General features: G+C 66.6%; 58 protein-coding genes (2 of these 58 running past the window's edge). 41 read left to right on the top strand and 17 right to left on the bottom strand.

Annotation, left to right across the window (positions count from 1 at the left end):
* The 4 genes from ASD82_RS13405 to ASD82_RS13420 form a co-directional block, all read left to right on the top strand.
* On the top strand, nt 1–513 hold the 3' portion of the coding sequence (locus tag ASD82_RS13405; RefSeq protein WP_056718329.1) for a DUF922 domain-containing protein. The gene continues 36 nt to the left of window position 1, outside the view; the window shows 513 of its 549 coding nt (coding positions 37–549); its start codon lies beyond the left edge, outside the window; its stop codon occupies nt 511–513.
* A gap of 565 nt (nt 514–1078) precedes the next feature.
* The gene (locus ASD82_RS13410) at nt 1079–1585 is read left to right on the top strand and encodes a DUF2975 domain-containing protein (RefSeq protein ID WP_056718330.1); all 507 of its coding nucleotides are present in this window, start codon (nt 1079–1081) and stop codon (nt 1583–1585) included.
* Nucleotides 1585–1815, top strand: coding sequence for a helix-turn-helix transcriptional regulator (locus ASD82_RS13415; protein ID WP_056718331.1), 231 nt, complete (start codon nt 1585–1587; stop codon nt 1813–1815). The genes ASD82_RS13410 and ASD82_RS13415 overlap by 1 nt, the downstream gene beginning before the upstream one ends.
* Before the next feature lie 204 nt (nt 1816–2019).
* Complete coding sequence (locus tag ASD82_RS13420) at nt 2020–3015, top strand: amidohydrolase family protein (protein WP_235580723.1); 996 nt, start codon at nt 2020–2022, stop codon at nt 3013–3015.
* Nucleotides 3016–3168: 153 nt separating this feature from the next.
* On the opposite strand, the gene ASD82_RS13425 is transcribed toward ASD82_RS13420, so the two are convergent.
* Nucleotides 3169–4068, bottom strand: coding sequence for a LysR family transcriptional regulator (locus ASD82_RS13425; RefSeq protein ID WP_056718333.1), 900 nt, complete (start codon nt 4066–4068; stop codon nt 3169–3171).
* 110 nt (nt 4069–4178) lie between these two features.
* Between ASD82_RS13425 and ASD82_RS13430 the strand changes: the two genes are divergently transcribed.
* Nucleotides 4179–4364 carry a 4-oxalocrotonate tautomerase gene (locus ASD82_RS13430; protein ID WP_056718334.1) on the top strand — a complete coding sequence of 62 codons (186 nt, stop codon included), beginning with the start codon at nt 4179–4181 and terminating at the stop codon, nt 4362–4364.
* Nucleotides 4365–4386: 22 nt separating this feature from the next.
* Nucleotides 4387–4782, top strand: coding sequence for a DOPA 4,5-dioxygenase family protein (locus ASD82_RS13435; RefSeq protein ID WP_056718335.1), 396 nt, complete (start codon nt 4387–4389; stop codon nt 4780–4782).
* Nucleotides 4783–5012: 230 nt separating this feature from the next.
* Here ASD82_RS13435 and ASD82_RS13440 read toward each other — a convergent pair whose 3' ends face one another.
* On the bottom strand, nt 5013–6656 hold the full coding sequence (locus ASD82_RS13440) for an alpha/beta fold hydrolase (RefSeq protein WP_056718336.1): 1644 nt from the start codon (nt 6654–6656) through the stop codon (nt 5013–5015).
* 118 nt (nt 6657–6774) lie between these two features.
* Here ASD82_RS13440 and ASD82_RS13445 point away from each other — a divergent pair, with 118 nt between their 5' ends.
* Nucleotides 6775–8304, top strand: a complete 1530-nt coding sequence (locus ASD82_RS13445) for a PLP-dependent aminotransferase family protein (protein ID WP_056718337.1) — start codon at nt 6775–6777, stop codon at nt 8302–8304.
* 107 nt (nt 8305–8411) lie between these two features.
* Here ASD82_RS13445 and ASD82_RS13450 read toward each other — a convergent pair whose 3' ends face one another.
* The 3 genes from ASD82_RS13450 to ASD82_RS13460 form a co-directional block, all read right to left on the bottom strand.
* The gene (locus tag ASD82_RS13450; RefSeq protein ID WP_056718338.1) at nt 8412–9065 is read right to left on the bottom strand and encodes a glutathione S-transferase family protein; all 654 of its coding nucleotides are present in this window, start codon (nt 9063–9065) and stop codon (nt 8412–8414) included.
* A 67-nt stretch (nt 9066–9132) separates the two neighbouring features.
* Nucleotides 9133–10356, bottom strand: coding sequence for a heparan-alpha-glucosaminide N-acetyltransferase domain-containing protein (locus ASD82_RS13455; protein ID WP_056718339.1), 1224 nt, complete (start codon nt 10354–10356; stop codon nt 9133–9135).
* 2 nt (nt 10357–10358) lie between these two features.
* Nucleotides 10359–10838 carry a VOC family protein gene (locus tag ASD82_RS13460; RefSeq protein ID WP_056718340.1) on the bottom strand — a complete coding sequence of 160 codons (480 nt, stop codon included), beginning with the start codon at nt 10836–10838 and terminating at the stop codon, nt 10359–10361.
* A 181-nt stretch (nt 10839–11019) separates the two neighbouring features.
* Between ASD82_RS13460 and ASD82_RS13465 the strand changes: the two genes are divergently transcribed.
* The 3 genes from ASD82_RS13465 to ASD82_RS13475 all read left to right on the top strand — a co-directional run bounded on the left by ASD82_RS13465 (nt 11020) and on the right by ASD82_RS13475 (nt 13723).
* Nucleotides 11020–11517 (top strand): hypothetical protein, encoded by a 498-nt coding sequence (locus ASD82_RS13465; protein ID WP_056718341.1) that lies wholly within the window; start codon nt 11020–11022, stop codon nt 11515–11517.
* A gap of 162 nt (nt 11518–11679) precedes the next feature.
* Nucleotides 11680–12504 carry a hypothetical protein gene (locus ASD82_RS13470; protein WP_056718342.1) on the top strand — a complete coding sequence of 275 codons (825 nt, stop codon included), beginning with the start codon at nt 11680–11682 and terminating at the stop codon, nt 12502–12504.
* Nucleotides 12505–12586: 82 nt separating this feature from the next.
* Nucleotides 12587–13723, top strand: a complete 1137-nt coding sequence (locus tag ASD82_RS13475; RefSeq protein ID WP_056718343.1) for an MBL fold metallo-hydrolase — start codon at nt 12587–12589, stop codon at nt 13721–13723.
* A 98-nt stretch (nt 13724–13821) separates the two neighbouring features.
* On the opposite strand, the gene ASD82_RS13480 is transcribed toward ASD82_RS13475, so the two are convergent.
* Together ASD82_RS13480 and ASD82_RS13485 are read right to left on the bottom strand one after the other, a co-directional pair.
* Nucleotides 13822–14274: a MarR family transcriptional regulator gene (locus tag ASD82_RS13480; protein ID WP_200950304.1), complete on the bottom strand. Its 453-nt coding sequence runs from the start codon at nt 14272–14274 to the stop codon at nt 13822–13824.
* Complete coding sequence (locus ASD82_RS13485; protein WP_056718344.1) at nt 14271–15716, bottom strand: MFS transporter; 1446 nt, start codon at nt 15714–15716, stop codon at nt 14271–14273. Before ASD82_RS13485 ends, ASD82_RS13480 begins: the two co-directional genes overlap by 4 nt.
* Before the next feature lie 196 nt (nt 15717–15912).
* Between ASD82_RS13485 and ASD82_RS13490 the strand changes: the two genes are divergently transcribed.
* On the top strand, nt 15913–17082 hold the full coding sequence (locus tag ASD82_RS13490; protein WP_162253830.1) for a M23 family metallopeptidase: 1170 nt from the start codon (nt 15913–15915) through the stop codon (nt 17080–17082).
* A gap of 48 nt (nt 17083–17130) precedes the next feature.
* On the opposite strand, the gene ASD82_RS13495 is transcribed toward ASD82_RS13490, so the two are convergent.
* The 3 genes from ASD82_RS13495 to ASD82_RS13505 form a co-directional block, all read right to left on the bottom strand.
* On the bottom strand, nt 17131–17721 hold the full coding sequence (locus ASD82_RS13495) for a DsrE family protein (RefSeq protein ID WP_056718346.1): 591 nt from the start codon (nt 17719–17721) through the stop codon (nt 17131–17133).
* A 123-nt stretch (nt 17722–17844) separates the two neighbouring features.
* Entirely contained in the window at nt 17845–18744 is a 900-nt protein-coding gene (locus tag ASD82_RS13500; RefSeq protein WP_056718347.1) for a sensor domain-containing diguanylate cyclase, read from the bottom strand.
* 199 nt (nt 18745–18943) lie between these two features.
* Entirely contained in the window at nt 18944–19300 is a 357-nt protein-coding gene (locus ASD82_RS13505; protein ID WP_056718348.1) for a DUF1428 domain-containing protein, read from the bottom strand.
* Nucleotides 19301–19438: 138 nt separating this feature from the next.
* Here ASD82_RS13505 and ASD82_RS13510 point away from each other — a divergent pair, with 138 nt between their 5' ends.
* Nucleotides 19439–19657 (top strand): hypothetical protein, encoded by a 219-nt coding sequence (locus tag ASD82_RS13510; RefSeq protein WP_056718349.1) that lies wholly within the window; start codon nt 19439–19441, stop codon nt 19655–19657.
* 18 nt (nt 19658–19675) lie between these two features.
* On the opposite strand, the gene ASD82_RS13515 is transcribed toward ASD82_RS13510, so the two are convergent.
* The gene (locus tag ASD82_RS13515) at nt 19676–20119 is read right to left on the bottom strand and encodes an SRPBCC family protein (RefSeq protein ID WP_056718350.1); all 444 of its coding nucleotides are present in this window, start codon (nt 20117–20119) and stop codon (nt 19676–19678) included.
* Nucleotides 20120–20413: 294 nt separating this feature from the next.
* Here ASD82_RS13515 and ASD82_RS13520 point away from each other — a divergent pair, with 294 nt between their 5' ends.
* From ASD82_RS13520 to ASD82_RS13530, 3 genes are all read left to right on the top strand, one after another.
* Nucleotides 20414–21877: a dihydrolipoyl dehydrogenase gene (locus ASD82_RS13520; RefSeq protein WP_056718351.1), complete on the top strand. Its 1464-nt coding sequence runs from the start codon at nt 20414–20416 to the stop codon at nt 21875–21877.
* A gap of 92 nt (nt 21878–21969) precedes the next feature.
* Entirely contained in the window at nt 21970–22545 is a 576-nt protein-coding gene (locus ASD82_RS13525) for a TMEM175 family protein (RefSeq protein ID WP_056718352.1), read from the top strand.
* A 50-nt stretch (nt 22546–22595) separates the two neighbouring features.
* Complete coding sequence (locus ASD82_RS13530; RefSeq protein WP_235580720.1) at nt 22596–23066, top strand: nuclear transport factor 2 family protein; 471 nt, start codon at nt 22596–22598, stop codon at nt 23064–23066.
* A gap of 2 nt (nt 23067–23068) precedes the next feature.
* On the opposite strand, the gene ASD82_RS13535 is transcribed toward ASD82_RS13530, so the two are convergent.
* Nucleotides 23069–23875: an NAD-dependent protein deacetylase gene (locus tag ASD82_RS13535; protein WP_056718353.1), complete on the bottom strand. Its 807-nt coding sequence runs from the start codon at nt 23873–23875 to the stop codon at nt 23069–23071.
* Between the two features lie 146 nt (nt 23876–24021).
* On the opposite strand from ASD82_RS13535, the gene ASD82_RS17825 reads away from it, so the two are divergent.
* The 5 genes from ASD82_RS17825 (at nt 24022) to bla (ending at nt 27956) form a co-directional block, all read left to right on the top strand.
* Entirely contained in the window at nt 24022–24198 is a 177-nt protein-coding gene (locus ASD82_RS17825) for a hypothetical protein (protein WP_157598883.1), read from the top strand.
* 67 nt (nt 24199–24265) lie between these two features.
* Nucleotides 24266–25387 carry a DUF1615 domain-containing protein gene (locus tag ASD82_RS13540; protein WP_056718354.1) on the top strand — a complete coding sequence of 374 codons (1122 nt, stop codon included), beginning with the start codon at nt 24266–24268 and terminating at the stop codon, nt 25385–25387.
* 163 nt (nt 25388–25550) lie between these two features.
* The gene (locus tag ASD82_RS13545) at nt 25551–26165 is read left to right on the top strand and encodes a CPBP family intramembrane glutamic endopeptidase (protein WP_056718355.1); all 615 of its coding nucleotides are present in this window, start codon (nt 25551–25553) and stop codon (nt 26163–26165) included.
* A gap of 100 nt (nt 26166–26265) precedes the next feature.
* Nucleotides 26266–26970, top strand: a complete 705-nt coding sequence (locus tag ASD82_RS13550; RefSeq protein WP_056718356.1) for a glutathione S-transferase N-terminal domain-containing protein — start codon at nt 26266–26268, stop codon at nt 26968–26970.
* A 101-nt stretch (nt 26971–27071) separates the two neighbouring features.
* Nucleotides 27072–27956: a class A beta-lactamase gene (gene bla / locus ASD82_RS13555; protein ID WP_056718357.1), complete on the top strand. Its 885-nt coding sequence runs from the start codon at nt 27072–27074 to the stop codon at nt 27954–27956.
* Nucleotides 27957–28001: 45 nt separating this feature from the next.
* Here the strand turns inward: bla and ASD82_RS13560 are convergent, their stop codons facing one another.
* Nucleotides 28002–30230, bottom strand: coding sequence for a penicillin acylase family protein (locus ASD82_RS13560; RefSeq protein ID WP_056718402.1), 2229 nt, complete (start codon nt 30228–30230; stop codon nt 28002–28004).
* 315 nt (nt 30231–30545) lie between these two features.
* Here ASD82_RS13560 and ASD82_RS13565 point away from each other — a divergent pair, with 315 nt between their 5' ends.
* The 7 genes from ASD82_RS13565 to ASD82_RS13595 all read left to right on the top strand — a co-directional run bounded on the left by ASD82_RS13565 (nt 30546) and on the right by ASD82_RS13595 (nt 37962).
* Nucleotides 30546–31124: an OmpA family protein gene (locus tag ASD82_RS13565; RefSeq protein WP_056718358.1), complete on the top strand. Its 579-nt coding sequence runs from the start codon at nt 30546–30548 to the stop codon at nt 31122–31124.
* Nucleotides 31125–31438: 314 nt separating this feature from the next.
* Nucleotides 31439–32203: a hypothetical protein gene (locus ASD82_RS13570; protein ID WP_056718359.1), complete on the top strand. Its 765-nt coding sequence runs from the start codon at nt 31439–31441 to the stop codon at nt 32201–32203.
* 487 nt (nt 32204–32690) lie between these two features.
* Nucleotides 32691–33467, top strand: a complete 777-nt coding sequence (locus tag ASD82_RS13575) for an iron-containing redox enzyme family protein (protein WP_056718360.1) — start codon at nt 32691–32693, stop codon at nt 33465–33467.
* A gap of 113 nt (nt 33468–33580) precedes the next feature.
* Nucleotides 33581–36289 (top strand): EAL domain-containing protein, encoded by a 2709-nt coding sequence (locus ASD82_RS13580; protein WP_056718361.1) that lies wholly within the window; start codon nt 33581–33583, stop codon nt 36287–36289.
* Between the two features lie 138 nt (nt 36290–36427).
* Entirely contained in the window at nt 36428–36613 is a 186-nt protein-coding gene (locus ASD82_RS13585; RefSeq protein WP_157599281.1) for a hypothetical protein, read from the top strand.
* Nucleotides 36614–36668: 55 nt separating this feature from the next.
* Nucleotides 36669–37010 (top strand): carboxymuconolactone decarboxylase family protein, encoded by a 342-nt coding sequence (locus ASD82_RS13590; protein ID WP_056718363.1) that lies wholly within the window; start codon nt 36669–36671, stop codon nt 37008–37010.
* 1 nt (nt 37011) lies between these two features.
* The gene (locus ASD82_RS13595) at nt 37012–37962 is read left to right on the top strand and encodes a cysteine synthase family protein (RefSeq protein WP_056718364.1); all 951 of its coding nucleotides are present in this window, start codon (nt 37012–37014) and stop codon (nt 37960–37962) included.
* 53 nt (nt 37963–38015) lie between these two features.
* On the opposite strand, the gene ASD82_RS13600 is transcribed toward ASD82_RS13595, so the two are convergent.
* Nucleotides 38016–39815 carry an aminopeptidase P family protein gene (locus ASD82_RS13600; RefSeq protein WP_056718365.1) on the bottom strand — a complete coding sequence of 600 codons (1800 nt, stop codon included), beginning with the start codon at nt 39813–39815 and terminating at the stop codon, nt 38016–38018.
* A gap of 144 nt (nt 39816–39959) precedes the next feature.
* On the opposite strand from ASD82_RS13600, the gene ASD82_RS13605 reads away from it, so the two are divergent.
* The 8 genes from ASD82_RS13605 to truD are packed head-to-tail and all read left to right on the top strand — an operon-like array spanning nt 39960 to nt 47814.
* A complete protein-coding gene (locus ASD82_RS13605; RefSeq protein ID WP_056718366.1) occupies nt 39960–41630 on the top strand; it encodes a CTP synthase in 1671 nt (556 codons plus the stop codon).
* Nucleotides 41627–42463: a 3-deoxy-8-phosphooctulonate synthase gene (gene kdsA / locus ASD82_RS13610; protein ID WP_007809120.1), complete on the top strand. Its 837-nt coding sequence runs from the start codon at nt 41627–41629 to the stop codon at nt 42461–42463. The genes ASD82_RS13605 and kdsA overlap by 4 nt, the downstream gene beginning before the upstream one ends.
* 60 nt (nt 42464–42523) lie before the next feature.
* Nucleotides 42524–43837 carry a phosphopyruvate hydratase gene (gene eno, locus ASD82_RS13615; protein WP_056718367.1) on the top strand — a complete coding sequence of 438 codons (1314 nt, stop codon included), beginning with the start codon at nt 42524–42526 and terminating at the stop codon, nt 43835–43837.
* A gap of 17 nt (nt 43838–43854) precedes the next feature.
* Entirely contained in the window at nt 43855–44187 is a 333-nt protein-coding gene (gene ftsB, locus ASD82_RS13620) for a cell division protein FtsB (RefSeq protein ID WP_007809116.1), read from the top strand.
* On the top strand, nt 44184–44879 hold the full coding sequence (gene ispD / locus ASD82_RS13625; protein ID WP_056718368.1) for a 2-C-methyl-D-erythritol 4-phosphate cytidylyltransferase: 696 nt from the start codon (nt 44184–44186) through the stop codon (nt 44877–44879). Before ftsB ends, ispD begins: the two co-directional genes overlap by 4 nt.
* Nucleotides 44879–45352: a 2-C-methyl-D-erythritol 2,4-cyclodiphosphate synthase gene (gene ispF / locus ASD82_RS13630; RefSeq protein ID WP_056718403.1), complete on the top strand. Its 474-nt coding sequence runs from the start codon at nt 44879–44881 to the stop codon at nt 45350–45352. The genes ispD and ispF overlap by 1 nt, the downstream gene beginning before the upstream one ends.
* Nucleotides 45349–46743, top strand: a complete 1395-nt coding sequence (gene mgtE / locus ASD82_RS13635) for a magnesium transporter (protein ID WP_056718369.1) — start codon at nt 45349–45351, stop codon at nt 46741–46743. Before ispF ends, mgtE begins: the two co-directional genes overlap by 4 nt.
* Nucleotides 46744–46803: 60 nt before the next feature.
* The gene (gene truD / locus ASD82_RS13640) at nt 46804–47814 is read left to right on the top strand and encodes a tRNA pseudouridine(13) synthase TruD (protein ID WP_056718370.1); all 1011 of its coding nucleotides are present in this window, start codon (nt 46804–46806) and stop codon (nt 47812–47814) included.
* A gap of 18 nt (nt 47815–47832) precedes the next feature.
* Here truD and ASD82_RS13645 read toward each other — a convergent pair whose 3' ends face one another.
* Nucleotides 47833–48378 (bottom strand): Smr/MutS family protein, encoded by a 546-nt coding sequence (locus tag ASD82_RS13645; protein ID WP_056718371.1) that lies wholly within the window; start codon nt 48376–48378, stop codon nt 47833–47835.
* 157 nt (nt 48379–48535) lie between these two features.
* Here ASD82_RS13645 and surE point away from each other — a divergent pair, with 157 nt between their 5' ends.
* From surE to ASD82_RS13665, 4 genes are all read left to right on the top strand, one after another.
* Nucleotides 48536–49345, top strand: coding sequence for a 5'/3'-nucleotidase SurE (surE, locus tag ASD82_RS13650; RefSeq protein ID WP_056718372.1), 810 nt, complete (start codon nt 48536–48538; stop codon nt 49343–49345).
* Between the two features lie 3 nt (nt 49346–49348).
* Nucleotides 49349–50044: a protein-L-isoaspartate(D-aspartate) O-methyltransferase gene (locus ASD82_RS13655; protein WP_056718373.1), complete on the top strand. Its 696-nt coding sequence runs from the start codon at nt 49349–49351 to the stop codon at nt 50042–50044.
* Nucleotides 50044–50652, top strand: coding sequence for a VTT domain-containing protein (locus ASD82_RS13660; RefSeq protein ID WP_007809099.1), 609 nt, complete (start codon nt 50044–50046; stop codon nt 50650–50652). The genes ASD82_RS13655 and ASD82_RS13660 overlap by 1 nt, the downstream gene beginning before the upstream one ends.
* Nucleotides 50653–50733: 81 nt before the next feature.
* On the top strand, nt 50734–51744 hold the full coding sequence (locus ASD82_RS13665; RefSeq protein ID WP_056718374.1) for a peptidoglycan DD-metalloendopeptidase family protein: 1011 nt from the start codon (nt 50734–50736) through the stop codon (nt 51742–51744).
* A gap of 43 nt (nt 51745–51787) precedes the next feature.
* Here the strand turns inward: ASD82_RS13665 and ASD82_RS13670 are convergent, their stop codons facing one another.
* A complete protein-coding gene (locus ASD82_RS13670) occupies nt 51788–52165 on the bottom strand; it encodes an Mth938-like domain-containing protein (protein ID WP_056718375.1) in 378 nt (125 codons plus the stop codon).
* Entirely contained in the window at nt 52165–52461 is a 297-nt protein-coding gene (gene yhbY, locus ASD82_RS13675; RefSeq protein WP_056718376.1) for a ribosome assembly RNA-binding protein YhbY, read from the bottom strand. The genes ASD82_RS13670 and yhbY overlap by 1 nt, the downstream gene beginning before the upstream one ends.
* 81 nt (nt 52462–52542) lie before the next feature.
* Here yhbY and rlmE point away from each other — a divergent pair, with 81 nt between their 5' ends.
* Together rlmE and ftsH are read left to right on the top strand one after the other, a co-directional pair.
* Entirely contained in the window at nt 52543–53193 is a 651-nt protein-coding gene (gene rlmE / locus ASD82_RS13680; protein ID WP_056718377.1) for a 23S rRNA (uridine(2552)-2'-O)-methyltransferase RlmE, read from the top strand.
* Nucleotides 53190–54648, top strand: partial view of an ATP-dependent zinc metalloprotease FtsH gene (gene ftsH, locus ASD82_RS13685; RefSeq protein ID WP_056718378.1) — the 5' portion only. 500 nt of this gene lie beyond the right edge of the window; only the first 1459 of its 1959 coding nucleotides appear in the window; its start codon is at nt 53190–53192; its stop codon lies beyond the right edge, outside the window. The genes rlmE and ftsH overlap by 4 nt, the downstream gene beginning before the upstream one ends.

Here is a 54648-nt window from a genome sequence, read left to right on the forward strand (position 1 = left end):
CCGGCCCCGGTCATCCAGGAGGATGCCCGCTACTACGTGATCGAGGGTCGAAGCGAATCCGAACTGGTTGCGCAGATGAACGCGAGGGGTTATCAGGATAAGGATGGCCGTTACTGGGGCTACACTTCGCCGCAGCTGAAGTGGAGTTTCGACACGCAGCCCGTCGAAGGACGCTGCAATCTGGTCGATCCGAAGGTGGTGCTGACCATTACGACCACCTTGCCGGCATGGACGCCGCCTGCCGGTACGTCTGCCGCCATGACGGCCAAGTGGCGTGCGCTCGATCGGGCAATACGCCACCACGAGGGAGAGCACGCGCAGATAGCCCGCGACGCGGCCCGCGAGCTGGTTGCGCTGATGCGAGAGCACCAACGCGGTGTTTCCTGCGGTGACCTCGATGCATCCCTGCAGGCGCAAGGGAGGATGATCATGCGCAGGGCCGAAGCGGCAAATGTCGAACTGGACAAGCGCACGGGACACGGTGCAAGGGAAGGCGTGACGATAAGCTGGTGAGGTATCCGCGGCCCGATCTGATTTAAGGGGATGCGGAATCAAAGGGGAGCTGACTGATCAAACCCGGAAGTGGAGGCCGGGTTCATTGGGCTCTACTCCGATGGATGAAGCGGCAGCACTTGCAGGGTCTTCAGCATCGGCGCGGTCGCCTGGGCGGTGGGTGTCCGCTCGTGCTGCTCGGGGTCTACCTCGGCATGAGTCTGCTGTCATGCCTGATGTACCGGGCGGACAAGTCCGCGGCGCAAGAGGGTCGCCGCCGTAGCCGCACGCCGGAAAGCCATCTGCATCTGGTCGACATCCTCGGCGGCTGGCCGGGCGCGTTGATTGCCCAGCAACAGTTCCGCCACAAGACGGAAGCGCACTTTTCATTTCGCTTTCTGGGTGACCGTTGCGGTGAATCTGGCGGGCTGTGCCTGGCTGATCAAATCCGGCTTCGCAGCCGACCTGCTTCGATCGCTTACAGGGTGACGGCGGCTGCCAAGAATAGTTGGAGGCATCGCAAGTCATTGCAAAGCTATCGTTTTACGATATATTGCGATCTCCGAACGATAAGTGGAGAGCGGCGATGGGGAATCTTGCGGTGCTGGCGTTGCGGGTCGTGATCGCGATCGCCCTGGCGGGTTCGCTGGTGGTGCAGGGGGTGATCGCACCGCTGTTGTGGCAGGACCTGGAATCGGCGCGGGCGGACGTGCGGATTCCGCTGGTGGTGATCGTGATCCTGGGCGTGTTGACGATGCAGGTGACCGCGGTGTGCATCTGGCGACTGCTGACCATGGTCCGGCGCGGCACGGTGTTTTCGCTGGCTGCATTCCGTTACGTCGACGTCGTGATCGGCGCGATCGCGGCGGCCTCGGTGCTGACCTTCGGCATCGCGGTGGTGGCAGCGCACAGCAACCGGACCACGCCGGGCGACGAAATCGCTCCCGGCCTGGTGGCGATGGTCTGCGGCGCCTCGCTGGTGATCGGCGGCGTGGCGCTGATCGTGCTGGTGCTGCGGATGCTGCTCAAGCAGGCGGTGGCGCTTGATTCCCAGGCCAGGCATCTGCAGTCCGAGCTGGACGAGGTGATCTGATGGCCATCGTGGTGGATATCGACGTCATGCTGGCCCGGCGCAAGATGGCCGTCGGCACGCTGGCCGAACGCATCGGCATCACGCCCGCGAACCTGGCGGTGTTGAAGAACGGACGGGCCAAGGCTGTTCGCCTGGCCACCTTGGATGCGCTGTGCCAGGCGCTGGACTGCCAGCCGGGTGACCTGCTGCGCTGGGAACCCGATGCTGCGCCCCTGCCGCAGCAGCAGTGAAGACGTTCGCGTCGACCAGCGGCTGTGGTCCAGCGGATCGGCCGGCGCCGAGCGGGTCGCAATTGCAGACACGGACACGGCGTTTGATGATGGACAGCATCGAACGCAGCGCATGTCGTGCGGGCGACATGGTCCAACGAACGGCGAAGGTCGGGAGGCAACGTGCATTTTCCTGTCGGAAGGTCTGCAGTCACGTCGGTGCTGATGCTGCCTTGCGTGGCGGCGTTGGCCCTGGCGCTGACCGCCTGCGGCGTGCTGCCGGCGCGAGATCGCCTGGTGCCGGTGCGCGTCGACCACCATGTGCACGTGAACTCGCCGGCGATCCGCGGCTTTCTGCCCGGCTATTGCAAGAGCGTCGAGCGTTATGGCGGCTGCGATCCGGCCATCACCGCGCCGTTGACGCCTGATGATTTGCTGAAGGCGATGGATCGTGCCGGTGTCCGGCGCGCGCTGGTGATGTCGACGGGCTACCTTGCCGAGAGCCCGATGATGGTGCCGCAACGCGCCGACGCCGCGGCGCTGCTGCGCGCCGCCAACGACTGGACCGTGAATCTTGCGCGCGAATCCGGTGGTCGCCTGGGCGCCTTCGTGGCCATCGATCCGCTCAGGCCCGACGCCCTGCCGGAGATCATGCGCTGGCGCGGCAACCCCGACGTGACCGGCATCAAACTCCACCTCACGGCGTCCGCGGTGAGCCTTCGACGCGACCGCGACCTGGCGGCGTTGAGGGCGGTGTTCCACGCGGCGGCCGACGCCCGGCTGGCGATCGTGATCCATCTGCGCCCCGCAAGCATGGACTACGGCGCACGCGACGTGCAGCGATTCTTGGCGGACGTACTCCCCGCAGCCGGCGATACCCCGGTGCAGATCGCCCACGCGGGAGGTTGGGGCGGGCTGGACCAGGCCACGCTGTCCGCGCTGGGCGCGTTTGCCGATGCATTCGCCAGGCACCCCGGAAAATTCAGGCACGTCTGGTTCGATCTGGCCGACGTGTGGAGGGACGACAGCAGCCCCGCCAACAAGCAGGCGCTGGTGGCGCTGATCCGGCGCATCGGGCTGCGCCATTTCCTGCCTGCCTCGGACTGGCCGTTCAGCGGTGACCTTGCCGACTACTACAGCCGCAGATACCCGGAGCTGCCGCTGACCGCGGCGGAATGGAAAATCCTGCGCAGCCAGGTGGCGCCGTACGCGAAGCGCTGAAGACGCCGGCGAACAGTGGCCAGAGGCCCGATTCGATGCGAATCGTCGCTGGCCCTTCTGGCGGAAGAACGGGTTCGGCGATTCAGGCGACCAGACGAACGGGGGTGCGCGCGATGCAAGGGACCGGATGCAGCAGGCTGCGCAGGCATCCGGTCACTGCTTCGGCGACGGGCCGAAACGCTCGATCAGGAAGTCGATGACGGTGCGCAGCTTGGCGGTGGGATGCAGGTTCTGCGGGTAGATCAGGTACATCGGCGAGGGCGCCAGCGACCACTCGGGCAACACCGGCAACAGGCGCCCGGAGGCCAGGTCATCGGCCAGCACCGCCTCGGGCTGGAGCACGATGCCGATGCCGTTCAGCGCGGCGATGCGCAGGGCATCGCCCTGGTTCGCCGTGAAGCGGCCCTGCACGGCGACGTTGCAGGTGGCTCCGCCGGGCCCGACCAGTCGCCAGAGGTCGTGCCGCCGCCAGTACGACAGGCCCAGGCATTCGTGCGCAGCCAGTTGCTGCGGATGATCGAGCTGGCCATGTCGCGCCAGGTAGGCCGGTGCCGCGGCCAGGCGTCGACGGTAGGGTTGCAGCGGGCGGGCGACCAGGCCGGGCTCGTTGATGTCGCCAATGTGGATGCCCAGCTCGAAGCCTTCATCGACGAGGCTGGGACGACCATTGTCCAGCGTCAGTTCGACGCCGACTTCGGGATAGCGCGCCATGTATTCGCCCAGTGCCGGCACCAGGCTGTGGCTGCCGAAACTCACCGGCGACACCAGCCGCAGGCGGCCGCGCGGGCTGGATTGCAATTCCGACGCGCTGGCCTCGGCCAGTTCCACGTCGGCCAGCGCCTGCTTGCAGCGCTCGTAGTAAAGCCGGCCCACGTCGGAGAGCTGTTGCCGGCGGGTGGTGCGGTGGAGCAGGCGTGCGCCCAGTCGATCCTCGATGGCGCGCACGTGCTTGGCGACCATGGTGGGCGAGACCCGGCTGAGCTCGGCGGCGGCAGTGAAACTGCCGCTTTCCACCACCCGGACGAACATTTCCATGCCGGCCAGCTTGTTCATGATTGACAACCTGAAGGTTTGAAATGGGTCAAATCATGGCATGTTTATCAAGTTGCAAGCAGGGCGCACCATGGCGGCCGCCTCGATCCGGGGCCTCATCGGAGAACACCATGCCCACCTTGCACCTCGAAATGCTGCCCGGCCGCACCGTGGAACAGAAGCGCGCCTTCGTGCGCGAAGTGACCCGCGCCACCGCCGAGACGCTGGCCTGTCCGCCGGAAAGCGTGGATATTCTGATCAGCGAAGTGCCGCGCGACGGCTGGGCCAAGGCCGGCAAGTTGATGGTGGATGCGTGAGGCCGGCGAGCGGAGGATCGACATGAGCGAACACGAAGCGCCCTGGCACGCGCACATCTACTGCACGCCCGCAACGCGTGCCGCGGCCGAGGCCATGCGGCGTGACCTGATCGACCGCATGGGCTCGGGTGCGATCCCCCGGCTGCTCTTCGTCGGGCAGCTCAAGGACGGCAAGGCCGGCCCGCATCCGATCCCGCAGTTTGAGATCCACTACACCGGAGAAGCACTGCCGGCCATCCTCAAGCTGATCGAAGCCTCCGGCCTCACCGCGCTGGTCCATCCGCTCACCGATGACGACCTGGCCGACGACACGACGCTGGCGCACTGGATCGGCACGCCGATCGAACTCGACCTGAGCACGCTCGATCCGCCGGGCATCAACCAGGGTGTCGCGCGTTTCGCCAGGTCGGACTTCTGAGGCCGGGGAACGTTTGGCAGTCGTCGTGCCTGCATCCCCGGAAACTTTCACCCGATCCCGCCACGGCGGATCACCGGGACAGTTTTCAGGTGGGCGATGAACAACGGTGTCTGCCTCGCCTCGATTCGGGGGTGGGCAACGGCTCCTGCGTTGCCTCGACCCGGGCATCCATGCCCTCCCCATCCATTGTCTTGCCGTCTCCGGCTTCGAGGCTGTGAAGTCGCAACCTCTCAGGGCACCAGCAGCCAGTTCGCCTGATGCGTGTTCGGCGGGGGCGGCAGCCACCAGCCCGCGGCGGGGTAGCCGTACTCATAGGTCGTGGTGTCCTGCATGGCGAAGGAGTGCATGGGTTTGGCCTGGCAGACCATGTCGCGGGCAGGCATGTCGCCGGAGCTCAGATAGGCGAACTCCGCGTTGGTGGTGCAGGTGTTGTCGTCGAACATCACGCCGTGGGTGGTGGCGTTGTTGACCAGCACCATCCGCGCGGCGGGGCCATCCAGGAGGCGATCCTTGAGCGCCTCGGAGTAGGGCGTGGACGGATCGAATTCGTTCTGCACCATCAGGGCATGCACCCTGGTGCGCGATTCCAGCTGGCGGTCGAGCGCCGGCTGCCACGGCCAGTGCTGGCACTTGTCGATCAGGGTGGAGGCGCCGATGGCCCAGTTGGTGCGGACGTCCGCGATCTTGCGGGCGATGCTGCGCGTATCGGTGGAGCCGGAGTCGTTGCATTGCAGGACATCGGCCATCGGGTTGAAGCCGGGCTGGCTGCGCAGGTCGACCGAGGTCATCGCCCCCATCTGTTCGGCGGCGGCGATGTGGGCCGGATCGCCATCCAGCGCCTGCGACATCGCGCTCAGCGACGGCGACACCAGCAGATCCCAGAACACCCACATGCCGGTGCCATCCAGCGAGGCCAGCGCCTGGTCCGGCGTCACGCTGCCCATGCGGTGCTGCGAGGCGGCCTGGTAGATCCGCTGGAAGGTGGTCATCACCTGCTGCGGCGTCGTGCCCATGTGGAACTGGTCGTCGTGCCGCGCCACGAAGGGAATGAATGCCTGTTGCACATTCAGCTGATCCATCGACATCCGCTTCAGGTCCTGCTGCTGCCAGTCCAGGTGCAGCCAGTTCATGTTGCTGTCGAGCACCACGCGCTCGAAGCGATCGGGAAACAGGCGGTTGGCGTACGCCATCAGGCTGCTGCCGCTGGACACGCCGAGCAGGTCGGCGCGGGGGAAGCCCAGCACGGCCCGCACCAGGTTCAGGTCGCGGGCGTGGTTGGGCGTGTTGATGCTCTTGAGGAAGGCGGCGTGCTGTTGCAGGCAGGCGCTGATCGAACGATGCCACCAGTCCTGCTGTGCCTGCACGCTGGCGGCCGTGGGATTGCGGCTGTCGCCGTCCATGAAATTCTCGGCACCGCTGCGCGGTGCGTAGTCGCAGCTCACCTGGGTACCCAGGCCATCGGTGATGCCGCGCAGGTCGACGCCGACCACCAAGTGATTGGCCTGGACTTGCGGCTGCAACTGCTCGAGCATCTCCGCCTGCGAAGCGCTGGAGTTGTCCGGGCCGCCGGCGTTGACCAGCAGCAGGCGTGCGCCAGGCGGTGAATGCAGCGGCCGGGAAATGCCGATGGTGATGTCGCCCTGGCTCGGATCGGCCCAGTCGATCGGCACGGTGATCAGGGCACACTGGATCGTGCTTCCATCGGTGAACAACGAGAGCGGGCAGCCGCCCCAGTTCACCGCCTGCTGGTAGTACCTGGCGTAGGCCGGATCGGTCGAGTGATCGTCCGTAGCCCTGGCATTCGCCAGCCCCGAGCACGCTACGCAACCGATCAACACCGCCAGCTTGCGTGCGGACAACTTGAACAACTTCATCGTGATGCTTCCCCGGTCAGTGGCCATGGCATGATGATCTGCAGGGTTGACGGGGGCGTAAATGACCGGTCGCCCGCTTTTTCGATGTAACCACTTCGAGCCGCCCCGGGGAGCATGGATGGCGAACAGGCGGCAAGACGACAAGCCGATGTATGTCCGGATCGCCGAGTCGATCCGGCGCGATATCGATGCCGGTCGTTTCCAGGCAGGCGCGTGCCTGCCCGGCACCCGCTCGATGACCGTCGCCCTGGGTGTTTCCCGCACAGTGGTCCTGATGGCTTATGACCAGCTGGAAAGCGAGGGCTACCTGGAGTCACGCTCGGGCAGCGGCACTTACGTGAGTGCGCGTCGCATCGATGCATCCGCCGGCGGCGCGCCGCTCGACGAGTTGGTCGCGGCGCCGGGAGAGCCCCGGCTGTCCCGCCTGGCCCGGCGCGCCGTGCTGCCAGCCACGCCCGAGAGGAATCCGCCGGCGCTTGACACAGGCGTGATCGAAGGAGGGCTGGTCGATCTGGCGCAGCCGCGCGTGAAGTCCGATCCGCGCAGCCTCAAGGCGTGGAAACAGAACCTGGTGGCGCTGCTGCGTCGTCGCGACACACCCGACTTCCCCGAACTGCAGGGTGCCATCGAATTGCGCGAGGCGGTGGCCGGGTATTTGAGTGTCGAGCGGGCGATCGAGGTCGACCCGCACGACATCCTGATCGTCAGCGGCGCCCAGCAGGCACGCGATCTGATCGCCCGCGTCCTGCTCGACGAAGACGACGGTGTCGGCGTGGAGGAGCCCTGTCACTGGAGCGTGCGCCACACCTTCGAGGCGATGGGCGCGCGGATCGTGCCGTGTCCCGTCGGCCCGCACGGCATGGACATCGAAGGCCATGCCGCGGCGCTGGATGGCGTGCGACTGGTCAACGTGTCGCCGTCATTCCAGTTCCCGACCGGCGTGGTCATGCCCGAGGATCGGCGCCGGGCACTGCTGCATTGGGCCTGCACCCACGACGCCGTGCTGGTCGAAGATGATTTCGATTGCGAACACCGTTTCGGTGTGCGCACGGCCCCGTCGTTGTGGTCGCTGGACCGGCATGGCCGGGTCATCCACGTCAGCAGCTTCGCCCGCTCGATGTTTCCCGCCTTGCAGCTGGGCTACATGCTGGTGCCACGCCAGCTGCGCGAGCGGTTCCTGGCGGTCAAGTGGCTGGCCGATCGCGGCAGCGTATCGATGCAGCAGCACGTGCTTGCGGCGTGCATCAACAGCGGCCAGTACCTGCGCGATCTGCGGCGCATCGCCCACCGCCTGGCGCCCCGCCATCGGGCGCTGGGCGCGGCCTTGCATGCACGTCTCGGCGACGCGATGACGGTGACCGATGCGGTGGCGGGAGGATCGCTTTTCGTGCACTTGCCCCGGTTGCCACGCCATGCCACCGCGGCATTGCTGGCCGAGGCGCTGGCGCGCGGCGTGCACATCCGTTCCGCCGAGTGCTTCCATCGAACCCCGCCCGATCACGTGACCCTGGTGCTGAGCTACGCCGGGGTGTCCGAGGCGGCCCTCAAGAGGGCCGGGGCACGGCTCGCCGAGGCCTGCCTGGCGGTCGGGGAAAAATTCGCCATGTCGCCGAAGCGAAACCGGCGGATCGAACTGGCCAGTGCCTGACGGGGCAGCGGGAGCCCGAGCGCTTCCCGATGGCTGCTTCATCCTGCGCAACGCCGGGGATCCACGGCTCCACTGAGTGTTGCGCGGGGAGCCAGGACGAATGACGGTCAGCCCGCCGCTCGGCTGTTCTCGAACACGGCCAATTGCGCCGCAAAAGCCCGCTTGAACGCAGGCCGGGCTTCGGCGCGGGCGACGTAGGCGGCGAGATTCGGGTAGTCGTCCAGTATTCCCGTGGGCTGCGCCCGGAACAGCACGCCGACCATCATCAGGTCGCCCGCGCTGAACGCGCCGTCGAGCCAGTCGGCCTCGCCAAGACGGCGGGACAGCAGGCCCAGTGTCTTGCGCGCCCGCTCCTCGAGCATCGGCTGGCGTTGCTCGTACCAGGGCTTGTTGCATTCGAATACCTTGGCCATGCTGAACTCGACCAGCGGCGGCTCCACCGTGTTCAGCGCGGCGAACATCCAGGTGATCGCGCGTGCGCGGGCATTCGCCTCGTCCGGCAGCAGGCCCGGGCGCGTCTGCGCGAGGTGGAACACGATGGCGCCCGACTCGAACAGGGCGAGCTCGCCTTCTTCATAGGTGGGGATCTGCCCGAACGGGTGCAGCGCCAGATGCGCGGGCTGTTTCATCGCCGCGAACGAGACCAGCCGCACTTCGTAGGCCTGGCCGACTTCTTCCAGCGCCCAGCGGACGCGCATGTCGCGGGCCAGGCCACGGCCGCGATCGGGCGACGATTCAAAGGCGGTGATGGTGGGATTCATGGTTGGCTCCTGTTTATGGCATGACGCCGCGTGCGTCACGGGGGATGGCGGGAAAACTTCATGATGTTCAGAGATAGCTGAGCCACCAGTTCCTGCGTCGCCGCTTGATGTCGGCATACCAGCGACACAACGGATACAGGGCAAGCACGACGATGACCCAGAGCAGGTAGATCACGGGCAGGCTCGCGGCCCAGCCCGCCGGCGCGGTGAACGGAAAATGCCCCAGGTCCGGCGACCGGAACATGCCGTCGACGTTGCCGAAACGCAGGTAACAGGCGACCACCGCCAGCAGGTGGATCAGATAGAAGTGCAGGACGTAGAAGAACAGCGGCACCTTGCCGATGATCAGTGCGGGGCGCAGCCAGCGCGGAGCGCCACCGTCGAACACGCGCAACAGCAGCAGGGCAGGGCCCAGCGTCATCAGCAGGAACAGCAGCGACGGCGGGTATTTGTTGGTGTCGAGGAAGGACAGCAGCGTCCACAGCGGCGACTTCTGCATCGACCAGGCGAGCGGGTCGCCGTACACGTTCAGCAGTCGCAGCAGTACGAAGCCCGCGACGAGTCCGGTGCCGAATCGAAGCAGCAGTGCGCGGCGACGCTCGTCGCTCCAGCGATACGCCTGTCCCAGCGTGTAACCCAGCGCGGTCACACCCAGCCACGGAATCAGCGGATAGGCGATGAACACCACGTGCTGCGGGGTGTTGATCAGAAAACCCGGCGCATGCAGCACTGACCACAAGGGGGCGAAGGCACCGAAGGCAGTCGCCGGGATGCCGTCCAGCAGGTTGTGGCCAGCCACCAGGATCACGCCGAACGCCACGATCACCCGGTCCGGCAGATGGATCAGCCCGGCCAGCACGATCATCGACCAGCCCAGCGCCCACAGCACGGTGATGATGGTCACCTGGTAGTCGAGGTTGAATTGCAGCGCGAAGCGCATCACGACCACTTCGAGGAACAGCAGCCACAAGCCGCGCGTGAGCAGGAAACGCGACAGCTCATTCTTCGACAGTCGCTGCAGCGCGAGCCGGGCGCCGGTGCCGGTGAGCAGGAAGAACACCGGCGCGCAGAAATGGGTGATCCAGCGGGTCAGGAAGAGCGGCGCCGTGGTGGTGGCCAGATCGGTGGGGTTGGCACCGGGCGCGCCGAAGAAATCGTGCACGTGGTCCAGCGCCATGATGACGATGATGATGCCGCGCAGCAGGTCGACCGATTCGATGCGGAACCGGCCGGAAGGATTGCCGGAGGCCGTCCGGCCTCCGTTGTGCATCGTGGTGATGGTCGTTGCCATGGTCAGCCGCGCACGGCGGCTTCGATCGCGGCGATGTCGATCTTGCCCATCTTCATCATTGCCTCGAACGCGCGCCGGGCCACGGCAGGGTCCGGGTGGGTGACTGCAGCGATCAGCATGCGGGGGCTGATCTGCCAGGAAACGCCCCACTTGTCCTTGCACCAGCCGCAGGCGCTGGCCTGGCCGCCGTTGTCGATGATCGCGTTCCACAGGCGATCGGTTTCAGTCTGGTCGTCGGTGGCCACCTGGAACGAGAAGGACTCGTTGTGCAGCATGCCCGGTCCGCCATTCAGGCCCACGCAGGGGATGCCCATGACCGTGAAGTCGACCATCAGCACATCGCCCTGTTTGCCGGCGGGGTAATCGCCCGGTGCGCTATGGATCGCCCCCACCGAGCTGTCCGGGAAGGTCCTGGCGTAGAACGTAGCGGCCTCCAGGGCGGCGCCGTCGTACCAGACGCAGATGGTGTTCTTGGCGAGCATGGGATTCTCCTGGCTTGGGGGTGGGATGCTTCCTTGTTGCGACGAACGAGGTGCAGACGGATCGACACCGGGATCGGGCCGTCGCAACACCATCTTCATGGAGCGCACACACCCTTGCCAGCATCTTTGGCGTCGACGCCGGCGTGGCACCGGTAGTGACGAGATGGACGGGAGCAACCCCATGCAGACGAGCAGAGGCATTTCCCTGGTCACGATCCTGGTCGTCCTGGCGATCCTGGTCGTGGTGGCGGCGTTCGCCATCCCCGCGTGGCACGACCGGGTCGCCCGCGACCATATCGAGGAGGCCATGAAGGCCACCGATGCACCCAAGCTGGTGGTCATGGAGGCGGCGACGACAAAGGGCGGCCTGGCTCATGTCACCCGGAGCGACCTCGCCTACAACGCCGGCCCGCCCAGCGAATACGTCGACAAAATCGAACTGGGGGACGGTGGCCGGATCACGCTGACCACGCGAGACACCGGCATCAAGCCCGACCCCGTGCTGGTCCTGCTGCCGGTGGAACCTACCGCTGACAACCCCAGCCGCACCATCAGCTGGACCTGCACCATGGTGGTCGGCAACCAGTCGGCCGCACCTGGCGCGTGCGCGGGCACCGGTCAGACGGCGGCCGCGCCGCCGGCCACGGCGCCCGCGCCCGCGGCGACCAGCGTGCACTGACCGCCGCGTGGACTGACCGCCGGGGAGTCGACTGTATCGCGGTGCACTGCATGCGGCCCCGGCTCACGCGAGGTCCCGCCGAAAGCCCATTGCAGCCGGCTGTGCCGCGCGCGATGCTTGCGCACCTGAGAGCGTGGTTCGGAGTGAACCGGGGAGCGCAAGGTGCACGAGCATTCGGATACCTGGACGGCGGCGGACCTGCTGTCCTATGAGAAGTACATCGAATCGACCACCGGCCTGGAGCGATTGAGCCGTGTGGCCACGGCAGACGAGGAGTGGGTGCTCAGCGACTGGGATGGCGAACGCTACACGATCCGCTTCGACAAGAATTTCTCCAAGAAGCACCTGGCCACGTTCTCCAAGGATCGCGAGCGCACCGAGCGCGAGGCGTATTTCGAATGGCTGAACTCGGGCAAGACCCGGGAGGCCGGCGAAAACTGGCAGCGGGCCGAGCATGGCTTGATGAACCAGAAGATGAAGACGACGGCGGACAACCGCAATGTCGCCGACCTCTGCGGTTGCGGCCATCGCTTCAACAGGCATCCCGGCGCAGGTGCCTGCACCCAGTGTAGCTGCCCGCGATTCGTCACCACATTTGCGGCCAGCCGCATCGTCCAGGGCAAGCCGGTGGAGGATCCGCTGGCCGGCATGAAGACGGCCCGCACCACCTTCATCGTGCTCAACTGGGTGCCGAAGGCCGACTTCGAGAGTGTCGTCGTGCAATCGATCCAGGCGCACGAGAAGCCGAGCGGCTGGAAGCGTGGTGATCCGCTGGCCAAGGCGGTCAATGACGAAGCGGTGCTGAAATGGGACTTCGGCGTTGCCCGCGTCGGCGCCGTGGTCCAGGCCCAGGCCGGCACCGATCCGGCGACCTGGGTCAGGAAGCAGGGCTGCTACATCAAGGCCAGGAAAATCGCCACCGACTGGGGCCGGCAGACCTGGCAGGTCTTCCACATGGAAAGCGGGCCGGCGCATCCGGCGTTCTGAGCGGTGCGGCGGCAGGATCGTGCCTGTCACGACGGCTCATTGACGATCCACCGTAGAGGGCTGCGATGAAAGAGCACGCCGCATGAAGTCCTTTGGCAAGCCGCCGCAGGGCGAGCGGCTGGAACGGCTGCACGATCTGCCGCTGTGGGACGGCGAACGTCTGCGCAACATCCATCCGGTCCTGCCGGGACTGCGCGATCCGGATGCGCCGCGACCCACGCTGCGGGATTTCTTCTGCGGCGACGAGAACCGCACGCCACCCGCGCCGCTGCCTGCGCGGGACCCGCGCAGCGGCTGGGCGAGAAAGCCGGCCAGCGGCTTGCGGGCCACCTGGCTGGGCCACTCCACCGTATTGCTGGAGATCGACGGCTTTCGGGTGCTCACCGATCCGGTGTGGGGACAGCGGGCCTCGCCCTTCACCTTGCTGGGGCCACGGCGCTTCCAGCCGGTGCCGATCGGCTTGCGCGATCTGCCGCCGATCGACGCCGTGGTCATTTCGCACGACCACTACGACCACCTGGACTATCCGACGATCCGCGCGCTGGCGAAATCGAAGGTTCCGTTCGTTACCTCGCTTGGTGTCGGCGCCCATCTCGAAAGCTGGGGCATCGCGCCGTCACGCATCACCGAACTGGTCTGGTGGCAAAGCCATCGCGTGCCGGGCACCGGGCTCACCATCACGGCGGCGCCGTCGCAGCATTTCTCCGGCCGCGGCCTGAAGGATCGCAACCAGACCTTGTGGTCATCGATGGTCATGGCCGGCGACCGGCATAGGGTATTTTTCAGCGGTGACACCGGGCTCACCACCGAGTATGAAGTCATCCGCGACCGGCTCGGTCCGTTCGATCTGGTGATGCTCGAAGTCGGTGCGTTCCATCCTTCCTGGGGCGATATCCATCTGGGGCCCGCCAACGCGCTGGCCGCTCACCGCCTGCTTGGCGGCGGCGTGCTGATGCCGGTGCACTGGGGCACGTTCGCGCTGGCCACGCATGCCTGGGACGAACCCGTCGAGGATCTGCTGAAACTGGCCGCTCCGAGCGGCACCGATCTGCTGTTGCCGCGTCTCGGCGAACCGGTCGAACCCGTCGAGCACCGGGAAGTGCAGCCTTGGTGGCGTGGCGGCAAACCCGCCGGCAACAGGCGTTCGATGGAACGGGAACCCGCCGAAGCCGCCGTCGCCGATCAGCTGGGTGACCAGTTGCCCTGGCCACTGGATTGAACACCGCGGCAGCAAAAAGCAAGGGTCAGGGCGCGCGCTTTTATTTGAGCGTGGCCCGTGAAAAGTCACCTCGGATCCTGTTTTCCACCCACGACTGCTCAGTCTTCCGCACGCGATTCCTGATGCGCCGCTACCTTGTCCAGGATGCGCCGCAGCGTCTTGATGTCCGTGGCTGACAGATCCTGCAGGGCAGGTGGAGTGGCTTCGACGACTCGGCGGGTGGTGGCCATGACGCTGCGGCCCGCCGCCGTGATCGACACCAGCTTGGCACGCCGGTTTTCAGGGTGGGGATAACGTTCGACAAGACCACGGCTTTCCAGGTCGTTGATGGCGACGGTCGCCGCTGGTGCATCGGTGGACATGGCGTCCGCGAGGTCCTTCAGGGTCATCGGGCCGGCGCCGAGCCGCTTGAGTGCGCGGATCCGGCTGAAGGGCAGCCCGGTGGCGTCGGTGACCTTGCGGCGCCAGTCGCCGCGGCTGTCCATCACCCATGCCACCAGGGTTTGCCAAATGACGTCGGAATCATTCTGTTTCGGTACTGCCTTGCTCACACCGCTGCTCCCGAGGGCGCCTCCTCCAGCAAATGCGCAGCGTGGCGCCTGCTGTCGTGGGCCCACGATGTGCTGGAAAGCCAGCCCAGAAAAACGACTGCCACACCGCCGGCAACGACCAGCCACCAGAACGGATGCGTTGCTTGAGGGAAGTTGCGCAGCACTCCCCGGGTTCCGGCAATGGTACCGGCAATGGCCACGCCCAGCGACGCCCCGACCTGCCGGCTGGTGGAGGACACCGCGGCAGCCAGTCCGGCTTGTGCTTTGGGCATGCCTGAAACGGCGGTGTGGGTGATGGGCGCATTTACCATGCCGAAGCCGATGCCGAAGATCACGTAGCCCGCCACCAGCAGACCCAGCGGGGTCGTCGCGGTCAATTGCGTGAGCATCAACGCGCTGATGGTGGTCGCGGTGCCGGAGATCAACAGGGATGGCCGGGTGCCGTGGGTGCCGAGCAGTCTTCCGGAGAAGGGTGAGCAAAGGATGGTCGCAAGAGCCATCGGCAGCGTGCACAGCCCGGTTTGAAAGGCGGAGTAGCCACGAACTTCCTGCAGGTAGATGGCATTGAGGAACAGGAAGCCGGAAAACGCGGAGAAGCTGCAGATGGCGATCAGAGTGGCACTGCTGAACGGGATGCTGCGGAAGAAGCGCAGGTCGATCAGCGGCTCTATCCGTCGCGGTTCATAAACCAGCAACGCCACGACGGCAAGCACCGCCAGGGCGAACAGGCCGGTGATGGTCAGCGTATGCCAGCCGATGTGCGGACCCTCGATAACGGCATAAGTCAGCGCAGCGAGTGCAAGAAAGACCAGCGTCTGCCCGACCGGATCCACCCGTCGCGCCTGGGCCGCCTTCGATTCGGGTATGTAGAGGGCCGCCAGGATCATCGCCGCCGCACCGATCGGCAAGTTGACCCAGAAGATCGAGCGCCAGCCGATGCTTTGCGTGAGGGCGCCACCGATCAACGGGCCCAGCGCCATCGAGACACCGGCCACGGCACCCCATATGCCGATCGCGCGGGCGCGTGCCTTCGGCTCATGGAAGGTATTGACGATGATGGACATGGCCACCGGGTTCAGCATGGTGGCGCCCAGCGCCTGCAGGATGCGGAAGGCGATCAGGCCGTGGATGTACGGGGCCAGGCTGCACAGCAGCGAGCCGAGCATGAAGATGGCCATGCCGGTCTGGAAGACACGTCGGCGCCCGAAGCGATCCGCCATCGAGCCTGCCAGCATCAACAGGCTGGCCACCACCATCGTGTAGGCATCGATCACCCACTGCAGTCCGGATATCGACGCGTCCAGGTCGCGGTGAATCGAAGGCAGCGCGACGTTGACGATCGTGATGTCCATTCCGACCATCAGCAGGCTGAGGCAGCAAATGGCAAGGATCAGGTTCGGGTGCGACCTGAACTGCCGGATGGGGTCATGGATTGTGTTCATACAAAAATTGTATAAATACAATTATTGTAAGTCAACAATTATTAGTGTCGAAGCGCCTGCGCCGGGAGAGGGGACGTGGACAAACGCCGGGCGAGGTCTCTTGTGGATTTCCCCGCGGTGAGTGAATCTGACTTCGCTGGTGCGCATCGTCATTGATCATGCGGCCATGGGCATATCTCGGGAGATGCATGTGTCGATGGGTGGAAGATTCGCGCGCTGGCTTTTCGCGCCCTCGTTGTGCTGGATTTCACTGGCTGGTGCGCAGCAGGCGCTCGCGCCGGTGGAGGCACGCGTGCCGTTTGCCCCGGCCGCGGTGGCTGGCAGCGATGAACGGATGCATCTCGCCTACGAGCTGCATGTCACCAGCATCTACGGTGACGCCGGCCCGCTGAAGCCGCGGGAGCTGGAGGTGTATGCGGACGATGACCGTACGCCGCTCGCCCGCTTCGATGCTGAAGATCTGGCGGGGATGACTCGACCGGCACCGGCTGAACATGCGCCGGTGACCATCGACGCCGGTAAGCGCGTCGTCGTCTACGTCTGGCTGACCCTGCCCACGGCGAGCCCGTTACCACGGACCTTGCGCCATCGGATGACCTTCGCCACCGCGAAGCAGAAGACCGAGTTGCTTGATGGCGTGCGTGTATCGTTGAGTGCCGAGGCACCCGTGCTTATCGGGCCACCGCTGCGCGGCGGACTCTGGCTGGCACACGAGGGGCCGGGCAATGCGCATTCGCATCACTGGGGCAGCCTGGTGGCAGTGAACGGGCAAGTGACCATTCCGCAACGCTACGCACTGGACCTGGTGGGGATTGATCCGCGCGGGCAGGTGGTGCGTGCAGGCGTGAAGAATGTCGGCAAGTCGCGGCATCCGGACTGGGTCGGCTACGGTGCGGACGTGCTCGCGGTGGCGGACGGGGTCGTGCGCGATGCACGCGACGGCGAGCCGGAACACCCGCCACTCAACCCGCAATCGGAGCCGGAGTCATTGACGGCACATGGCCTGTTCGGCAATTACGTGGTGCTGGAGATCCAACCAGGCGTGTTCGCCAGCTACGCGCACCTGCAACGCGGTAGCGTAAAGCTGCGTATCGGCGATCATGTGCGCAAGGGACAGCTGCTGGCGCATCTGGGCCAGTCCGGCAGTTCCAGCGCGCCGCATCTGCATTTCCAGCTTTCCAGCGCGATGACGTTCGAAGGTTCCGAAGGCCTGCCGTTCCTGTTCGACCGCTTCGACTTGCTCGGGCCGGAAGCCGAGGCGCAGCTGTTTGGCCAGGGCGAGCCATGGGTACCGCTGCCGCTCCGGCACCGGCAAGCCGAGATGCCGCTGGACGACATGGTGATCGGATTCCCCGCCTTGCGTTGACGTCCCTGGCGGGGCGCAAGGCGACCACGCTGGCTTGGCCGATGATCCCTACAATTGCATGTAGTGGTATCCCTGTTGCTCGTACACGACCGGAGCGGTGAGCGCCGACAGGGTGACGGTGACGGCCGGATCGAGCTCGTTGTCCTGGACGCCGTGTTCGGCCAGGGCCTGGCTGCAGACGAGCAGCTTGACGCCGGCCTTCTTCAGCGCGTGCAGGATTTCCAGGTTCGGATTGCCCTTCTTCAGGTGTTTGCGCGAAGCGGCATCGGTCAAGCTCGCGGCGCCCGCTCGTTGATCGAGCAACGCCACGATGTGCATGCGCTCCGGCGGCACACCGGAGTAGGCCAGCAGATTCACCAGTCGTGCCAGGCGCTCCAGCGATGGATACGGTTTGCCCTTGTCGGTTCCGGTGGAAATCACGTCGACGAGGATCTTGTAGTCGGCCTTCGGGTCGGGCTGGGCGTCGGCATCCGGACGCGGATGCACGCCGCCGAATTTCGGGATCAGCGGATACACCCAGGTCGTGGTGGGCGAGGCCTTGGCGGCAGCCGCGGCTGGCTCCGCAGCCTGCGCCGGCAGCGACATCGCCACCAGCGCCATGCAGGACAGTACCCGGGCGAGCGAAAGCTTGATCTTCATGATTTTCCCCTTGCCGCGGGCTGCGGCTGGCGCATCATGCTAATCCCCTTGCGGCTCGTCCGGTAATCCGCTCAGCCCGACGTCGACGCACGGTCCTTCGCCCGACTGCGGTGACCGCGATGATCAGTCGTCGTCCGCGCTGCTTTCTTCGCTCTGGCGGAGGCCGCTTTCGCGTGACGACTGCTGATGCTTGACGGCGTACATCGCACGGTCGGCCTGGGCCAGCAGGGCTTTCGCGTTGGCTCCATCGTCGGGAAAACAGGCGATGCCGATGCTGGCGTCCAGCAGGAACAGGCCGTCGGGCAGGCTGAAGGGAATGGTGAGACGGGCGCGCAGGGTTTCGGCAACTGCCCGGGCGGTCTGTGCGTCGCGGCAGCCGGGCAGCAGAGCGACAAACTCGTCGCCACCGACCCGGGCCACCAGGTCGCCCTGCCGAACGCCCTGCTGCAGGCGCGCGGCCACCTCGCGCAACAGATGATCGCCGGCATCGTGGCCGCCACGGTCGTTGACGTCCTTGAACCCGTCGAGATCCAGATACAGCACCGCCACGCCGTGACCGGTATGCCTGGCGTGATCAATCGCGGATTGCAGTTCGATGCGCAGGCGGTCGCGGTTGGCCAGTCCGGTCAGCGAGTCGTGGTTGGCGCGGTGCTCCAGTTCGCGCTCCAGGCGGCGCAGTTCGGTCACCTCGCGGCCGACGCCGATGCGCACGCCATGCTGCGGCAGCCAGCGCGCCGACCACTGGATGTCGACGCTGTGGCCGTCCTTGTGCAGGTAGCGGTTGCGGAAATGCAGCTGCAGCTTGCCCGACATGACCTGCTCGGCCTGTGCGGCGGTGGCGGCGCGATCGTCGGGGTGAACCAGCTCGAAGATGCGCCGGCCCAGCACTTCCTCCGGGGTGTAGCCGAAGATGCGCTTGAAGCTCGCGTTGACGAACAGCAGGTGTCCCTCGGTGTCCACCACGCAGACGGCATCGGGCATCAGGTCGAGCACGTCGGCGAGTGGAGGAAGCGTCGGGATCATCTGCCTGCGGTGGTCGTCTGTTCCGGTGGTGTGCGCAGAAAGGCGTCATCACCATCGTGCGTCCCGTCGCAAGCTATCAGAATCACCGTGCCTGTGGGTGAAGGCAGGGCGCAGGCGCCACGCGCATAAGGTCGGGAGCCATCGGCGGCGCGATGGCTTCCGACATCATCCGGCGAACATGGATGGTTCCCGCCGGCGGTCAGTCCGGCAGGCTGACCACCGGCACGAAGCCGCCGAAGATCATGCGCTTTCCATCGAAGGGGCAGGCGCTGGCCGCTTCCATGCGCGGGTCCTGCATGAACTTTTCCATGCCGGCATCATGGGTGGCCTTGTCGGGCCATTCGACCCACGAAAACACCACCGCTTCATCGGCCTGTGCCTGCACGGCGCGGCGGAAATCGGTGAGCTTGCCATCGGGCACATCCTCGCCCCAGCACTCCATCACCCGGGTGGCGCCGAATTCCAGGAAGATGCTGTCGAACGTGCGGGCGTGTTCGATGAACTGCGCGCGGTTGGCATGGGGAACGGCGATCACGAAACCATCGATCCAGGACATGGTTGTCTCCTTGCGGGAATGGGGGCCGACAAGGCCACCTTCACTACAGCGACGAACCGGCGCCAGGGATATCGACACGTGCGCGGCTTCCGGTGCAGCGTCGATATACTGGCCCGACCTTTGCCGGGAACAGGCTTCATGCGCAGTTTCGACGATACAAACGGCAATCCATGGCAAGCGGCGGTGCTGGACGCGTCCTACGGCAACATGCTGCTGGTGTTTTCCCACGCCGGCGACCTGACGGTTCGCAAGACCGTCATGGCCGCGGAAAACCTTCGCCTGGCGGAGCAGCAGCTGCTGGATATGGACGAGGCGCAATTGCGTGATCTGCTGGCCGAATCGGTGCCGTGGGACTAGCACGGCAGGTATCGGCAATCAGTCCGGAATGTCCACCTCGACCAGCCGGCCGAGCTGTGCCAGCGATTCCTGCCAGCCGACGTAGCACTGCTCCAGCGGAATCACTTCGGGCAGGCCTTCCTGCACCACGTGCAGTTCGGTGCCGCAGGACACGGTCTTCAAGGTGACGGTCACCGTGATTTCACCGGGCAGGTTGGGATCGTCGAACTGGTCGGTGTAGCGGATGTGTTCGAACGGCGTGAGCTCGACATAGGTGCCGCCGAAGACGTGGCTGTGGCCGGTCGAGAAGTTGGTGAAGGACATCTTGTAACTGCCGCCGACGCGGGCATCCAGATGATGCACCCTGGCGGTGAAGCCGTTCGGCGGCAACCATTTGACCTGGGCCTCGGCATCGAGGAAGGCGCGATAGACGCGCTCGGCCGGCGCGCGCAGTACCCGATGCAGGCGGACAGTGTTGGACATGGCGGTTTTCCTGGCTGGAGGAGTAGCCCTCATGGCAGCAACGAACGGGCGGGGTGGAAATCGACAGCCGGTGTCCGATGGGTTCATCGTCCCGGTCGATTCGATATCGCGTTGCCTGCGGGCCTGGTCTCGGCCGTTTTGCAGTAGCCTGAAGCGCGGTCACCGACACCCGCGATGGCCGGAACATTCCCGCGCAGTGATGAAAGGTGATCCCATGATCGACACTTCGATGGCAACTCATCCGCATGGCCGGCCGTGGCCGGAACCTGCAGGCGCACGACGGGCGGTGACGGCATGAGCACGCGCGAGGTCGACGTCGCCATCATCGGGTCCGGCACCGCGGGCATGTCCGCCTATCGCCAGGCGCGCAAGCGCACCGACCGCATCGCCCTGATCGAAGGCGGCCCGTTTGGCACCACCTGCGCCCGGGTCGGCTGCATGCCCTCGAAATTGCTGATCGCCGCGGCCGAGGCGCGGCACCGGCTGGCAGTGTTGCCCGCGTTCGGTATCGCCAGCGACGCGGGCAGGGTCGATGGCCGCGCGGTGATGAAGCGGGTGCGTGACGAACGCGACCGCTTCGTGGGCTTCGTGCTCGATGCGGTGGCGGGCTTCGACCCTGCCCACGTGCTGCGGGCGCACGCCGAATTCGAGGACCCGCATACGCTGAAACTGTCGCCAGCGATGGACGGCAGCGTGCCGCCGGTCGAGCGGGTCCGTGCCGGGCGCATCATCATCGCCACCGGTTCGCGGCCGGCAATTCCCGCGGTGCTGCGGGCGGCTGGCGACCGGCTGATCATCAGCGACGACGTGTTCGACTGGCAGGACCTGCCCGGCTCGGTGGCCGTGTTTGGTGCCGGCGTGATCGGCCTGGAGCTGGGCCAGGCCCTCCATCGGCTGGGCGTCCGCGTGCACCTGTTCGGTCGTGACGGACGGATTGGCGCGATCAGCGATCCGGTGGTGCGCGCCGAGGCCACGCGGTTGATCGCGGCGGAACTGCCGCTCAGCCTGGATGCCGCTGACGTGCGCGTCGAGCGGGACGGCGAGGCGGTGGTCGTGCACTTCACCGACCCGGGCAGCGCGGCGACCAGCGAGCGCTTCGATTACCTGCTGGCCGCCACCGGGCGCACGCCCAATGTCGAGATGCTGGCGCTCGAGCATTCCGGGCTCGAGCTCGATGCCAGGGGTTTGCCGGTGTTCGATCCGCAGACCACCCGGGCCGGCGACAGCCATGTCTTCATCGCCGGTGATGCCGATGCCGATCGGGTGTTGCTGCACGAAGCGGCCGACGAGGGCCACCTGGCCGGCGAGCAGGCCGCGCGGTATCCGGCGGTCTACCGGCATACCCGGCGCACCCCGCTGGGCGTGGTGTTTTCCGATCCGCAGATCGCCTACGCCGGGCGACGGCATGCGCAACTGCTTGCCGACGGCGTCGATTTCGCGGTGGGCGAGGTGTCCTTCGAGGACCAGGGGCGTTCGCGGGTGATGCTGGTCAACCACGGCCTGCTGCGCGTTTATGGCGAGCAGGGCAGCGGCCTGCTGCTGGGCGCCGAGATGATCGGCCCGCAGAACGAGCACATCGCCCACCTGCTGGCCTGGGCGATCCAGGCGCGCATGACGGTGGCCGGCGTGCTGCAGATGCCGTTCTACCACCCCACGATCGAGGAGGGCCTGCGCACCGCGTTGCGCGAGCTGCTCACCGCGCTGGGCATGGGCGCCGCGCCGCCGCTGCACTGCATCGACTGCGGACCGGGCGCCTAGGCCACGGAACCGGCGCGTGCCGGATGTATCCGGACGCTGGCTGAGGCACACTGCGCGTCGGCCGGCGATGGGGCCTGATCGGGAGACAACAGGTGGGCAAGGGCAGGCTGGAAGCATTCAGTGACGGCGTCATCGCCATCATCATCACCATCATGGTGCTGGAGCTGAAGGTGCCGCATGAAACCACGCTGGCGGCGCTCGGTCCGCTGGCACCGGTGTTGCTCAGCTACGTGTTGAGCTTCGTCTACGTCGGCATCTACTGGAACAACCACCATCACATGCTGGCGATCACCCATCGGGTATCGGGCACGGTGCTGTGGGCGAACCTGCACCTGCTGTTCTGGCTGTCGCTGTTCCCGTTCACCACGGCATGGATGGGCGAAAACCACCTGGCCCAGGCGCCGACCGCCGTTTACGGCTTCGTCCTGCTGATGGCAGCGGTGGCCTACTGGATACTGGAGCAGGTGCTGATCGCGGTGGCGGGTCCGGACTCGGCGTTGCGCGGGGCCATCGGCTACGACTGGAAGGGCAAGATCTCGCCGCTGCTCTATCTTGGCGGCATCGCGCTGACGTTCTGGCGGCCCTGGGCGGCGCAGCTCTTCTACGCCCTGGCGGCGCTGCTCTGGCTGGTGCCGGATCGGCGCATCGAGAAGCTGGCTGCCCATTGAGCCCGCACACCTTTCAGCCGTCCATAGCCGTCCATCGAGGAGGCGTCATCATGAACGCAGGAAGGCTTCTGATCGCGCTGCAGATGGTGGTGGCGCTGTGCATCGCCAGCCCGCTTCGTGCAGCCACCCCCGACGCGGACGCCGCCGCCATCCGGCAGGTGCTGAACCGGCAGCAGGCGGCCTGGAACCGCGGCGACGTCGACGGGTTCATGCACGGCTACAAGGACGCCCCCGACACGACCTTCGTGGGCAGCAGCGTGCGCAAGGGCTACCGCGCGATCCTGGAGAGCTACCGCAAGCATTACGCCGGCAAGGCCCAGATGGGCAAGCTCACCTTCTCCGATCTCGACGTGCGCCTGCTGCCTGGGCGCGATGGCGAGGTGCGTTATGCCGTGGTCACCGGCCGCTTCCACCTCGATCGCGCTGCCCACGGCGAGGTTGCCCAGGACGATGGCGTGTTCTCGCTGCTGTGGGAAAAGACCGCGGACGGTTGGAAGGTCATTCTCGACCACACCAGCTGATGTCAGGGCTGATGCAGGAAGGCCAGTGAGGTGTCGCAGGGCGCGTCGACCTTCAGGCTCAGCAGCGCATCGGCGCGCGTGCGGCCGAGCGTGACGGCGGCGATCGGCTTGCCGGCGCGCGCGGCGGCATCGACGAAGCGGTAGCCCGAATAGACCATCAGCGACGATCCCACCACCAGCATGGCGTCCGCCGCCTGCCAGGCGCGCGCGGCGGCTTCCACCCGTTCGCGGGGTACTGCCTCGCCGAAGAACACCACGTCGGGTTTCAGGATGCCGCCGCAATGCGGGCAGGGCGGAACCTCGAACTGCGCGAAGTCATGGCCTTCCAGGTCGGCGTCGCCGTCCGGCGCATCGCCGGCATCCAGTGACAGCCATGCCGGGTTGCGCTCCTCCAGCATCTGCTGGAACGCGTGGCGGCCCAGCCGTGCCTCGCAACCCATGCAGCGCACTTCGTCGAGGCGTCCGTGCAGGTCCAGCACGCGCTCGCTGCCGGCGTGCTGGTGCAGGCGATCCACGTTCTGCGTCACCAGCAGCTCGACCTGGCCGCGCCGCTCGAGCGCGACCAGCGCACGGTGGGTGGCATTGGGCAGCGCACGACCGAAACGCCGCCAGCCGACCAGGCTGCGCGCCCAGTAACGCTGGCGCGTGGCCGGCTCATGCATGAAGGCGGCGTAGTTCACCGGCGGCGGGCGTTTCCACTGGCCGTCGCGGTCGCGATAGTCGGGGATGCCCGAATCCGTGCTGCAGCCCGCGCCGGTCAGCACGAACAGGCGCGGATGGTCGTCGATGAATTGCTGGAGCGGAGTCATGGCGCAGATATGGGTGCTGACGGCAAGGAAAAACAGGCGGCCTTCACGGCGGGCTTGCCGTGCCGGGAAGCGCCGACGATGATGGCGATGGACTGTAGCGCGTCCGCCTTGCGGCGGGCAGGGTCACGGACACAGGGAGCAAGCACATGGATCACGCTGGAACGGATGAAGTCACCGCTGCCCGGGCGGCGAAGCTTGATGATGACGCGTACAAGATGTGGCACGAAAAGCCCGCGGGGAAATTCGTGCTGGGCTTTTCCGTGTTCGTGCTGGCCGAAGTGCTGGTCTACGGAACCCTGCACTGGATCTTTCCGCTGATCTGAACCGGAAGCCAGTGAGCGTAGCCAGGACGCTGGTCGACGCGAGGCATCGGCGCGTTAGCATGGCCGGATGAAGCTCATCGCGATCGACTCCGCGTTCTCCTCGCCGTGGCGAGTGCCGGCCTGGCTGTTGGCATTGCTGCTGGTCGGCTGCGCTTCGCAGCCCGTGCAGAACGCGCGCAGCCCGGCACAGGTGCGCAGCGACCTGCTGCGGCTGATCCCGGCCAGTGCCGACGATCGCGCCGGCTGGGCCACCGACATCCAGGTGGCGTTTTCCGCCCGGCAGATCGCGCCGAGCACGGCCAACCTGTGTGCGGTGCTGGCGGTGACCGAGCAGGAGTCGGGGTTCAAGGTGGACCCGGTGGTGCCCGGACTGGGCCGGATCGCGCGCCAGGAAATTGACCGTCGCGCCGCGGCGAAGCACATCCCCGGGTTCCTGGTGGATGCGGCGCTGTGGCTGAAGTCGCCCGACGGCCGGCGTTACAGCGAGCGGCTGTCGGCGGCGCGCACCGAGAAGCAGTTGAGCGGGATCTTCCAGGACTTCATCGGCATGGTACCGCTCGGCAGGCGGCTGTTCGGCGAGCTCAATCCCGTGCATACGGCCGGCCCGATGCAGGTGAGCATCGCGTTCGCCGAGGCCCATGCCCGGGACTATCCGTATCCGATCAAGGGCTCGATCCGCGACGAGGTGTTCAGCCGGCGCGGCGGCCTGTATTTCGGCATCGCGCACCTGCTGGGATATCCGGCGGACTATCCCGCGCCGATCTACCGCTTCGCCGATTTCAACGCCGGCTGGTACGCCAGCCGCAACGCCGCGTTCCAGCATGCGGTGAGCGTCGCCTCGGGCATCCCGCTGGCGCTGGACGGCGACCTGCTGTCGCCGGATGCCGGTTTCGGCGATCGCCCGGGAGCGACGGAACTGGCGGTGCGGACCCTGTCTTCGCAGCTGGACATGAGCGACTCGGCGATCCATCGGGCTCTGGCGCAGGGCGAGCGTCAGGACTTCGTGGACAGCAAGCTCTACGCCCGCGTGTATGCGCTGGCCGAGGGCATCGAACACCAGCCACTGCCGCGCGCGCAGCTGCCGGGCATCACCTTGAAGAGCCCGAAGATCACCCGCAAGCTCACCACCGCCTGGTTCGCCAAACGCGTCGAGGAGCGCTGGCAGCGCTGCATGGCGCGGGCGAAATAGCCGGTTCGACAAGCCCGCTGGCGCCCCCGGAATGTGTGACGCACGGCGATTGTGGCACCTGTGATGGCCGTGACAGCATCGGTGTGGTTGCCGGATCGCGGAGGTAGTCGTAAGGAAATACCCGGCCGGCCGCAGATTCTCGTACTCAACACAGGGGAAGATCATGTGGCTTGTGTTGCCCGTCGTGAATGCGCTGATCGCGGTCATCGTGCTGGCCGGTGTGCCGTTCCTCGGCTATTTCATCTGGCACAAATGGCGGCATAAACGGCGTTTTGTCGAGATCGCCCGTCGCGCAGGCCTGCAGGGGTCGAGCGCCCGTTATCTGATGATCAGCGCGGCGATCGCGCTGGCCGTGGCAGGCGTGCTGGTGCTGTGGCAACCGCCAGTGGCGCCGTTCCTGCAGGAGGGATCGCCGCAACGGCCGTTTGCCGGACTGGGGTGGGGTGTGCAGGCCATCGTGATGGCGCTGCTTTACGGTGTGGTGCAGACCGGCTTCGTCGAAGAGCTGGTATTCCGTGGCCTGATCGCGGGAAGCCTGGCGCGACGGCTGCCACTGGTGTGGGCGAATCTGCTGCAGGCGCTGATTTTCATGCTGCCCCACCTGCTGATCCTCAAGACGATGCCGCAGATGTGGATGCTGCTGCCGCTGGTCTTCGTGCTGGCGTTGGCGATGGGGTGGGTGCGCATCAAGTCCGGATCCATCCTGGGATCATGGCTGGTGCACGCCACCTTGAACGTCACGATGTGCCTGATGGTGGCGGTGCGCACGGTGGCCTGAGTCGGCCGAGCCGGTTCACGGCAACAACGGCGCCTTCGCCGTATTGAACCTGCCGGCAGGACACCCAATCTGATGGTGATCCCCGTTGCAGGAGTAAGCCGTGTCTGATCTTTCCGCTTTCCCGATCGCCAGCCGCTGGCCGGCCCGCCATCCCGAGCGCATCCAGCTGTACTCGCTCAACACGCCGAACGGGGTGAAGGCGTCGATCATGCTGGAGGAAACCGGGCTGCCGTACGAGCCGCACCTGGTCGACATCATGAACAACGAGAGTCATACGGCGGAGTTCCTCGCGCTGAATCCGAACGGCAAGATTCCCGCGATCATCGACCCGCACGGCCCCGGCGGCGAACCGCTGGCGCTGTTCGAATCGGGCGCGATCCTGCTGTACCTGGCGGACAAGACCGGCCAGTTCATCCCGGCCGATGCGGCGCGGCGCTGGGAAACGATCCAGTGGGTGTTCTTCCAGATGGCCTCGATCGGCCCGATGTTCGGTCAGGTCGGCTTCTTCAACAAGTTCGCCGGCAAGAGCTACGAGGACAAGCGTCCGTTGCAGCGCTACGTCGACGAATCGAAGCGCTTGCTCGGCGTGCTCGACGCGCAGCTGGATGGTCGCGACTGGATCATGGGCAACGACTACACCATCGCCGACATCGCCACGCTGGGCTGGGTGAACAACCTGGTGACCTTTTACGAGGCGCGCGAACTGGTGGCGTTCGACAGCTTCGGGAATGTCTCGGCCTGGCTCGAACGCGGCCTGGCGCGGTCAGCCGTGCAGCGCGGCCTGAAGATTCCGGCGCGGGCTTGAGGCCTGTCAGGATTTCGCCTCCCCGAAGGCCGCCGGGCGCCTGCCTGGCTGACTAGCCTCTGGCGTACCGGACCGCTGGCGTCCCATCACGAGGAGATCCGATGAATCGTCGAAACCTGTTGCAGGGCATCCTGCTGGGTGCGGCGGCGCTGCCGCTGCATCGCGTGGCATTCGCGATGCCGGCGGCGTCACCTGCGATGGATGCCATCGCGGCACGCCTGGCGGCGCTGGAGCGAAAACACGGCGGGCGACTGGGCGTGGCGATGCTGGATACCGGCAGCGGGCACCACGCCGGGCGCCGCATCGACGAGCGCTTCCTGATGTGCAGCACCTTCAAGCTGCTGGCGGTGGCTGCGGTGCTGGCGCGGGTGGATCAGGGCAGCGAGCAGCTGGATCGACGCATCATTTTCGGCAAGGACGTGCTGCTGGCATGGGCGCCGGAGACGTCGCGCCACGTGGGCGCGCCGGGCATGACGGTCGGCGAGCTCTGCCAGGCCGCGATCACGGTGAGCGACAACACCGCCGCCAACCTGCTGCTGGCAAGCCTCGGCGGTCCTGCGGCGGTGACCGCATTCGTGCGCACGCTGGGTGATCCGCTGACCCGGCTCGATCGCACCGAGCCCGAGCTCAACGTCGGCGGTCCGGGCGAGCTGCGCGACACCACCACGCCGCAGGCGATGCTGGGCGACCTGCGCGCCCTGCTGCTGGGTGATGCGCTCTCTGCCGCGTCGCGCGCACGCCTGACCGGCTGGCTGCGCGCGTGCACCACGGGTTTGCACAAGTTGCGCGGCGGCCTGCCATCGGGCTGGCAGGCGGGCGACAAGACCGGCAGCGGCGCGCAGGGCGAGAGCAATGACGTGGCGATCCTGTGGCCACCGCAGCGCGCGCCCGTGCTGGTCACCGCCTATTACGCACCCACATCGCCGGATGCCGACGTGGGCGCCCGCGTGCTGGCCGAGGTGGGTCGCATCGCGGCCAGCCTGTAAAAAAAGCCATTCGGGCTGCCGTGAAGGCGGCCCGTTCGCGCTCCATCATTCCCCCGGGTGATAGACCCGTTCGGTATGCCCCTGCAACTGCTCGGGCCAGAAGTACACGGTGCGCAGGTTGCCGGTGGTGTAGCGCTCGGCCTCGTCGTTGAAGTGTTTCGAGGCGGGATGGCCGCTTTCGCCGCCGGCCGTGATCGCGCGGGCGCTGACCTTGGGGCCGAACTCGACCACCGCCACGAAGCTGTTGCCGCTGGTGCCGTAGTAACGCTTCGTGCCGGGCCAGCGATGCGCGCCGAACGAGGCTAGCGAGCCCCAGCGCGAGGAGACGAACGGCACCGGGATGCTCGGCTTGCCGTCGTCGAAACTCTGCACGATGGCGCCGTCGTTGCGCTGGAAGCGGTTGATCTCGCCCCACGGCACGCCCCAGCTGCCAAAGTCGTGTTCCAGCCGGTCGGAGGCGCTAACGAGCGCGTCGAGGCGCGCCTTCGGGCCCGCGTCGCCGGCCATGAAGTCATACACCGACTGGTCTTCCGACTCGGCCTGGGCATGCACGCGATCCCACAGCGTGTCGCCCCAGAACACCGCCAGCGAGGTCGGCATCGAGGCGATGCCCCAGCGATAGTCCCAGCCCCGCAGCAGGGCGATCTGGCCGGCCAGGCGGGGCTTCAGCGGATCGTTGTCGGGCAGCCTGTCGTAGTCGGACACCAGCACGGGGATCAGTTGCGCGAAGGCGGGCAGATAGGAGTCGAACGCGGCGGTGATCAGCGAGGCCTTGCTGAAGTCGCGTACCCGATCGAGCACGCGGGTGGCGTGGATGCCGCGCGGGTTCTCGCCGAAGGTATCCATGTAGCGTGGGTAATCCTTCTGCTGCGGGCTGAACTTGCCGGCGGCGGAGTAGGGCCAGTTGTTGGTGTTCATGATCCAGCCGTTCGGCGGATCGAGCAGGTGCGGCGCCTCGTCCAGCGTGTGCAGGCCCTGCCAGTCGGTGGCCGGGTCGCTGCCGTCGACCGGCTGGGTGTAGTCGAAGCGGTTGTCGCGCCTGGGGATGAATTGCGGATGCATGTACGCGATCTCGCCCTTGTCGTCGGCGAAGATCGTGTTGTTCGAGGAGTTCGCCTTGAGCTCGGCCACCTTGCGGTAGCTGGCGTAGTCGCTGGCCTTGGTGCGCAGCCAGCTCTGTTCGAGCGCCGCCATCGGCTTGTTCATCAGCGCGATGGCGATCCACTTGCCGTCGGCCGCGCGCACGATCGGGCCGTGATGGGTGAAGCGGGCGGTGAAGCTGCGGCTGGCCAGCGAGCCGTCCTTCGCCCGATAGCGCAGCCTGATCGTGCGCGAGGTCACCGGCCGAAGTTCCTTGCCGTAGCGGTAGAACAGCTGGTCGCCCTTGTGCACGATGGTCTCGGCGAATTCGTCGACCACGTCGGCGCCGGTGGAGGTATGCATCCAGCCGATGTGCGGATTGAAACCCTGGTAGATGAAGAACTGCCCCCACGTCACCGCGCCGTAGGCGTCCAGTCCTTCGTCGCTGGACATCTGCAGTTCGGAGCGGAAGAAGAACGAGGTGTGCGGGTTGATCCACAACAGCGCGCGGCCGTCCACGGTGAGCTTGGGCGCGATCGCGAAGCCGTTCGAGCCGCTCGGCTCGACCCAGCTCGACGGCGTCTGCACGCTGGCCAGTTTCGTTCCGGCCTTGTCGTAGAACGCGGCGAGCCGGTCGAGCGAGACACGCTCGATGTCGCCGCCGATGCTGCCTTCGCTGAAACTCAGCGCCATCCACGGCTCGAACTGCCGGATCACCCGCGGATGCACCTCGGGATGGGTGGCCAGGTAGTAGTTGAGGCCAGCCGCCCAGCTGTCCATCAGGGCCTGCAGCCAGGCCGGACTCTTCGCGTACTGCGCCTTGAGTTCGACGGGATCGATGAACAACTGCTGGCGCAGGTCGCTCCAGATCGCCGACTCGCCCTCGGCTTCGGCGAGCCAGCCCAGCGAGTTCAGGTAATTCGTCTCGACCCGGTTGAAGTCGTCCTCGGCCTGGGCGTAGGCCATGCCGAAGACGGCGTCGGCATCGGTCCTGCCGTGGACGTGGGCAATGCCCCAGTCGTCGCGGGTGATCGTGATTGCCTGGGCCTGGCGCTGCCAGTCGGCCAGCTCCGGCGGTGCGCTGCGGGCGGTGGACAACAGGGTCGTCAGCATCAGCGTGGCGGCCAGCAGGCATCGCGGCAGCAGGGCGGGTGGCGCTGATCGGCGCAGCTTGTTCAAGATGGTTGCATGCATCTGTTTGCGATCCCCGGGTTCGTTGGCGCTGCCGTACCGCGTGGAGTTGACCACTACCGGGCCGTCTGTGCAAAGCCTGGTTCGACGGAGTCGACGGCTCTCCCGGATGCGGCTGATCGAATCGCATCGCTCGCGGAGCGTGCCTGCATCTGCTGGCGATCGGGGCTGCAACTGAACTCGGCATTAATTTGCGCGGGCAAAATACGTCGTCGGGTTCGCAGACTGTGCAGCTTCGCTGGGGCAGGATCGGACAGGTTGTGGCGAGGCTTCGTGCATCACCGCCGCAGCATTCCGATATGAAGAGGAGAACTCCCCATGTTGAATCGATCTTCCCGAGGCGCCTGTCTCGCTCTCGCCCTGGTGGCAGTCACATCCCTTGCCGGCTGCAGCGGCTACGTCAAGCGCACCGACTTCGACGCCGCCATCAGCAAGCTGCAAAGCACCGATGCCCAGATGCAGCAGCAACTGGACGCGCTCACTGCCGACATGCAGCAGCGATTCTCCAAATACGATGCCACCCTGACGGAAATGCAGGGACGCCTGCGCGTGGACACGGTGGCCCATTTCGATTTCAACAAGGCCGATTTGAACGAACAGGACAAGGCCATGCTGAAGGACTTCGCCCAGGTGATGCAGGCGCACCACTCCAGTGCGGTGGTGACGGTGGAAGGCTTCACCGATCCGGCCGGTTCGCGGGCCTATAACCAGCGGCTGGGCCAGAAGCGCGCGGACGCCGTGCGTGACTACCTGGTTTCCAGTGAAGGCATGGCCGCCGGCCAGGTTCGCGCGGTCAGTTATGGCGAGGCGAGCAACCGCCAGGTGGAGAAGGGTGCATCGCGCGACGCGGGCACAAGCAACCGCCGCGTGGCCCTGGTGGTCGATTACGCCGGTTGATCAGGGCGGGGCGCGTGAGCCGCGCCCCGTTCCAGTGGTGCTGCTTGCCGCGCAGGCGAGCATCGTCTGCGCGGCAAGCGCGACGGCTTTCCGAGTTTCCCGAGCTGTACCGAGGCGGTTGTGGGGTTTGTCCAGACCGTCATGTAGGCGGGTGACCGGCGTCCACGCAGGACACGGCTCAAGTTCGATCCGGCCTTGCGCTCGCCCTGCAAATGGGCGTTCCGGGGCCTCATGCCGTGGCTATAGTCCGTCTGATCGTGGGGACGTTCGTTTCGATGCCTTGTCGCCACGTTCTTCCGGCCGAGGATACGAACATGCCCAACTCCAGCGATTACCGGCAGAACGCGAGTTTCTTTCGCAGCCGCCTGAACACGATTGCCGCCTGCACCCGGGTTGGCAAGAGCCGCATCCATATCGATTCGGGCGGCAATCACACCCGACGCCAGCCTTCGCGGTCGATGGAAGAGAAGCTCAGGAATTACGGCGAGCGCCGCTATCACTCGGTGGCGCGCATCCTTGCCTTGTTCGAGATCGTCAGGAAGACCGAGCGGCTGAGTGCCCCGGTGCTGGTCGAAAGCAAGGGCGCGGTGTGGCAGGCCTACGTGGACCGCAGCGGCGGCGTCGACAATGCCTGCCACACCTGTCCATGCCATCTGCAGCTCGATGGCAAGCTGCCGACGATGATCACCGGCAACAGGGGCCTGCGTCGGCATCTGGTGCTGGAGTTTGCCGACTGCGTCTCGTTGCCCCGCAGCGTGAACAACATCGACAGCATCGTCGACGAGATCGCGGGCCGGCAGGCCTTTGTCCGGGCGGCCAGCCTGGTGCTGAACCAGCCGGACACCGGCTGGGCGGAGGGGCTGGATCTGTTCCGCGAGGACATGCGCGAGTTGCTCGGCGACATGGTGGAGACGATCACGCGGCCGCCCGGGCCCGAGTACCGGGCCTCGAGCGAACTGAACCAGGAGCGGCTGGACGTGCTGCTGGCGTATTACGAAGGCATTTTCCTGACCAGCACCGCGTCCATCCGGATGGGCCATTTCATCGCCCAGGTCGAGGCGGAGATGCGCGTGCCCTGAGCGCCTGCGCTTTCCATTCGACTTTTTCGCATGCCCTGGTGCCTGTCGCTGCCTGACGGCAGGCCGGCAGGGTTGCCTGCGCCCGCGGTGCCGGCCCCCCGTTCATTCCGAAGCATGATGCTGCCGCCATCGGCGGTCTTCTGCATCCTCCTCCTGTCGCCCGGTTTTCGCGATGCCGCGCCTGGGGCGCCGACGCTGCCGTGCGCGCGTCTCACGACCGGTTCAGTCGCATGGCGTGACGGTCGAAAGTACAAGTCCCGCAGGATTGCGGCATCGTAGGCCTCTGGCCTGCCTTCACGAAGGCAGTTTTCCCGCCGTGATCAGCGGCGCAGGAAAGCCGCTGCCGAAGCTGGCAGTGCCTTCGGCGAGTGGCGGATGCAGATTTTCCGGTGGTGCCCAGCGGCATGCCGGGGAAACGGCCGGCGTCGGGATTCCGGGTCGGTCGAATGACAGTGACTCATGAACCGCCCAAACCGAGGAGAACGCAATGCACAACGAATTCAAACTGACCGGCCCGCAGACCGAGCTGACCAGCTACCCCCAGTGGGCCCAGGACATGGTGGCCGATTGCGAAAGCACCAAGCGCAGCGTGATCGAGCACCCGCTGTGGGAATCCATGATCAATGGCAGCCTGGGCAAGGCCGGGACCACCAACTTCATGGTCGGCATCTGGCCGGTCATCGAACGGTTCCCGGCGTACATGGCGCAAAGCCTGCTGAAGACCCGGTTCGGCCGCAGCGCCGGCGACAACCTGGCGCGACGCTGGCTGGTACGCAACATCCGCGTCGAGCAGAACCACGCCGAATACTGGCTCAACTGGGCCGAGGGCGCGGGTATTGCCCGCGAGGAAGTGCTGCACGGAGTGGCCCCGCACGGCACCGAGACGCTGGCCAACTGGTGCGAGGACGTCAGCCGCAGGGATACACTGGCCGCAGGCATCGCCGCCACCAACTATGCGGTGGAAGGAGCCACCGGCGAATGGTCGCAACTGCTCTTCGACAGCCGTCGTTATGTCGAACGCTTCCCGGAGAAGAGCCGGGCCGGATCGCTGCGCTGGTTGCAGTTGCATGCGGCCTATGACGACACCCATCCGTGGGAGGCGCTGGAGATAGTCTGTACACTGCTGGGAACGGAACCTTCCGCCGATGAAGTGAGCCACGTCGGCGAATGCATCAAGCGCAGCTACACCAGCATGCGGATTCTTGCTGATCGCTGCGTCAAACCGCATCGTGTTCTGGATGTACTGAACGAAGCCGCAGCCTGAGGGAACCAGGTTCCGGGCAGTGTCTTGCCAGAACGTGATGCGTCGATCACGAACCTAGGGACGCCATGCGAAGTTCGCGACTCAGCTTGCAACGACCGTTGTCACGACGCTTGATGCCGTTGGTGTACGGGCTTGTGGGCATGCTGGTGCTGATCCTGGCACTGACCTGGGGCGCACTGCAGCTGCAGGTGGCTCTCGCCGGTTTTCTCAACGGCGAGAGCATCTGGTCGAAGGCGCAGAAGCAGAGCGTGATCGCGCTGGAGAGTTACGCGATCTCCGGCGATCCGGCCGACCTGGCCAACTACCGCGAGAATTACGCGGTGCTGATGGCCGATCGCTCGGCCCGCGACCAGATCCTGTCCGGCAGCTATGACTACGAGGAAGTGGCCGGCGCCCTGCATCGCAGCAATACCGTCACCATCGCGATCCCCGGCGTCATCTTCATGCTGCACCATTTTTCCGGTGCGCCCTACATGCGCGACGCGCTGGATGCCTGGCGTTCCACCGATACCTCGATTCACGACCTGAACACGATCGCCGACGCACTGGCCGCCGGCTACGCGAGCGGCACGCCGGGACAGGCGGAGATCGCCCGCCAGCGCGCGCGCATCCACGCGATCAACAGTTACATCGAGCCGCGCAGCACGCTGTTCTCGCGCAAGATCGCCGATGGGGCGGTCTGGATGGGCCAGGTGCTGTTCTGGGGCGTATTCGGCGCCGGACTCATCGCCGCGCTGCTCTGGCTGGACATGGCGCGGCGGATTCTCGCCAGCGTGCGCGGCAGCGAAGAGCGCTATCGGCTGCTGTTCGACAGCGCCGCCGATGCGATCGTGATGATCGACGAGTCCAGCGGACGCATCCTGGACGTCAACCGCACCACCTCCAGCTGGACCGGTCGCAGCGCCGGCGAACTGGTCGGTGACCGTTTCGTCCACCTGTTCGTGCAGTCGATGGCCGGGCAGCAGGCCGGGCGGGCAGCCAGCAACCTGCTGCTGGGCGAGCAGGGCAGCACGCGTCCGGTGGAGTTGCAGACCAGCCTGGCCAACTGGGGCAGCCAGCCGGTGCGCCAGGCGATCATTCGCGACATCTCCGAGCGCCTGAAGATGGAGCAGGAGCGACGCATCGCGGCGGAAGCTTTGGCGGGCATCGCCGAGGGCGTGATCATCGCCGATGCGGAACGACGGGTGCTTTCCACCAACGAAGCCCATGTGGGGCTGACCGGATTTTCCAGCCAGGCGCTGATCGGCCGCCGCCTGGACGAGCATCGCCGCCTGCTCGATGGCAAACCGTTGCCGCAGTCGATCTGGGAGGGCGTGGCGGCCGGACAGAACTGGAGCGGGGAGGTGCTCAGCAACCGCAACGACGGCAGCAGTTACCCCGAACACCTCAGCATCAGCGCCATCCGTGACGGGGAAGGGCAGCCGCAATATTACGTGGCAGTGTGCACCGACATCCACGAGGCCAAGGCCAGCCAGCAGCGGCTGGAACACATGGCGCGGCATGACCCGCTGACTGGCCTGGTCAACCGGGCCGAATTCGAGCGCCATTGCAGCGAGGCGATCGCGGTGGCCGAACGCGAGCGGCTGGCGGTGGTGGTGCTGTTCATCGACCTGGATGCATTCAAGATCGTCAACGACAGCTACAGCCACGCGATCGGTGACCGGCTGCTGGTCAAGGTGGCCGAGCGGATTCGCCGGCAGCTTTCCGATGGCGACGTGGCTGGCCGCATCGGTGGCGACGAGTTCACCGTGCTGATCCCGCGGCTGATCCTGCGCGAAGACGCCCGCGCCATCGTCAACCGCCTGCTGGTCAGCCTGTCCGAACCCCTGCTGATCGACGATTACGAGATCGTGCTCAGCGCAAGCATCGGCGTGGCCGGCTATCCGCTGGACGGCGCCAACGCGGCGGCGCTGATCACCAACGCCGATGCAGCGATGTATGCGGCCAAGGCGGAAGAGCGCAACGCCTGCCGCTTCTATACCCCGATGATGCACGCCGACACGCGTCGGCGCCTGCAACTGGCCACCGAGTTGCGCCAGGCGCTGGCCCGCAATGAATTCCACCTGGTGTTCCAGCCCAGCGTGGAACTGCGCAGTGGGCGCATCGTGGCGGTGGAGGCCCTGCTGCGCTGGCAGCATCCGGAGCGCGGCGAAATATTGCCGGGTGAGTTCATTCCGGTCGCCGAAGGGCTGGGCCTGATCCGGCGCATCGACGAGTGGGTGATGCAGACCACTTGCGCCCAGATCCAGGCATGGGACCTGGCCGGGGTGCCGCCGATTCGGGTGGCGGTGAACATCTCGGCCCGCTGGTTCGGCCACCCCGCCTTTGTCGACGGGGTCAACCGCGCGCTGCAGTCGAGGCAGCTGTCGGCAAGCCGCCTGCTGCTGGAGATCACCGAGAGCGCGATGCTGCGCCTGGGCGACGACATCGAACGCACCATGCAGACCCTGCATGCGCTGGGGATCGAGGTGGCGATCGACGATTTCGGCACCGGTTATTCGTCGATGGCTTACCTGAAGCTGCCGGCGGTGGCCTATCTGAAGATCGACCGCTCCTTCGTCACCGGTCTGCCCGGCGACGCCAACGATGCGGCGATCACCGAAGCGATGCTGGTGATGTCCAAGAGCCTTGGCCTGATAACCATCGCCGAGGGCATCGAGACCGAGGCACAGCACGACTTCCTGTTGCGCAGTGGTTGCGTCGAGGGGCAGGGTTACCTGTATTCCCGTCCGCTGCAACCGGATGAGGTGCGCCATCTGTTGTGCCCGAACCAGCCGCTCGTGCCCGCACGGCTGAAGCTGGTGCCGCCCAAGCGCAGCTGATCCTTCGCGCCTGCGCGCGATTCCGCGCGCAGGCAGCGCTCAGAACCGGTTGATCTGTATCAGTGCGCCCGTGCACCGTGTGCGCGACAGTGCATGAAAACCATCGGGAGGTGGACAGACATGGTCAGCCACGATTGCATGCCACTTCGCCACCGGCCGGCTCCGCGCCAGGCTGGCGCTCCCCTGATTGCGGCGCGGTTTGGTCGTGATCTCGATGCCGAAGTGCAAGCCCGCGAACGACGCATCGACGAGGAACTGGCGCAAAGCTTTCCCGCCAGCGACCCGCCGGGCTGGGTGCAGGGTGCCGCGCCCCCGCCGCATTGATACCCGTCGACGACGAGGCCGAGCCACCCCATTCCGGATCATCGAGGAGGATGAAATGGACGTATCGATGTATCCGCCTGCCACGGCGGAAACCGCGCGCAAGCGGCGCGAGCTGGCGCCTGCGCCGCTGCAGGCCTTCAAGGCTTTCAGCGCGGCAGTCTTCGCCGATGGCGCCTTGCCGAATGTCACCAAGCAGCTGATCGCGGTGGCGGTGGCGCATGTCACCCAGTGTCCCTACTGCATCAAGGGACACACCGCCGAGGCGTTGAAGCAGGGCGCCAGCGAGGCGCAGATCATGGAGGCGATCTGGGTGGCTGCCGAGATGCGTGCCGGCGGGGCGTACGCGCACTCCACGCTGGCGCTGGACGTGATGTCGCACCAGCATGGAGCCGCCTGACATGGCCACGCGTTACGCTGGAGTATCTGACAACATTCTCGACGCGGTGGGCGACACGCCGCTGCTGGAGATCGAGGGCGTCTACGCCAAGCTCGAATTCCTCAATCCTTCCGGTTCGATCAAGGCGCGCATCGCGAAATACATGATCGAGCGCGCCGAGCAGGAGGGCCTGCTCAAGCCCGGCGACACCATCGTCGAGGCGACCAGCGGCAACACCGGCAATGCGCTGTCGATGGTGGCGGCGGTGAAGGGCTATCGCATGCTGGTGGTGATGCCCGAGGGGCTGTCCAGCGAACGGGTGGCGATTTCGCGGGCATTCGGGGCCGAGGTGCTGTTCTGCGGCAACTTCCACGTCAACGAGGCGCTGAAGCGGGCGCGCGAACTGGGCCAACAGCCGGGCTACTTCGCCCCGGCCCAGTTCGAGTCGGAATGGAATGTCGAGGAAAACCGGGTGGTGCTGGGGCCGGAGATCCTGGCCCAATTGCCGAGTGGCCGGTTGCCCGATGCGCTGGTGCTGGGCGTCGGCACCGGCGGGACCCTGATCGGCGTGGGCCAGGCGTTCCGCGCGGTCAATCCGGACGTGCGGCTGTTCGCGATGGAGCCGTCCGAGTCGTGCACGATCCTGTGCGGCGAGATCGCCACGCATACCATCGAGGGCATTTCCGACGGCTTCGTGCCAGGCATCTTCCAGCGCCACGCGAGCCTGGTGAACGAGGTGCTCAGCGTGTCCAGCGCCGACGCGGTGGCCGAGATGAAGCGGCTGGCACGAACCCACGGCCTGTTCTGCGGGCCGAGTTCGGGAGCGCACCTGCTGGCCGCCAAGCGGATCCGGCAGAACTTCCCCGAACTGAAGACCGTGGTGACGGCATTCTGCGACGAGGGCGAGAAGTACCTGCACGAATACTTCATGCAGCCCGCAGCGGCCGAAGTCGACGCGACGCACTTTCGCTGAGCGGTGCCTGCGGCACTCCCGCAGGCACCGCCCGCCGGCATTTCGAGCAGGACCTACAGCGCTGCGCAGTGGCGGTTCAGCCACTCCAGGTCTGCTTCGTCCAGCAGCGGACTGAGTGCGGCGCGCACGCTGGCGTGATAGTCGTCCAGCCAGGCGCGTTCTTCCGGATTGAGCAGGCCCGGCTCCAGTGCGCGGCGGTCGAACGGGCACATGGTCAGCGTCTCGAAGGCGAGGAACTCGCCGAACTCGGTCTGCTCGGCCTCGACCACCACCGCCAGGTTCTCGTGGCGGATGCCGTGCCGGCCTGGCTTGTACAGGCCCGGCTCGATCGAGCTGATCATGCCAGGCTCCAGCGCCACCAACGCCCCGCCGGGTACCGGCGCGCGGATGCCGTGCGGGCCTTCGTGCACGTTGAGGAAGTAGCCCACGCCGTGACCGGTGCCGTGGCCGTAATCCATCCCGGCCGCCCACAGCGGCGCCCGCGCCAGGGCATCCAGCTGCGGGCCGCTGGCGCCTTTCGGGAAGCGCGCCCGCGACAGGTTGATCATGCCCTTCATCACCAGGGTCGCATCGCGGCGCTGCTCGGCGGTGGTCTCGCCCAAGGCCAGCACGCGGGTGATGTCGGTGGTGCCGCCGAGATACTGGCCGCCCGAATCGATCAGCAGCAGGCCCTTCGCCTGCAGCGTGCTGTGCGCTTCGGGCGTGGCGCGGTAATGCGGCAGCGCGCCGTTGGCCTGGTAGCCGGCGATGGTGGCGAAGCTCTCGCCCACCCAGCCCGGCTGGGCCGAGCGCTCCTCGCGCAGCACCGTGTCCACGTCCAGTTCGGTGACCGTCATGCCCGCGGCCAGGCGCTGCTCCAGTCGACGGAACCCGCGCACCAGGGCGGCGCCGTCGCGGCGCATCACGTCGCGGACATGTTCGAGTTCGGCGGCGCTCTTCACGGCCTTGAAGGCGGTGCTGGGGTTGGCCGCCTCGATCCGCGTCACCGCTGGCGCGATCGCCGCCGCGATGGTATCGACCACCCGACTGCTGTCCAGCAGCAGGCGCTCGTTCGCCCCCAGCTCGTTCAGCACGGAGGTGACCGAGGCGTAGTCGGCGATGGCGATGCCGTCGGCGGCCAGTCGCGCGACCAGGGCATCGGTGAGCTTGGCGCGTCCGACGAACAGCGTGGCTCGCTGATCGGCCTGGACCAGCAGGTGGGCCAGGAACACCGGGTTGCACTCGACATCGCTGCCACGCAGGTTGGTCAGCCAGGCGATGTCGTCGAGGCTGGACAGCAGGTGATGGGTGGCGCCGAGCTTGTGCATCGACTTGCGCAGGCGGCTGAGCTTGTCCGCGCGCGCAATGCACGCGTAAACGGGGTCGTGTTCGACCACCGCCGCCTGCGGCAGCGCGGGTCGATCCGGCCAGATCGCACCGGGCAGGTCCAGGTCGGTGCGCAGGCTGGCGCCGGTGCCGGCCAGATGCCGTTCGATCTGCTGGCGCGTGGTGACCGACACGCTGTCACCGGCCACGGCCAGCACGTCACCCTGGTGCAGGTGCTGCTGCAACCACGCCAGGTGTTCGGGGGTATGCGGCACGCGCAGTTTCATCAGGCGGATGCCGCTGCCTGCCAACTGCTGCTCGGCCTGGGAGAAATAGCGCGAGTCGGTCCACAGTCCGGCCTCGTCGCGGCTCACGATCAGGGTGCCGGCCGAGCCGGTGAAGCCGGACAGCCATTCCCGGGCGGACCAGTGCGCGGGCAGGTATTCGGACAGGTGGGGATCGGCGCTGGGAACCAGCACGGCGGCAACGCCATGCTGCTGCATGGCCGCGCGCAAGGCGGCAAGACGGGCGGGGACGGGGCTGTTCATCCGGTCATGCTAGCAGGCCGCCCACGGCTGTTTCACGCTCCCAGGGGGCGCGTAAATGAACTGATCGCGAGGAAAATTCATCTGCCATCTCGCAGTGAAACGCTTCTGCAGCTAAAATGCCTAATTTCCGCACGGCTGCTTTCCATGACCCCCCTGATTTTCGTCACCGGCGGTGTGGTGTCCTCGCTTGGCAAGGGCATTGCTGCGGCGTCGCTCGCTTCCATCCTCGAAGCCCGCGGCCTCTCGGTCACCATGATGAAGCTCGATCCCTACATCAATGTGGATCCGGGCACGATGAGTCCGTTCCAGCACGGTGAGGTATATGTCACCGACGACGGCGCCGAGACCGACCTCGACCTTGGCCACTACGAGCGTTTCCTGCGCACGCGCCTCACCGGCAAGAACTCGATCACCACCGGCAAGATCTACGAAAGCGTGATCCGCAAGGAACGTCGCGGCGACTACCTGGGCGCGACGGTGCAGGTGATCCCGCACATCACCGACGAGATCAAGCACTGCATCCACGAGGCCACCCGCGGCTTCGACGTGGCGCTGGTGGAGATCGGCGGCACCGTGGGCGACATCGAATCGCTGCCGTTCCTGGAGGCGATCCGCCAGCTGCGCATCGAGCACGGCCCGGAGAAGGTGGTGTTCATGCACCTGACCCTGGTGCCGTTCATCAAGGCTGCCGGCGAGATCAAGACCAAGCCCACCCAGCACTCGGTGAAGGAACTGCGCTCGATCGGCATCCAGCCGGACATCCTGCTGTGTCGCTGCGAGCAGCCGCTGCCCGAAGGCGAGCGCCGCAAGATCGCGCTGTTCACCAACGTGCCGGAGCAGGCGGTGATCAGCGCCGCCGACGTGGACATCATCTACAAGCAGCCGCTGTACCTGCATGAGCAGGGGCTGGACGACATCGTGGTCAAGCGCCTGAACCTTGACGCCAAGCCGGCCGACCTGTCCGAATGGCAGCGCACGGTGGACGCGGTGGAGCATCCGAAGGACGAGATCACCGTCGCCATCGTGGGCAAGTACGTCGAGCACAAGGACGCCTACAAGTCGCTGGGCGAGGCGCTGCGTCATGGCGGCATCAAGCAGCAGACGCGGGTGAACCTGGACTGGATCGACTCCGAGCAGATCGAGGCCGATGGCGCCGCCAGCGTGCTGGGCAAGGTCGATGCGATCCTGGTGCCCGGCGGTTTCGGCAAGCGCGGTTTCGAGGGCAAGGTGCTGGCCGCGAAGTACGCCCGCGAGCACGGCGTGCCGTATTTCGGCATCTGCTACGGCATGCATGCGGCGGTGGTGGACTTCGCCCGGCATGTCGCCGGCCTGGCTGACGCCGACTCCAGCGAGAACGATCGCAATACCGCCAATCCGGTGATTGCACTGATCACCGAATGGACCACCGCCACCGGCGAGGTGGAGCAGCGCAGCGACCGTTCCGACCTCGGCGGCACCATGCGCCTGGGCGCGCAGGAATGCCGCCTGAAGGCGGGCACGCTGGCGCGCGAGATGTACGGCCAGGACGTGGTGCGCGAGCGGCATCGCCATCGCTACGAATTCAACAATCGCTATCGCCAGTCGTTCGAGGACCTGGGCCTGGTGATCTCGGGCAAGTCGATGGATGACCTGCTGGTGGAGATCGTCGAGCTGCCGCAACAGCAGCATCCGTGGTTCCTCGGCTGCCAGGCGCATCCGGAGTTCACCTCGACCCCGCGCGATGGCCATCCGCTGTTCAGCGGCTTCGTGCACGCCGCGCGCGAGTTCAAGGCCGTCCATGCAGGCGACAAACTGGCGCAGGAGTCCGTGGCATGAAGCTTTGTGGCGTTGAGGTAGGCCTGGACCAGCGACTGTTCCTGATCGCCGGCCCCTGCGTGGTCGAGTCCGAACAGTTGCAGCTGGACACCGCCGGCACGCTGAAGGAGATCACCGGCCGGCTGGGCGTCCACTTCATCTTCAAGTCCAGCTTCGACAAGGCGAACCGGTCGTCGGGCGACAGCTTCCGTGGCCCCGGCCTGGAAGAAGGCCTGCGCATCCTGGCCGAGGTGAAGCGCCAGATCGGCGTGCCGCTGCTCACCGACGTGCACGAATACACGCCGATGGACGAGGTGGCTTCGGTGGTCGACGTGCTGCAGACGCCGGCCTTCCTGTGCCGGCAGACCGACTTCATCCAGAAGGTGGCGCGCGCCGGCAAGCCGGTGAACATCAAGAAGGGTCAGTTCCTGGCGCCGTGGGACATGAAGCACGTGGTGGCCAAGGCCAAGGCCGTGGGCAACGACGACATCATGGTGTGCGAGCGCGGCGCCAGCTTCGGCTACAACAACCTGGTGTCGGACATGCGCTCGCTCAGCGTGATGCGCGAGACCGGCTGCCCGGTGGTGTTCGACGCGACGCATTCCGTGCAGCTGCCGGGCGGGCAGGGCGCCAGTTCGGGCGGCCAGCGCGAATTCGTGCCGGTGCTGGCGCGTGCGGCGGTGGCCGTGGGCGTGGCCGGCCTGTTCGCCGAGACCCATCCCGATCCCAGCAAGGCGCTGTCCGATGGGCCGAATGCCTGGCCGCTGGGCAAGATGGAAGCGCTGCTGGAAACGCTGCTGGAGCTGGATGCCGTGACCAAGCGGCACCGCTTCCTGGAGCAGGATGTTTCCTGAAACACCGGGCGCAGCGATGCGCCCGTTCCAACTCTTTCACCATCAGCTTACGGAAACCGCATGAGCACCCAGATCACCCGCATCCACGCCCGTGAAATCCTCGACTCGCGCGGCAATCCCACGCTGGAAGCCGAAGTCACCCTGGCCGATGGCAGCTTCGGCCGTGCGGCCGTGCCCAGCGGCGCCTCCACCGGTTCGCGCGAGGCGGTCGAGCTGCGCGACGGCGACAAGTCGCGCTACGGCGGCAAGGGCGTGAAGAACGCGGTGGCCAACGTCAACGGCACGATTGCCGACACGCTGAAAGGCTTCGATGCGGCCGACCAGAAAGGTCTGGACGGCAAGCTGATCGCGCTGGACGGCACGCCGAACAAGGGCAAGCTGGGCGCGAATGCGCTGCTCGGCGTTTCGATGGCGGCGGCGCACGCGGTGGCCGCCTCGCGCGGCGAGCCGCTGTGGAAGTACCTGTCCAGCTTCAATCAGGCTGGCGGCAAGCCCGGCGCGCTGCCGGTGCCGATGATGAACATCATCAACGGCGGCGAGCATGCGGACAACAACATCGACGTGCAGGAATTCATGGTGCTGCCGGTGGGCATGCCCAGCTTCGCCGAGGCGCTGCGCGCGGGCGCGGAAATCTTCCACGCGCTGAAGAGCGTGCTGAAGGGCAAGGGTCTCAACACGGCGGTGGGCGATGAGGGCGGCTTCGCGCCGAACCTGCGTTCGAACATCGAGGCGCTCGACACCATCCTCGAGGCGATCCACAAGACCGGCTACAAGGTCGGCAGCGAGATCCTGCTCGGCCTGGATGCGGCCAGCTCGGAGTTCTACAAGGACGGCAAGTACGACCTGGCGGGCGAAGGCAAGCAGTACAGCTCGGCCCAGTTCGTCGACCTGCTGGCTGGCTGGGCGAAGCAGTACCCGATCGTCACCATCGAGGACGGCATGGCCGAAGGCGACTGGGACGGCTGGAAGCTGCTCACCGACACCATCGGCGATCGCGTGCAGGTGGTCGGCGACGACCTGTTCGTGACCAATCCGACGATCTTCCGCGAAGGCATCGAGAAGAAGATCGCCAACTCGATCCTGATCAAGGTGAACCAGATCGGCACGCTGTCCGAAACGCTGGAAGCGATCGCGATGGCTGACGCGGCGAAGTATTCGGCGGTGATCTCGCACCGCTCCGGCGAGACCGAGGACACCACCATCGCCGACATCGCGGTGGCCACCACGGCCACCCAGATCAAGACCGGCTCGCTGTGCCGCAGCGATCGCGTGGCCAAGTACAACCAGTTGCTGCGCATCGAGGAAGCGTTGGGTTCGGCGGCACGCTACGCCGGGCGCGACGCCTTCCCCAACCTCAGCCGCCTGCCGGGCTGAGCGGGCAACCCGCTCCCATGCTGCGCTGGATCGCCGTCATCCTGATCCTGCTGCTGATCGGTCTGCAGCTGAAGCTGTGGACCGGCAACGGCAGCATGCGCGAGGTGGACACCTTGCGCGTGGCGGTGAAGAAGCAGACGGACGACAACGCGAAGCTGTTGCAGCGCAATCAGGCGGTCGGTGCCGACGTGCAGGATCTCAAGCACGGCGACCAGGCGGTCGAAGCGCGGGCGCGCACCGAACTGGGCCTGATCAAGCCGGGCGAAGTGTTCTACCAGGTGGTCGAGCCGCCTGCCGGCGCGGGCAGCAGCACGCCACCGCCGGTCGCCCAACCCGCCGGATCGCCATGAGCGCGGCTCGGCTGTGGTGCGTGGTGCCGGCCGCGGGGCGCGGTACCCGGGTCGGCGGTGACTGCCCCAAGCAGTACCTGCCGCTGGCCGGACGTCCGTTGATCGAGCACACCCTGGAGCGGCTCGCCGCGCATCCGCGGATCGCCGGCCTGCTGGTGACGCTGGCCGCCACGGATGCGCACTGGTCGGGCATGGAAACGCTGCACGGCAAGCCGGTGCTGGCCGCGGTCGGCGGAGCGGAGCGCAGCGATTCGGTGCTGGCCGGGCTGCACGCCTTGCCCGCATCGGTGGCCGCCGATGATTTCGTCTTGGTGCACGACGCCGCGCGGCCGTGTGTACGCACGGCGGATATCGACAGGCTGATCGAACTGGCCAGTGCCAGGGACGGCGGCCTGCTGGGCGCGCCGCTGCGCGACACGCTGAAGCGGGCCAATGCCGACGGGTGCAGCGAACTCACCGAAGCACGCGACCTGCGCTGGCGCGCCTTCACGCCACAGATGTTCCGTCGTGCTCAACTGTCGGCGGCGCTGCGTGACGCGGCGCGGCGCGGCGTGAATGTCAGCGACGAGGCGATGGCGATGGAACAGGCCGGCTTCGCACCGCTGCTGGTCGAGGGCGCCGAGGACAACATCAAGGTGACTACGGCAGCGGATTTCGCGCTGGCCGAATTCCTGCTTTCAAGGACTGCATGATGCGCATCGGTACAGGTTTCGATGTCCACGCCTTTGGCGAAGGCGACCATGTCGTCCTCGGCGGCGTGCGCATCGCGCATCGACGGGGCGTGGTGGCGCATTCCGATGGCGACGTGGTGATCCACGCGCTGTGCGACGCGATCTTCGGCGCGCTGGCCCTGGGCGACATCGGCCGGCATTTTCCGCCCACCGACGAACGCTGGCGCGACGCCGACAGCCGCCAGTTCCTGCGGCATGCGGCGATGCTGATGGCCCAGCACGGCTACCGGCTGGGCAACGCCGACATCACGGTGATCGGCGAGGCACCCAAGGTCACCCCGCACGCGCAGGCGATGCGCGAGAACCTGGCGGTCGACCTGGACTGCGGGGTCGGCTGCATCAGCGTGAAGGCAACCACCACCGAGAAACTCGGCTTTTGCGGCCGTGGCGAAGGGATCGCGGCCCAGGCCTGCGTCCTGCTGGAGCGCGCGTGAGCGAGATCGAGACCCGCAGTGCGGTCGGTCGCCTGCATGACCAGCTTGAAGCCATTCAGGGCGTGCTTCACCGGCAGGACGACGATGTTCCGCTGACCGAAGAGCTGCAGGCCGAGTTGCGCCTGCAACTGGATGCGCTGCATCCGGCCGATATCGCTTTCATCCTCGAATCGCTGCCGCTGGACGACCGTCTCGCGGTCTGGCAACTGGTCAAGGCCGATCGCGACGGCGAGATCCTGCTGGAAGTGTCCGACGCGGTGCGCGAGTCGCTGATCGCGGACATGGACCGGCACGAGATCCTCGCCGCGGCCGAAACGCTGGACGCCGACGAACTGGCCGACCTGGTCGAGGACCTGCCCACGGCGATGCTGCCGGAGCTGATGGCCGGCCTCGATGCGCAGCAGCGCGAGCAGGTGCAGTCGGCGCTGTCGTGGGAGGACGACCAGCTCGGCGCGCTGATGGACTTCGAGATGGTCACCATCCGCGAGGACGTCAGCCTGGAAGTGGTGCTGCGCTACCTGCGCCGCTGGGACGAACTGCCGGCGCAGACCGACAAGCTGTTCGTGATCAACCAGGACAACCTGCTGACCGGCGTGCTGCCGCTGCACTGGTTGCTGGTGAATCCGCCGGAGAAGATGGTCAGCGAGGTGATGGCGCCGGACGTCAACACCTTCCACCCGGCCGATGACGCCTACGACGTGGCCCAGGCGTTCGAACGCTACGACCTGGTGACCGCGCCGGTGGTCGACGACCGCGGCCACCTGATCGGCCGCATCACCATCGACGCGATGGTCGACGTGATCCGCGAGGAGAGCGAAAGCGAGGCACTCAGCCGCGGCGGCCTGCGCGAGGAAGAAGACATCTTCGCCTCGGTGTGGGCCTCGCTGAAGAACCGCTGGTCGTGGCTGGCGATCAACCTGGTCACCGCCTTCATCGCCTCGCGCGTGATCGGCCTGTTCGAGGGCTCGATCGAGCGGCTGGTGGCGCTGGCCGCGCTGATGCCGATCGTGGCCGGCATCGGCGGCAATTCCGGCAACCAGACCATCACCATGATCGTGCGCGCGCTGGCGCTGAACCAAATCACCGCCGAGAGCGCCAAGCGCCTGTGGCGCAAGGAACTGACCGTGTCGCTGGTCAACGGCCTGATCTGGGGCGGGGTGATCGGCCTGGTGGCGTGGTTGCTGTACGACAGCCTCTCGCTGGGCCTGGTGATGACGGCGGCGATGACGCTGAACCTGCTGCTGGCGGCGTTTGCCGGTGTCGGCATTCCCGTGCTGATGACGAAATTCGGGCGCGATCCGGCGCTGGGTTCCAGCGTGCTGATCACCGCGATGACCGACAGCGGCGGCTTTTTCATCTTCCTCGGACTGGCCACGATCTTTCTGGTCTAGTGCGGGCCTGGCGCGCCCGCAGGTGCACGCCATTGCGAATCATCGTTGCCGGGAACCCCCATGTCTGAACTTCCCCAAGCCTTCGGCCACCCTCCGCTGACTGCCCGAATGCGCGTCAGCGCCGAGGATTTCCAGGTCGAGGAAGTGCTGGGCCATGACGCCGACGGCGCCGGCGAACACGCCCTGTTGTGGGTGGAAAAGCGCGGCGCGAATACCGACTGGGTTGCCCGCGAACTGGCGAAGTTCGCGGGCGTGCCTCCGCTGGCGGTGGGTTTTGCCGGGCTGAAGGATCGCCACGCGGTGACCCGCCAGACCTTTTCGGTGCAACTGGCCGGCAAGCCCGATCCGGACTGGTCGGCCTTTCCCCATGCCGAGGTGAAGGTGCTGGCCGCCACCCGCCATTCGCGCAAGCTCAAGCGCGGTGCGCTGCGCGGCAACCGCTTCGTGCTGGTGTTGCGCGAGGCCGCGGGCGACCGCGCTGCCGCCGAGGCCGTGCTCGCGCAGATCGCCGCCCGGGGCGTGCCGAACTACTTCGGCGAACAGCGCTTCGGCCGGGAAGGCGGCAACGTCGCCCAGGCCCGCGCGATGTTCGGCGGGCGCCGCGTCGACCGCGACAAGCGCTCGATGCTGCTGTCGGCGGCCCGCTCGCAGATCTTCAACAACGTGCTGGCGGCGCGGGTCGAGCGCAACGCCTGGGATACGCCGCTGCAGGGCGAGATCTGGTCGCTGGCCGGCTCGCGTTCCTGGTTCGGGCCCGAGCCGTTCACGCCCGAGCTGGCCGGGCGCCTGGCCCGCGCCGACATTCATCCCTCCGGCCCGTTGTGGGGGCAGGGCGAGCCGCCCTCCGAAGAGGAAGTGGGTGAGCTGGAACGCGGGATCGCCGCGCAGGACAGCGACCTCGTGGCGGGTCTGGTGGCGGCGCGGATGGACCAGGAGCGCCGGCCGTTGCGCCTGCTGCCGAAGGACTTGCGCTGGCATTGGCTGGCCGACGATGCGCTGGAGCTGTCGTTCGAATTGCCCGCGGGCGCCTATGCCACGGTAGTCGTGCGCGAGTTGGCCACGATCGTGTAGCGGGTTGTGCTGCCGGGGTCAGCCCTTGAGCAGCACGACGACCGCACCGGTGCCGCCCAACGCCGGCCGCGCCGAGGCGAACGCGATCACGTCGTCGCGCCGGCGCAGCATGCGATCGGTGAGTCCCTTCAGTACCGGCCCGGCGGACTTCGAGCGCAAGCCCTTGCCATGCACGATGCGCACGCAGCGCAGCCCGTGTTGCTTCGCTTCGGCGAGGAAGGCCACGATGCTGGCTTGTGCGGCGGCGGCGTTCATCTGGTGCAGGTCGAGGTCGTCCTGCACGCTGAACTGGCCGCGTTTGAGCTGGCGCAGCAGCTTCGGCGGATAGCCGTCGCGCAGGTAGGCCAGCTCTTCGCCGACTTCGAGCACGGCCGGGTCGAACGCCATGTCCAGCAACTCGCCCGGCACGGCCGCTTCGTCGGCCTCCAGCATGTGCGGGTACGGCGCCGGCCGCGCCGCAGCCGGCGGTGCAGCCACCGGGTCGAGCACGCGCACCTCGCCGATCGCCTCGCGAAACAGCTGGCTGTCGGCATCGGTGATCGGAGCGGGCGGACGGCGCTTCATCGGGCCATGCTAACCAATGCGGCGCGGCCGGGCGAATGGCGAAAGCACCGGGGAACGGCGTGAAACCGGGGGCGCGCTCCGGTAGACTTCGAGGCTTCAGCAGTGCGCTGCCGCAGGATGGTAATGAGCACCTGCGTGTCGCTTTCCACGGAGCATCATGCGAGTTCTGGTAAGTAACGACGATGGCGTGGATGCCCCGGGCATCCGCGTGCTGGCCGAGCGTCTCGGCGAAGTGGCGGACGTGACCGTGGTCGCGCCCGACCGGGACCGGTCAGGCGCAAGCAATTCGCTGACCCTGGACGCACCCTTGCGGGTGTTGCCGATGGCCAACGGCTACTACCGGGTGGCGGGCACGCCCACCGATTGCGTGCACCTGGCGCTGGCCGGGCTGCTCGATGAAGAGCCGGACATGGTCGTGTCGGGCATCAACAACTCGGCCAACCTCGGTGACGACGTGATCTATTCCGGCACCGTCTCGGCGGCAATGGAAGGACGCTTCCTGGGGCTGCCGGCGATCGCCGTTTCCCTGGTCAGTCACGACCACAAGGGCGTGCACTACGACTCGGCCGCGAAAGCGGTGCTGCTGCTGATGAACCGCCTGCTGGTCGATCCGCTGCCCGCCGACACCATTCTCAACGTCAACGTGCCCGACCTTCCCTGGGCCGACATCCAGGGTTTCGAAGTCACCCGACTCGGGCGTCGCCATCGCGCGGCCCCCTGCATCGCGCAGACCGATCCGCGGGGTCGGCCGATCTGGTGGATCGGCCCGGCCGGCGAGGCCGATGACGCCGGCCCCGGCACCGACTTCAACGCCGTGCGGCGAGGTTTCGTCTCGGTGACGCCGATCCACGTCGATCTGACCCGGTTCCAGGCACTGGAGAAAGTCAGCAGCTGGATGCAGCCCCTCAGCGACGAGATGAGCAACGCGATGGCCGAAGGCCGCAATCCCACGAACGAGGTGGCCTGAGCCATGACGGTCTATCCACTGCCGGCGGCAGATCTGAAGGGCGAGGGCATGACGTCGCAGCGCGCCCGCGACCGGCTGGCCGCGATGCTCAAGGACAGCGGCATTCGCGATGCGCGGGTGATCGAAGTGATCCGCAACCTGCCGCGCCATCACTTCATCGATCAGGCGCTGCATTCGCGCGCCTACGAGAATGATGCGTTGCCGATCGGCCATGGCCAGACCATCTCGCAACCGTGGGTGGTGGCGCGCATGACCGAAGCCCTGCTCGAGCATTTCGACGCCAAGCAGGGCATGCCGCAGAAAGTGCTGGAGATCGGCACCGGCTCGGGTTACCAGGCCGCGGTGCTGGCCGCGCTGGTGCCGCAACTGTTCACGGTGGAGCGGATCGAGGCACTGTTGCGCCAGGCCCGGCGCCGCTTCCGCCAACTGGGCCTGACCAACCTGCGCTCGCGCCACGACGACGGCAAGCTGGGCTGGCCCGACGAGGCACCGTTCGACGCGATCATCCTCACCGCCGCCGGCGACACCATTCCCACTCGCATCCTCGATCAGCTCAGCCCGACCGGCGTGCTGGTGGCGCCGGTGGGCTCACCCAGCCGGCAAACGCTGATCCGCATGCGTGGCGACGGGCAGGGCGACTTCATCCAGGAAGAACTCGGCCCGGTCAGCTTCGTGCCCCTGCTTGGCGGTATCGGCTGATGCGCCTGTTTGCCGGGCTGTACGCGCGTGCACTGAGCTGGGCGCGCGATCGCAGAGCGTTGTACTACCTGTCCGGGCTCAGCTTCGTCGAGGCGTTCATCTTCCCGATCCCGCCGGAAGTGATGCTGGCGCCGATGATGCTGGGCAAGCGGCACAAGGCGTTCTTTTTCGCCAACATCAGCCTGCTGTTTTCGCTGCTGGGCGCCCTGGTCGGCTACGTGCTGGGCCACTGGGCCTTCCACGCGCTGCGGCCCGCGCTGGATGCGCTGCATCTGCTGACGCCGATCGAACAGGGCGTGGCGGTGCTGAGCAAGCAGATGGTCGAGCATCACTGGGGCATGTTCGGCGTGCTGATCCTGGCTGCGCTGCAGCCGGTGGTGCCGATGAAGTTCGTCACCTGGGCCTGCGGCATCATCGGCGTGCCGATCCTGCCGTTCCTGGCCTGCATCGGGCTCGGCCGCGGCAAGCGCGTGTGGCTGCTTGCCCTGTTGATTCGCCTGTTTGGCGAACGCGCCGAGCGCATCCTGCACAAATACGTCGAGTGGATCGGCTGGACGGCCTTGCTGGCGCTGGCGTTGCTGCTGGTGTGGTGGTTCGTCCTGCGCTGAAGTGGTGAATTTTCCAAGCCGGGCGAGCCTGGCGGCCTCCCGCCACGGTGACGTCGCATGAAAATCACTGTCTGCCTCGGTATGCTGATGCCCATGGATCGATATCTTCAATGGCCGGCGTTGCTGGTCGCAGTCTCGCTGCTTGCCGCCTGCGGCACCATGCGCAGCTCGGTCGTGGTGGAGCCGGCGGCCGGAACGACGTATCGCCACGCCGCCGTGGTCACCCCGCCGCCAGCTCCCGCGCGTACGCCGATACCCGGTGGCAGCTACCAGGTGCAGCATGGCGACACGCTTTATTCGATCGCGTTCCGCAAGGGCGTGGATTTCCGTGACCTGGCCCAGTGGAACGGGATTGCCGAGCCGTACACGATCTGGCCGGGGCAGCGCCTGACGCTGGCGCCGCCGGGCAGGCGCGCGGTAACACCGTCGAGCGTTGCCGCGCCCGTGCAGGCGGCAGGTTCGAGCGTCGCCGCCGCGCCGGTGTTCGAGTCCGTGCCGACGCCGGCATCGCCCGCCACGGCGTCGGCCGGCGGGGTATCGGCGTCCGCGCATTCGCCTGCTGCCCCGGCAGTTTCGCCGGTGGCCACGGCGACAAAGCCGGTCAAGCCTGCGGTTGCCGCGGCGGCGCCCAGTGTCGTGCCGGTCGCCGGCGTCGCACCGGTGGCACCGGCCGCCATGCCGCCACCGGCCACGCCGGCGGCGGGGGTTTCGCGCGTGGTCAGCGGGGTGCAGTGGCACTGGCCAGCCGAGGGCAACCTGGTGGGTCGCTTCAACAGCGCCGATGCGATTCCCGGCATCGAGATCGCGGGCAAGTCCGGCGATCCGATCCGGGCGGCCGCCGATGGCGTGGTGGTCTACAGTGGCAACGGCCTGGTCGGCTATGGCGAACTGGTGATCATCAAGCACAGCGACAGCTTCCTGTCGGCGTATGGCCACAACCGCAAGCGGCTGGTCAAGGAAGGACAGCAGGTGAGCAGGGGGCAGCAGATCGCCGAGATGGGCTCGACCGGCACCACCCGCAACGAGCTGGAATTCCAGATCCGCAAGGACGGCAATCCGGTCGATCCGCTGGGCTATCTGCCGCAGCGTTGATGCGGCCGGTCACGCCCGGACCGCGGCCCGGGAGCAGCGGCAATCAGCCTGGCGGCAGGATGAAGGCGGCGACCACCCGGCGGCCTTCGTCGGCCAGCAGGTTGTAGGTGCGCGCCGCGGCGGCGTTGTCCATCACCTCGATGCCGATGTTCTTGCGCAGGAAGCCTGCCATGAACGCGGCCGCCGGGAAGGCCTGGCGCGCGCCGGTACCCAGCACGACCAGCTCGGGGTTCAGTGCCAGCAAGGCTTCGACATGGCTGGCATCGAGCGTTTCGGGAGCCGTGACGGGCCAGTTCTCGATCGCCCTGTCCGGTGCCAGCAGGAAGCTGGAGGTGAGTTCGCGATCAATCAGGGTGATGCCGTGCGCGGCCACCCGGCGCACGTACAGATAGCCTTCGGGGCGTTCCAGCGACAGATCCATCAGCGTGGCAGGGCGATCTTCGGTTCGTCGACATTGCGGCGGAACAGCACCACGACATGGCCGATCTGCTGGATCTGCTCGGCGCCGGTGCCGCCGGTGAGCACGTCGATCTGCGCCTGGCGCTCTTCCTTGTCGCCGCCGGAAAGCTTGATCTTGACCAGTTCGTGGATATCCAGCGCCTGGTTCAGTTCCTTCACCACGGCCTCCGTGGCGCCCTTGTTGCCCAGCAGGACGACCGCGCTCAGGTCATGGGCGAGGCTGCGCAGGTAACGGATCTGCGAGGAGGAGAGGGCCATGCGGTGGGACTCGATTCACGGTTGATGAACGGCAAAGGGTATCATGCGGGTATCCCGTTCCCCAATCGACGATTGCACGACATGGCCCGCAGCAAAAGCAGTGCAGTATGGCTGCGCGAACATTTCAACGACGAATACGTGAAAAAGGCCCAGGCCGAAGGCCTGCGCTCGCGTGCCGTATACAAGCTGGAGGAGCTGCTCGAACGCGACCGGCTGCTCAAGCCGGGCATCAACGTGGTCGACCTCGGTGCGGCGCCGGGCAGCTGGTCCCAACTGGTGCGCAACCGGCTGGGCGACAGCGGCAAGGTATTCGCCCTGGACATCCTGCCGATGCAAAGCATCGCCGGGGTGGACTTCCTGCAGGGCGACTTCCGCGAGGAAAGCGTGTTGAAGGAGCTGGAGTCGCGCCTGGATGGCGTCAAGGTCGATCTTGTACTGTGCGACATGGCCCCCAATATGAGTGGAGTGGCACTGGCCGACCAGATCCGCGCGATGGCTTTGTGCGAACTGGCGCTCGACTTCAGCCGGGAATGGCTGAAGCCGGGCGGATCGTTCCTGATCAAGTTGTTCCAGGGTGTCGGCTTTGACGATTACTTGCGCAGCTTGCGCGCGGACTTCAGCCGCGTGACGATGCGTAAACCTAAGGCCTCCCGCGCGCGTTCGCGTGAGGTATATGCGCTGGCGACGGGCCGCAAGCCCGTCGCGGCGTCACCGGGCGAGAACCGTGCATGAATGAAACAGCGAAAAATGTGTTGCTCTGGGTAATCATCGCGGTGGTGCTGTTCACCGTGTTCCAGAACTTCAACCCGCGTGGCGCCGCTTCCACGGACATGGCCTACAGCGCGTTCGTGCAAAGCGTGGACAACGGCAACGTGGCCAACGCCACGATCGGCGCCGACCAGCCCGCCACGATCAGCGGCAAGCTGAAGGATGGCAGCGCGTTCCGCACCGTCGCCCCGATCCTGGGCTTTTCCACCAGCCAGGTGGTCAAGCAGATGCAGGACAAGGGCGTCGAAGTCCGGCAGGACCCGTCCGAAGGTTTCTCGCTGATCGGCCTGCTGGTGAGCTGGCTGCCGGTGCTGCTGATCGTGGGCGTGTTCATCTGGTTCATGCGCCAGATGCAGTCCGGTGGTGGCGGCCGCGGCGCGATGAGTTTCGGTCGTTCGCGCGCGAAGCTGCAGGGCGAGGACCAGATCAAGGTCAACTTCGGCGACGTGGCCGGTTGTGACGAAGCCAAGGAGGAGGTCGGCGAACTGGTCGAGTTCCTGCGCGATCCGTCCAAGTTCCAGAAGCTCGGCGGCAAGATTCCCCGTGGCGTGCTGATGGTCGGTCCTCCGGGCACCGGCAAGACCCTGCTGGCGAAGGCCATCGCGGGCGAGGCCAAGGTGCCGTTCTTCTCGATTTCCGGTTCGGACTTCGTCGAGATGTTCGTCGGCGTCGGCGCCAGCCGCGTGCGCGACATGTTCGAGCAGGCCAAGAAGCATGCGCCCTGCATCATCTTCATCGACGAAATCGACGCGGTCGGCCGTCATCGCGGCGCCGGCCTCGGTGGCGGGCACGACGAGCGCGAGCAGACCCTGAACGCCTTGCTGGTCGAGATGGATGGCTTCGAGGGCAGTGAAGGCATCATCGTGATCGCAGCGACCAACCGTCCCGACGTGCTCGACCCGGCCCTGTTGCGTCCGGGCCGCTTCGACCGCCAGGTCGTCGTGGGGCTGCCCGACGTGCGCGGGCGCGAGCAGATCCTCAAGGTGCACATGCGCAAGGTGCCGACCGCCAGCGACGTCAACGCCATGACGATCGCCCGCGGTACCCCCGGTTTCTCCGGTGCCGATCTGGCCAACCTGGTCAACGAGGCCGCCCTGTTCGCCGCGCGCGAGAACGCGCGTGAAGTGCGCATGAGCCACCTCGACAAGGCGCGCGACAAGATCCTGATGGGTACCGAGCGTCGCTCGATGGCGATGAGCGAGGACGAGAAGAAACTGACCGCCTATCACGAGGCAGGTCATGCCATCGTCGGCCGCCTGGTGCCCGAGCACGACCCGGTCTACAAGGTCACCATCATTCCGCGTGGGCGCGCGCTTGGCGTCACCATGTACCTGCCCGAAGGCGACAAGTACAGCATCAACCGGGTGGCGATCCAGTCGCAGCTGTGTTCGCTGTATGGCGGTCGCGTGGCCGAGGAGC

This window comes from Rhodanobacter sp. Root179 (assembly GCF_001428465.1).
GTDB lineage: Bacteria > Pseudomonadota > Gammaproteobacteria > Xanthomonadales > Rhodanobacteraceae > Rhodanobacter.

Bases quoted from the DNA above. Each gene is read 5' to 3' on its own strand.
- ASD82_RS13410 (WP_056718330.1), top strand. From the start codon at position 1,079: ATGGGGAATCTTGCGGTGCTGGCGTTGCGGGTCGTGATCGCGATCGCC.
- ASD82_RS13415 (WP_056718331.1), top strand. From the start codon at position 1,585: ATGGCCATCGTGGTGGATATCGACGTCATGCTGGCCCGGCGCAAGATG.
- ASD82_RS13420 (WP_235580723.1), top strand. From the start codon at position 2,020: ATGCTGCCTTGCGTGGCGGCGTTGGCCCTGGCGCTGACCGCCTGCGGC.
- ASD82_RS13425 (WP_056718333.1), bottom strand. From the start codon at position 4,068: ATGAACAAGCTGGCCGGCATGGAAATGTTCGTCCGGGTGGTGGAAAGC.
- ASD82_RS13430 (WP_056718334.1), top strand. From the start codon at position 4,179: ATGCCCACCTTGCACCTCGAAATGCTGCCCGGCCGCACCGTGGAACAG.
- ASD82_RS13435 (WP_056718335.1), top strand. From the start codon at position 4,387: ATGAGCGAACACGAAGCGCCCTGGCACGCGCACATCTACTGCACGCCC.
- ASD82_RS13440 (WP_056718336.1), bottom strand. From the start codon at position 6,656: ATGAAGTTGTTCAAGTTGTCCGCACGCAAGCTGGCGGTGTTGATCGGT.
- ASD82_RS13445 (WP_056718337.1), top strand. From the start codon at position 6,775: ATGGCGAACAGGCGGCAAGACGACAAGCCGATGTATGTCCGGATCGCC.
- ASD82_RS13450 (WP_056718338.1), bottom strand. From the start codon at position 9,065: ATGAATCCCACCATCACCGCCTTTGAATCGTCGCCCGATCGCGGCCGT.
- ASD82_RS13455 (WP_056718339.1), bottom strand. From the start codon at position 10,356: ATGGCAACGACCATCACCACGATGCACAACGGAGGCCGGACGGCCTCC.
- ASD82_RS13460 (WP_056718340.1), bottom strand. From the start codon at position 10,838: ATGCTCGCCAAGAACACCATCTGCGTCTGGTACGACGGCGCCGCCCTG.
- ASD82_RS13465 (WP_056718341.1), top strand. From the start codon at position 11,020: ATGCAGACGAGCAGAGGCATTTCCCTGGTCACGATCCTGGTCGTCCTG.
- ASD82_RS13475 (WP_056718343.1), top strand. From the start codon at position 12,587: ATGAAGTCCTTTGGCAAGCCGCCGCAGGGCGAGCGGCTGGAACGGCTG.
- ASD82_RS13485 (WP_056718344.1), bottom strand. From the start codon at position 15,716: ATGAACACAATCCATGACCCCATCCGGCAGTTCAGGTCGCACCCGAAC.
- ASD82_RS13490 (WP_162253830.1), top strand. From the start codon at position 15,913: ATGGGTGGAAGATTCGCGCGCTGGCTTTTCGCGCCCTCGTTGTGCTGG.
- ASD82_RS13495 (WP_056718346.1), bottom strand. From the start codon at position 17,721: ATGAAGATCAAGCTTTCGCTCGCCCGGGTACTGTCCTGCATGGCGCTG.
- ASD82_RS13500 (WP_056718347.1), bottom strand. From the start codon at position 18,744: ATGATCCCGACGCTTCCTCCACTCGCCGACGTGCTCGACCTGATGCCC.
- ASD82_RS13505 (WP_056718348.1), bottom strand. From the start codon at position 19,300: ATGTCCTGGATCGATGGTTTCGTGATCGCCGTTCCCCATGCCAACCGC.
- ASD82_RS13510 (WP_056718349.1), top strand. From the start codon at position 19,439: ATGCGCAGTTTCGACGATACAAACGGCAATCCATGGCAAGCGGCGGTG.
- ASD82_RS13515 (WP_056718350.1), bottom strand. From the start codon at position 20,119: ATGTCCAACACTGTCCGCCTGCATCGGGTACTGCGCGCGCCGGCCGAG.
- ASD82_RS13520 (WP_056718351.1), top strand. From the start codon at position 20,414: ATGAGCACGCGCGAGGTCGACGTCGCCATCATCGGGTCCGGCACCGCG.
- ASD82_RS13530 (WP_235580720.1), top strand. From the start codon at position 22,596: ATGAACGCAGGAAGGCTTCTGATCGCGCTGCAGATGGTGGTGGCGCTG.
- ASD82_RS13535 (WP_056718353.1), bottom strand. From the start codon at position 23,875: ATGACTCCGCTCCAGCAATTCATCGACGACCATCCGCGCCTGTTCGTG.
- ASD82_RS17825 (WP_157598883.1), top strand. From the start codon at position 24,022: ATGGATCACGCTGGAACGGATGAAGTCACCGCTGCCCGGGCGGCGAAG.
- ASD82_RS13540 (WP_056718354.1), top strand. From the start codon at position 24,266: ATGAAGCTCATCGCGATCGACTCCGCGTTCTCCTCGCCGTGGCGAGTG.
- ASD82_RS13545 (WP_056718355.1), top strand. From the start codon at position 25,551: ATGTGGCTTGTGTTGCCCGTCGTGAATGCGCTGATCGCGGTCATCGTG.
- bla (WP_056718357.1), top strand. From the start codon at position 27,072: ATGAATCGTCGAAACCTGTTGCAGGGCATCCTGCTGGGTGCGGCGGCG.
- ASD82_RS13560 (WP_056718402.1), bottom strand. From the start codon at position 30,230: ATGCATGCAACCATCTTGAACAAGCTGCGCCGATCAGCGCCACCCGCC.
- ASD82_RS13565 (WP_056718358.1), top strand. From the start codon at position 30,546: ATGTTGAATCGATCTTCCCGAGGCGCCTGTCTCGCTCTCGCCCTGGTG.
- ASD82_RS13570 (WP_056718359.1), top strand. From the start codon at position 31,439: ATGCCCAACTCCAGCGATTACCGGCAGAACGCGAGTTTCTTTCGCAGC.
- ASD82_RS13575 (WP_056718360.1), top strand. From the start codon at position 32,691: ATGCACAACGAATTCAAACTGACCGGCCCGCAGACCGAGCTGACCAGC.
- ASD82_RS13580 (WP_056718361.1), top strand. From the start codon at position 33,581: ATGCCGTTGGTGTACGGGCTTGTGGGCATGCTGGTGCTGATCCTGGCA.
- ASD82_RS13585 (WP_157599281.1), top strand. From the start codon at position 36,428: ATGCCACTTCGCCACCGGCCGGCTCCGCGCCAGGCTGGCGCTCCCCTG.
- ASD82_RS13590 (WP_056718363.1), top strand. From the start codon at position 36,669: ATGGACGTATCGATGTATCCGCCTGCCACGGCGGAAACCGCGCGCAAG.
- ASD82_RS13595 (WP_056718364.1), top strand. From the start codon at position 37,012: ATGGCCACGCGTTACGCTGGAGTATCTGACAACATTCTCGACGCGGTG.
- ASD82_RS13600 (WP_056718365.1), bottom strand. From the start codon at position 39,815: ATGAACAGCCCCGTCCCCGCCCGTCTTGCCGCCTTGCGCGCGGCCATG.
- ASD82_RS13605 (WP_056718366.1), top strand. From the start codon at position 39,960: ATGACCCCCCTGATTTTCGTCACCGGCGGTGTGGTGTCCTCGCTTGGC.
- kdsA (WP_007809120.1), top strand. From the start codon at position 41,627: ATGAAGCTTTGTGGCGTTGAGGTAGGCCTGGACCAGCGACTGTTCCTG.
- eno (WP_056718367.1), top strand. From the start codon at position 42,524: ATGAGCACCCAGATCACCCGCATCCACGCCCGTGAAATCCTCGACTCG.
- ftsB (WP_007809116.1), top strand. From the start codon at position 43,855: ATGCTGCGCTGGATCGCCGTCATCCTGATCCTGCTGCTGATCGGTCTG.
- ispD (WP_056718368.1), top strand. From the start codon at position 44,184: ATGAGCGCGGCTCGGCTGTGGTGCGTGGTGCCGGCCGCGGGGCGCGGT.
- ispF (WP_056718403.1), top strand. From the start codon at position 44,879: ATGCGCATCGGTACAGGTTTCGATGTCCACGCCTTTGGCGAAGGCGAC.
- truD (WP_056718370.1), top strand. From the start codon at position 46,804: ATGTCTGAACTTCCCCAAGCCTTCGGCCACCCTCCGCTGACTGCCCGA.
- ASD82_RS13645 (WP_056718371.1), bottom strand. From the start codon at position 48,378: ATGAAGCGCCGTCCGCCCGCTCCGATCACCGATGCCGACAGCCAGCTG.
- surE (WP_056718372.1), top strand. From the start codon at position 48,536: ATGCGAGTTCTGGTAAGTAACGACGATGGCGTGGATGCCCCGGGCATC.
- ASD82_RS13655 (WP_056718373.1), top strand. From the start codon at position 49,349: ATGACGGTCTATCCACTGCCGGCGGCAGATCTGAAGGGCGAGGGCATG.
- ASD82_RS13660 (WP_007809099.1), top strand. From the start codon at position 50,044: ATGCGCCTGTTTGCCGGGCTGTACGCGCGTGCACTGAGCTGGGCGCGC.
- ASD82_RS13665 (WP_056718374.1), top strand. From the start codon at position 50,734: ATGCTGATGCCCATGGATCGATATCTTCAATGGCCGGCGTTGCTGGTC.
- ASD82_RS13670 (WP_056718375.1), bottom strand. From the start codon at position 52,165: ATGGATCTGTCGCTGGAACGCCCCGAAGGCTATCTGTACGTGCGCCGG.
- yhbY (WP_056718376.1), bottom strand. From the start codon at position 52,461: ATGGCCCTCTCCTCCTCGCAGATCCGTTACCTGCGCAGCCTCGCCCAT.
- rlmE (WP_056718377.1), top strand. From the start codon at position 52,543: ATGGCCCGCAGCAAAAGCAGTGCAGTATGGCTGCGCGAACATTTCAAC.